The following is a 54273-nucleotide window of genomic DNA, read 5'->3' as shown; positions in this document are numbered from 1 at the left end:
TCTGTCCTGCAAGGCCTACGACCTCGACAGCGCCATCGCCGATCTGGCGCCAGCGGTGGACGAGGGCACTGCGATCCTGCCGGTGCTGAACGGGATGTCGCATCTCGACGCCCTCGACGCCCGGTTCGGGGCCGAGCGCGTGCTCGGCGGAGCCTGCGCGATCGCCGCAACGCTCGCGCCGGACGGCGCCATCCGCCACATGAGCGAGCTGTGCAGCATCACCTATGGCGAGCGCGACGGTTCACGCTCCGCCCGGATCGAGGCGGTCGACGACTTGATGCGCGGCCTCAAGTTCCAGCCGCGGCTGAGCGACGTGATTCTGCAGGAGATGTGGGAGAAGTGGGTGTTCCTCGCGACCCTCGCCGGGGCGACCACGCTGATGCGGGCTGCGGTCGGCGACATCGTGGCGGCGCCCGGCGGGACCGCGCTCGTCGCGGCACTTCATGCCGAATGCACCGCCGTGGCCGCCGCGAGCGGGTTCGAGCCGCGGCCGGTCGTGGCCGAGCGGGCGCGGGCACAATTGACGGCCGCGGGCTCCACCTTCACGGCCTCGATGCTGCGTGACATCGAGAACAAGGGCCGGATCGAGGCCGATCACGTGATCGGCGACCTGATCGCCCGGGGCGAGCGGCTTGCGCCCGAGACGACCTTCCCGGTCCTGACCGCGGTCTATGCCGGGCTGAAGGCCTACGAGGCCCGGCGGGCGCGGGAGACGGCCTGAACCGTCCCCCCGCGCCGACGTCTCAGTAGCGGGCGGGCGGCGGCGGCGGGGGCGGGTTGCCGTATTCGAGCTGCGTCTTGGCATCGACCGGCCGGCGGGGCGGCGGGGAGAAGTCAGGCTGGGCTGCGGGAGCACTGGCGCAGGCGGCGAGCGAGGCCGCGACGAGGGCCGCGAGGGCGACGCGAACGGTTGACGTCATGAACTGAGGTACTCCCGGGATGCGACCGGCGACGGACCGCTCTGGTCCGGAACGGGCGGATGCCATACGACACGCGACGGCCCGCATTGCGGACCATCCGCGTGACGGTCTGCGCCGCGAACGTGCAGGAAGCTCGGCCGTATCGTGGCGGCATCGTGGGCCAAGCGTGGCCGTTTCACGTCGTCGTTGACGCTTTCCGAAAGGATCCGACCGCTGACCCCCGCCGCTCGCTGCTCCGCCGCCATCGAAGTCTTGACCGATATCGCCGTGCATCGCCGGCCCGCCGCCGACGCCCTGAAGGATTGGGGTCTCGCCCATCGCTTCGCCGGGTCCGGTGACCGGGCAGGCATCGCCAGCCTCGTGTACGACGCCCTGCGGCGGCGGGCCTCGGCGGCCTGGATCATGGGCTCGGACACGCCGCGCGCCATCCTGATCGGCGCGTTGCGCCTCCAACAGGGGCTCGCGGCCGGCTCGGTGGCCGCGCTGTTCTCGGGCGAGCGCTTCGCACCGGAACCGCTCAGCGACGACGAGCGCGCGCGCCTCGAAGGCGGCACGCTGGAGGATGCCCCGCCCGAAGTCGCCGGGGACGCGCCCGCCTTCGTGCTTGCTGACCTCGCCGCGACGCTCGGCGACGACCTCGTTCCGGAACTGAAGGCGCTCGCCCGACGGGCGCCCCTCGATATCCGGGTCAACGCCCTGCGCGGCAGCCGCGACGCGGTGATGCCGGCGCTCGCCGCCTTCGACGCCGCCCCGACGCCCCACGCCCCCTTCGGCCTGCGCATCCCGATCGGCGCCGACGGACGCGGGCCGGCGCTCCATGTCGAGTCCGAGTTCCTGGAGGGCTGGTACGAGATCCAGGACGAGGGCTCGCAGCTCGCCGCGCTCCTAGCGGCGCCGCGCGCCGGGGAGACCATCGTCGACCTCTGCGCCGGTGGCGGCGGCAAGACCCTGGCCCTCGCAGCCGAGACCGGAAATCAGGCCCGCCTGATCGCTACCGACGGCGACCCGCGTCGCCTCGCGCCGATCCACGAACGCCTGCGCCGCTCCGGCGCCGAGGCCGAGGTGCGGACTCCGCGCAGCGGCAAGGCACGGGCCGACGTGCTGGAGGATCTCGACGGCAAGGTCGATCGGGTGGTGGTCGACGCGCCGTGCACGGGGTCCGGAACCTGGCGACGCAATCCCGACGCGAAATGGCGGCTGCGGCCCGGGAGTCTCGCGCTCCGCACGGCCGAGCAGGTCCAGGTCCTCGATCGGGCGGCCAAGCTGGTGAAACCCGGGGGCCGGATCGTCTACATCACCTGCTCGCTCCTGTCCGCGGAGAACGACGCGGCCGTGGCCGGATTGCTCTCGCGCTGGCGGGGCCGGTTCGACGTGGTCGCCCCGCAGGACGTGCTCGCGGCGGGACCGGATTCCCTCCGCACGGCGGTGCGCACCACCGTCCATGGGGTGCAGATGAGCCCGCTCCGCACCGGTACCGACGGGTTCTACGTGTCCGTCATCGCGCGACGCGGCTGAGGCTCACCGCCGAGACGGAACCCGCATCGCCACCCGCGGCGTTGGACCGGCGCTCCCGTGGGAGCCGGGACGGGCCGCAGGCGGTTCCGAGATCAGCTCCAGTCCGGGAGATGCCGTTGCGCCTCGACCGCCGCTTCCTGCTTGCCGGTCTCGGCACCGCTATCGGGCTTCGCAGGGCTCAGGCGGAGATCGATGTGCCCACGGCACCGGCTCCGGCCCCGCACGAGGCGGTCCACGCTCTGCCGCGCTCCCTGCCCGGTGCGGAGCTGCAGGTCATCGACCTCTGGCCGGACGAGCCGCCCGGCGGCGGCACCGGGCCGGCCGCGGACGGCTATCGGTACGTCGAGGGCATGTTCGGCGATGTCACCCGGGTTGCGCGGCCCTGTCTCCTGGTCATGCGGCCGGCCAATCCCAACGGTGCAGCGATGATCGTCGCCGCCGGGGCGGGTATGAGTTCATCGCCCTCGGCAACGAGGGCGTCCCCGTCGGCCGTGTGCTGAACGCGGCCGGCGTCACGGTCTTCCTGCTGGTCTACCGTCTGCCCGCCGAGGGCTGGGGCTCCGGGCCGGATGCTCCCCGGCAGGACGCGCAGCGTGCCCTGAGGCTGATTCGGTCGCGCGGTCCGGAATTCGGCATCGATCCCCTTCGCGTCGGCGTCCTCGGCTTCTCGGCCGGCGGCCATCTAATGGGTGAGACCGCGGTCGGCAGCGCCCGCGATCTCTACGCGGCCGTCGATGCCGCCGACGCCCAGCCCATCCGGCCGGGGCTCGCCGGGCTGATCTACCCGGTCATCACCATGTGCAAGCCGTTCGACCGGACCCACACGCGCCGCATCCTGGTGGGCGACGAGGTGACGCCCGACGAGATGAAGACCTATTCGGTCGATCTCCAGGTCGGGCCGGAGACGCCACCCACGTTTCTGGTCCAGGCGATCGACGATCCCGTCGCCGTAGCGGATCATCCGTTGCTGATGTTCTCGGCCCTGCGCAAGGCGCATGTCCCGGCCGAGCTGCATCTGTTCGAGCGCGGCGGTCACGGTTTCGGCCTCGGCGCGCCCGGAACGCCCGCGGCGGCCTGGCCCGGTCTGTTCCTGGCCTGGATCCGCCTGCACGGCTTCCTGCGGTCCTGACCGCTCAGCCTTCGCGGGTCTGCAGGCGGTGCAGTTTGGCCACCTTCGGCCGGCTGGTGCGGAACTGGCCGCGCTCCACCGCCACGAAGACCACGATGGCGATCGCGACGGTCGAGAGCCACCATATCGCGGTGAGCCCGACGCTGAGGCAGGCCACCGTGAAGGTGGCGGCGAAACAGCCCATCGCACCCGGAACCAGCGCCGGTCCGTCCCGCCCGGCCCGGCGGACCGAGGCGTAGAGCGCGAAGGCGGCAGCGAGCGCTCCGACGATGCCGAGTTCGTACCAGAATTCGAACAGCGCAGTGGTCGGCGCATTCACCGGTAGCAGCCCGACGAGGCGGCCTCGCAGGGCCGTCTCGAAACCGTGACCGGTGATGAGCCGCACCGGGTCGGCGGTCACCACCTTCTGCCAGCTCTTCAGCGACAGCACTGCCGGCGCGAGGGGTCCCAGGATGGCGGCGCCTACAGGCCGCGCGAGAAAGGGCAGCAGCGGCGCGACAGCGAGTAGGCCGGCCGACAGGGTGGCGGTGAGCATCACGCCGAGGCGCGTGCGGTAGCTCGTCACCGCGAAGGCGAGGGCGCCGACGGACAGCGCGGCGATCTGGGTTCCGTCGGGCTGGACCGTGAGGGCGAGGGCGACCAGAAGGGCGAGCCCGAGGGCTTCGCGGTCGCGGCGCCGGGACCGGAGCCACGCGAGCGCCGGCCAGAGCAGCAGGATCAGGAGCACCAGGCCGCGATCCAGCGCGCCGTCATCCGCGGTCCCGGAGGACGCCATGTGGGCACCGAACAGCCCGAGCATGATCGCCACGATGGCCCCCGCCACGACACCGAGGGGCAGCAGGTAGAGATTCGCCGAGCGCATTCGATCGGGAAGGGCGAGATAGCCGAGAAGCGCCAGCCCAATCGTGGCGCCCAGGTTGGCCAACCGCTCCAGGGCCGGGCCCAGGAACGGCGTCCAGGTCAGCGACAGGGCCGACCACAGCACCACCAGCATGCTGGCCAGGAAGGCCGGCGATGTGAGCAGCCGCTGGGTTGCCGGGCGAACCGGACGCTGGCGACGATCGATGACGCTGGCGATGATCAGCAGGATGACGGCGATCGGGGCGAGTATCACGGAGGCGCGGCGGGCGACCTGCGCCAGAACCGGCAGCACCACGAACAGGCCGAAGAAGCCGATGCGCCGCAGGAGCGCGGCGGCGTCGAGCGCCGGATCGATGGTGGTTGAGTTCGACGCGCGCGGCATCTTGCGCTTTCTCCCGGACCGGGACGGCCCGATCCCTGCTCGATACGCAAGGCTCGCGCAAGCCGCTGTAGACGTTGCGCCACACTCCCGGCCGCGTTGAACTGGTCTCAGGCCACGGTGGCGGTCTCGCGGGGCCGCCGGCGCACGGCCCGCCGGCCGACATCCGATGCGACCCGCCACCCGCCCCAGGCCACGAAGAACCCGATCAGACCCGCGGCGAGTCCATCGGCGCTGGTGGGAACGGCCGGGCTGAATTCGCGATAGGCGGCCTCCGCGACGGGCAGATCGGGATCGTGTAGCATGGCGACGACTCGCCCCAGGGGGCTCGTCGCCGTCGCCAGAGCCTCCTGCTGGGCATTCAGCCGGGCGAGGCGCGCGATATCGGCTCGGGCGGCCTCGCCGCGGCGGGCCACCAGCTGGTCTGGATTTGTGCGCAGCCGATCGACAGCGCCGTCACGGGTGGTCCCCGACGCCTCGGCGTCCGATTGCAGCACCGCCACTTGGCGGCGCAGTTCGTCCGCGGCGCCGCCGAGCCGCTGGGCATATTGCTGGGCGAATTCGGGGGCCTGGGCGGCGACCACGCCGCCGAGCAGGCCGAGCGCGAGACCGAAGGTGCGGAACACGCGGAACATGTCAGGCCTCCGGTATGGGAATCGACCACCGACAAAGAGCACGCGGCCGGACGGGGTTCCAGCCAGGCTCGACGGGGCTCAGCCCGGCAGGGTCAGCAGGCCGGCCTTGCCGTCGGTGCAGCCGAACAGCAGCCGGCCGCCGCGACCATCCCAGGCGAGCGCCGTCACGCCGCTGCCCTGAACGGCCGGACGAACGAGCAATTCCGCCGCGTCGTTGAAGCGGACGAGCAGGATGCAGCCGTCCTCGTAGCCCATGGCCAGCACCGGCGCCTTCGGGTGGAAAGCCACGCGTGAGACCCGGGCCGGGCGGACGCCGCATTCCCGCGGCGCCTTCCCGGTCGGCCCTTCCTTCGTGTCGAACGGCCACACGATGGCCGCCTCGGCGCCGCTGGTGGCGAGCCAGTGCCCGTCTGAGGACCACGACATCGAGCGGACCTTGCCGGGATACCCCGACATCCGCATGTGGCCGCGATCGGGCTGCAGGCGCCAGCCGTGCAGGGAATTCTCCTGCATGGTCGAGACCACGAAACGCCCGTCCGGTGACCACGTCACGTCGATATGCGAACCCTTCCAGCTGACGACCTCGGCGGGCGTTTCCAGGTTCGGGTACCAAAGGCTGACGCCGTTGTAGTGAGCGACGCCGAGCCGGTAACCCTTGGGTGCGAAGACGAGGCCCCGGGCGGTCGAGGGCGCCTCGAACGCCTTCTCGCGGCCCTTGGCATCCCGCGCCACGACGGTGCGGCCCGCCGACCACGCCACGGCCCCATCCGGGTGGATCGCGAGGGCATCGATCCAGGCGCCGCCCTTCGCGAGGCCCAGCTGCGCCACGCTTCCGTCGGCGCGGATGGCGACGACACGGCCATCGTCACCGCCGGCGAGCAGGTGATCGCCGCCGCCGGCCGCGACGAGGATGCCGCCGTCCGGATGGGCCGTGATCCGGGTCAGGGCCGGCTCATGGGCGAGGACGACGGTCCCGTCGCTGAGGGCCAGCACCGGGACGTCCTTCAGGAAGTGCGCTGCCACGACGTGGGCGCCGGGCTCCAGGGCGGCGACGTGGCTGGTGAGGGACGGATTGCTGACGGGGCTGTTCATGTCGGGGGAACCTTCGCGGCGGGCTGACCCGCGCGCAAGACCAGAAAGGCTGTAAATAGCGCCAGGCCGCCGGAGATCGCGGCGGGTACGATCAGCGCGTACAGGGCGACGCGCTGATAGGCATGCGCGCCCAGAAAGGCACCGACCAGCAGCGACACCCAAACCAGGCCGTCGCCGATCCAGCCCAGGGGGGCCCCGGTGCGGGTCAGCGCCTGCGCGATCTTCTGCCCGAGGCTGAACAGGGCACCGGTCACGAACGTGGTGCCGGCCCTGAACCCCCTCACCTGGGCCAGAACAGCGTTCTGGGAACCCATCGCCACCGCGACGAAGAAGGCCGCAAGGCCGAGTTCGGGCGATTCGAGGCCGAGGCCCATCCCGCCCAGGATCAGCAAGGATTCGTAGCCGAGCACCGCGGGCGTCGTCCATGGACTCGGCACGAGGATCGCCAGGCCGCTGCCGAGAACCGACCCGGTGAGGAAGGCGAAGAGCAGGATCGCCGGAAGGATCATGCGGTGCGGATCGGCCTCGGCGCCGAAGACGGCCAGCTGCGTGGTGTTGCCGCTCATGAACGACGTGTAGAGGCCACCGAGGCGGACGAAGCCGAGGGCATCGACATATCCGGCGAGGCCGGTGAGGAGGAGCCCGACGCCGAGCTGCCAGCGGCGGTTCATGCTTCGGCCCCCGCGCCGGATCGCGGTAACCCTCTGTTAACCATTCGGGCGACTTCGTTCAGGGCAGCCGGGCCGCGGTTAACGCACCGCTCACCAAACCCGAGCAATTCGATGCAATCACGGTGAACGCCGCGTCGGGAGGGGCCGTTGCCCCTACGATCCGGTCCGGGGCCGTCGGGCCCCCGCCGGGTGAGTGGGAGTTGCGTCATGGTTCCGTTCGCCGCCGCTTTCGTCTGCCCGTCCATCCCCGTCCCGGACCAGGCCTTGGCCACGATCCTCGTGGTCGAGGATGAGCCTACCGTGTGCGAGCTGGCTGCCGAGGCGCTGCTCGGCGAAGGCTATCGGGTGCTCACCGCGGCCGATGCCTGGGAGGCCGAGACGATCCTGGTCCGGGAGAGCGTCGATCTGCTCTTCACCGATATCGATCTGGCCCGCAACACGGACGGCCTGTCCCTGGCGCGTCGGGCGCGCCGGCTCTGTCCCGAACTCCCGGTGGTTTACACCTCCGGCGGTCGGGCCTGTCTTCCGGCGTGCGAGGCCGTTCCGGGCTCGGTGTTCGTGCCGAAGCCCTATCGCCCGAGCCAGCTCGTGTCCCTCGCGCAGGATGTCCTGCGCGCCACCCTCCTGCACGCCGTCTGAACCGGAACTCCGAGGACAATTCGCCATGTGGCGCACCCTTCCAGCAATCGCCCTGGCTCTTGCCGTCGCGGCCGCAGCATCGCCCGCCCGGGCCGCCTGTGACGTGAAGGGCGCGCAGATCGAGGAGGCGATCGCCAAGAAGAGCGCGCTGCGCGAGGATGCCAACGCCCAGATGGTGCGCGACCTGCGGACTCTCCGGGATGCCGCGATCGTTCTCGAGACGTACAAGTTCCCCGGCGAGTGCGAAGTCCTTCTCGGGATCGTGCGGTCGCTTCTGGCCAACCCGAGCAAGACCATCGAGCAGGGCGGGGACACCGACGAGGAGAAGGCCGAGGACCTGATCGAGGCGCGCGAGCCCAAGGACGCCGCCGGCAGCCCGAAGGCCAAGTGACCCGCGACGCACGACCCGCGCACGCGGCTGCCGGCCCGGCGCCGAAGCGGTCGGTCGCGCGCCTGCGCGCCGGCGCCGTGCCCGTCAGCGCTCCTCGCCGGCACTCGCCCCGATCTTGGCGCGCGCCAGTGCCCGGCTGAGCTTGGCGGCGATCTGGTCGCGCAGCACATCGGCCATCTCGATATCCACGAGGCGCCAGCTCAGGCCGCGCAGACGCAGCCGGATGCGCGTGCGCTCGGCCCGTGAGCCCTCGGGCGGGATCGGGATCACCACGGCGCGGAACCCGCGCATCTCCAGTGCGCCGTAATAGGGCATGAGCCGTGCGAGGCTGCGGATCGCCAGTCCTTCCGGGCGCGCGCCAGCGGGCCGCTCCACGTCGAGCTTGTCGGGCCAACCGTTGGCGAGGAGATCCATCACCGTGTCGGGCGTCACCATCGTCTCGGCCAGGGCCAGGGCGAGGCCGTAGGCGGCGTCGTTGAGGCGCTGGCGGTCGCGGGGTTCCAGATCCGGATCGGTCTCGGATGCGATGCGCATCGCTGCCGTGATCTGACGGACCAGAGAGAGACGCAGCGTCCGAAAGTTGACGTGGCTCTCGACATAGGCGGCGTCGTGACGGCGCACCGCCTGCGCGAGGTCGTAGAGCGACCAGAGCGGGCTCATCGTGAAGACGAGCCACGCGAGGGCGAGGGCGAGGGGGACCGCGAGCCAGCGCACGGCCTCAGAGCCCCGTCCGCGCGCTCATGGCCGGGTCGCCCACCGATCGAGGTCGGAGAACGCCGCAACCACGCCCTCGTAGACCGGCCGCTTGAACGGGACGATGAGATCGGGGAGTTCCGAGAACCGCGCCCAGCGCCACGCGTCGAATTCCGCCTTGTGGGCGCCGCCGCCGGGGCTGAGCACGTCGATCAGGTCTTCGCTGCCCAGAAAGCCGTAGGCGAACCATTTCTGCGTCTGCCCGCGATACCGGCCCTTCCAGGCCTGCTTCATCACCGCGGGCGGCAGGTCGTAGGCGAGCCAGTCCGGAAGTTCGGCGAGGAGCTTCACCGCCTCGGGGGGCACGTTGGTCTCTTCGTAGAGTTCGCGGCGCGCAGCCGCCTCGGCCTCCTCGCCGGGATCGATGCCACCCTGTGGCATCTGCCACATGTGCGGCCCGGCAACGTGCTCGGGGCCGGCATCCTTGCTGCGACGCCCGACGAACACGCCGCCGGACGGCGCGATCAGGGTGATGCCCACGCAGGGCCGATAGGGCAGGGTGCCGTCCGGATCCGAATCCATCGTCATCGGAACGACCATAGGTCAGCCCTGGTCGATGCGGCAACGGCGCGCAAGTCTTCGGCGGTCAGGCCGCCCTCGGATCGACTCGGACGAACTCCAGGCACGCCTGCTCTCAATCCGCCGTTGAAACCCGCTTGTCGCGGGCGCCGCGGAGCGCCACGCTCGCCGGCACGAGGCGAAGACCGCGCCCGTCGATCTCCTTCGCCCAACGCGCGATCCGGTCGACGCTGAGCATCGTGCCGCTCGCCGAGACGAGGACGAAGCCGCTGGCGCGTGCTTTCGACTCCGCCTGCGCGAGGGCCGCGTCGATGGCATCCGCGCGCGGCGTCGCGTCGAGGACGATCTCGGCGCGGGCGATGGGCGTCCGGCTCTTGTTGGCCGGAGCCGTCGCGGCTTTCGGCGCCGTGCCGTCGTCGAGGAAACCCAGGCCCCGTGCGCCGATCTCGCGCAGGATCGGCTCGAAGGCGGCATCGGCCATCAGCTTGGAGCCCATGAAATTCGCGACGCCGACATAGCCCGGAAAGCGGGTCATCGCCCAGGCGAGGCGATCGGAATTCTCCGGACCCTTGAGGGCCGTCAGCAGGGTTTGCGGCCCCGGATCGCTATCCGGATAGTCGAACGGCTCCATCGGCAGCTGCAGGAAAATCTCGTGGCCGGCATCCCGGGCGCGCGCAGCCGCGCGCTCGGCCTCTCCGCCGTAGGGGAGGAAGGCGAGGCTCACGGCGGCGGGCAGGCGTGCGGTGGCGCCGGCGGTGGCAGACTGGCCAACACCCAGGCCGGTTACGACGATGGCAATGCGTGGGCCGGAGCCGGTCTCCTCGGGTCGGGCGTAGACGTCGAGGGCGCGCACGCGGCCTTCGCCGAGCTTCGGCATGAGACCGTGACGACCCGTTTCGCTGATACGCGGGTCCGGAGCGGGCGCGAGACGGGGTGCGGTGGGCCGCGGCACGCGGATCACGACCGCCTCGCTCGGTCCGCTGCCGGGCGGCCGTACCACCGTCACGCCGGATGCGGTTTCGATCTCCTCGGCGCTGCGTTGAAGCGCTGCCGTGCCCGGTGTTGTGGTGACGATCTGCGCCTGCGGGGCGGGCGGCGCCTGAACGGTCGGCCGCATCGCGGGCTCGCGCACCGCGATCGCGACTTGAACCCGGGGCTCGCCGCCCTGGGGATCGCCGAGGACAAGGACCAAACCGGTGGCCGCCGCAAAGCCGGCGGCGATCGCGGCGGCCGCCACCCGGGGCCGCCGGACAGTCGCGATCAGCCGCCCGAACCGGCCCTTGGGCTGCTCCGGCGCCTCCGCCTCCGGCACCCCGAGGGGGCGCGTGAGGATATCGTCGGTGGACTCGGTCAAGCGGATCTCGATGCGGGATCACGGCTGCCGCGCCTCCTGACGCGGCGCCGTCTCCCGGGACCATTGCTGGCCGGTATGGTTAACGTTCCGCTAACGCCCGGACCGGGAAAGAAAAATCCCGCCCGGTGGGAGGCCGGACGGGATCGGGTCGCATCTGCCGCGCGTCCGCGCGATCAGTTCGGAAGGCTGGGCTTCTGCTGCTGCGCGGCGGGCGACCCGTTGGCGGCGCCCTTCTGGATGCCGTGCAGGAAGTCGACGGCCGAGATCAACTGCTTGTCCTTGGCCGGATCCGGCGGGACGTAGGCGGAGGAACCGCCGCGCTCGTCGGTGTCCTTCTGCTTCAGGTGGCCCTTCAACCCGGCCTCGCCCTTGGTCTCGTCCTTGCCCTTCAGCTCGTCGGGAACGTCCTGCATTACCTCAACGTCCGGCTCGATGCCCTTCGCCTGGATCGAGCGGCCCGACGGGGTGTAGTAGCGCGCCGTGGTGAGCCGAAGCGCACCGGAGCCGCCGAGCGGGATGATCGACTGCACCGAGCCCTTGCCGAAGGAGCGCGTCCCCATGATGGTCGCGCGCTTGTGATCCTGCAGGGCGCCGGCCACGATCTCCGAGGCCGAGGCCGAGCCGCCGTTCACCAGAACCACGACCGGCTTGCCCTTGGTCAGGTCGCCGGCCTTGGCCGAGAAGCGCTGCGTCTCGTCCGGATTGCGGCCGCGGGTGGATACGATCTCGCCGCGGTCGAGGAACGCGTCCGACACCATCACGGCTTGGTCGAGCAGGCCGCCCGGGTTGTTGCGCAGGTCGATGACGTAGCCCTTGATCTTGTCGGCGCCGATGTCGCTCGACAGCTTGTCGATCGCCGCCCGCATGCCGTCGAAGGTCTGCTCGTTGAACTGGGTCAGGCGGATGTAGGCGACATCGCCACCCTCCACCTTCGAGCGCACCGGCTTGATCTTGATCACGTCACGGGTGAGCGTGACGTCGATCGGATCCTTCGACTCCTTGCGGGAGATCTTGAGCTTCACGCTCGAGTTCACTGGGCCGCGCATCTTGTCGACCGCCTGGTTCAGGGTCAGGCCCTGCACTTGGTCGTCGTCGATCTGCGTGATGACGTCGTTGGCGAGCAGGCCGGCCTTGGCGGCCGGCGTGTCGTCAATCGGCGTGACGACCTTGATCAGGCCGTCCTCCATGGTGACCTCGATGCCGAGCCCGCCGAACTCGCCGCGGGTGGTGGTCTGCATGTCGCGGAACGCCTTGGCGTCCATGTAGCTCGAATGCGGATCGAGGGAGGTCAGCATGCCGTTGACGGCCGCCTCGATCATCTTCGATTCGTCCGGCTTCTCCACGTAGTCGGTGCGGACCTTCTCGAAGACGTCGCCGAACAGGCTGAGCTGGCGATAGGTCTCGGCCGACGCGGCGACGGCCCGCGAACCCGACAGGAAGTCGGTCTGGGTGGCCACCATGGAAGTGCCGGCACCCAGGAAGGCGCCGAGCATGATCAGGGAAGTCTTGCGCATCAGCCGCGAACCTTCTCGCCAAGTACCGTATTGTTCGGGCTCTTCGCCCACCACGGCTCCGGATCGATGGAGCCGCCGTCCTTCTTGAACTCGACGTACAGGGTTGGATCGCCCTCGGACCCCGCGGAGCCCGCGCCCTTGTCGCCCATGCCGCCGACCGGTTCGCCCGCAAGCACGAACTGGCCGACCTCGACGCTGATCTGATCCATCCCCGCCAGCAAAAGATAGTAGCCGTCGCCAGCGTTGATGATCAAGAGTTGCCCGTAGGACCGGAACGGCCCCGCGAACTGCACCCACCCGTCCGCCGGCGAGGACACGGACGCCTTCGGACGGGTCGTAAACGACACCCCGCGGGTCGTCCCGCCATTGCCGTCGGGCTGATTGAAGCCGCGCGCCACGCGTCCGCTCACCGGGCGCGGCACTTCGCCCCGCGCCTCGGCAAAATGCACTTTCGGGGCCAGACGGGCCGGATCGCGGAACCCGGCCGCGGCGAAGCGTTCCTGGGTGACCCGTGCTTCCCGCTCGGCCGCCGCCTTGGCCTCCTCGGCGCTGCGCTTGGCGGCGACGACCTCGGCTTCCGTCCGGTCGAGCAGGTCCTTCAGGCTCTTGGCCTGCGCGCCGAGTTCGGCGGCGCGGCGGCGCTCGGCGGTGAGCCCGCTCTCGACCTCGGCCTGCCGCGCCCGGCGGGCCGCGACCAGCGCCTGGAGCCGCTGCTGCTCCCGCGCCCAGCCCGCGAGGTCGTTGGACAGGCCTTCCTTGTCCTGCGCGATCAAACCGCGCAGCCTGATCATTTCCGCGAGATCAGCCGCCAGCGTGTCCACCTCGCCGCGCAGTTCCGGCACCACCGCACCGAGCAGCATCGAGGTCCGGATCGCGGCGAGCACGTCCTCGGGGCTCACCAGCACGGCCGGCGGCGGCCGCCGGCCCATGCGCTGGAGAGCGGCCAGGATCTCCGCGACGATTCCACGCCGGCCTTGGAGCGAGTGGCGGATCGCGGCTTCGCTCTCACTCATCGCCTTCAGGCGCTCTTCCAGGCGGCTGAGCCGGTCCTCCGTGGCCTGCGCCTGCCGGCCGGCATCCAGAAGCGCGGCGTCGAGCTTGGCCCGGTCGGACCCGATGGCGGCGATTTCGGCCTCGAACTGGGTCCGCTGGCCGGCGCTGGCGGCGAGCGCATCCTGCACTCGTTTCAGGTTCTCGGCCCGCCGCACCCGTTCCTCGTCGGCGCGCTGGATGGCTGCGGCATCCGTCGGCGGCGGGGTTTCGGCCCGCGCGACCGAACCGAACGCGACGAGGGTCAGCAGGGCGAGGGCCGGGAGCGCCCGCCGGGGCGCCGGGTCCGCGGCGGAACCGATGTCGAGGATCGCCACGGCGGCTCAGCCCGCTTCGCCGCGATGATACGGGTGCCCGGCCAGGATCGTCAGAGAGCGGTAGAGCTGTTCGAAGGCGAGCACGCGCACGAGTCCGTGGGGCAGGGTGGCGGCCCCGAACGACAGGATCAGCTCCGCCTTCGTCCGAATTGAGGCGTCCAGACCGTCCGGGCCACCGATCATCACCACCAGCGCCGGACGGGCGGCATCGCGCCACGTCGCGATCCGGTCTGCGAGCGCCTCGCTCCCCAGGTCGGCGCGACCGCGCTCGTCGTAGGCGATCAGGACGCCGCCGGGCGCCAGGTGAGCCGTGATCGCGGCCGCCTCCTCGGCGCACCGGTCGACGGCCCGGCGCGCGCGGGATTCCGGGACTTCGACGCTGTCGCAGGCCGGAAAGCCGAGGCCGCGTCCGAGTTGTGCGGCGCGGTCGCGATAACGTGACGCGAGTTCGCGCTCCGGTCCGGCCTTCAGTCGCCCGACCGCCGCGAGGATCAGGCGCACGGGCGGCTCGAACCTAGCTCGCCGCGATCCCCACCGGGCGATCGGCGCCCCACATCTTCTCGAGATTGTAGAAGCCGCGAACCTCGGGGCGGAAGATGTGAACGAGCACGTCGCCGGCATCGATCAGCACCCAGTCGCAGGCCGGAAGGCCCTCGACCCGCGCGTTGCCGAAGCCGCGCGTCTTCATCTCCTGGACGATCTTGTCGGCGATCGAGCCGACGTGTCGCTGCGAGCGGCCCGACGTAATGATCATCGTATCGGCGAGCGACGTCTTGCCGGCCAGATCGATCGCGATCGTCTCCTCGGCCTTCATGTCGTCGAGGCATCCGAGGGCGAGCGCCTTCAGGTCGTCCGAACGCGCCTGACCGGGTTCGGCCGGGGTGTGGACTGGAGTGCGGATCGTCTCCGTGCGGCTGGTCTCGGGCAGAGTCCTGGTTCCTCGTTTGCCGCGCAGCGACGTCAGGCCTCGCGGGAGACCATGAAATTGGCGGTATCGGGCCTCGATTGCAACCGCGCCGCCGCGGGTCGACCCATGCTTCCGCGCATGCCCTCGCGAATCTGGGTCGACGACAGCGGCGAGCGGGGACCGTGCAGGAATACCCAGGCGGGCGGCGGCCGCAGCGCGAGGGTCGGGGCCGCCACCTCAGGAATCCGGGCGCCGACGAGGCGTCGTGCGGCCCGCGCGCTCAGCGGCGTCATGGTGAAGCCGGGCCGGTCGATGACGGCGATCGGCATCAGCCGCGCGATCTCGGAGAAGCCCTTCCAGCGGTGGAAGGTGGCGAGCGAATCGGCTCCCATGATCCAGACGAAGTGAACGCCCGGGTGCCGGCGCGTGAGGAAGCGCAGGGTCTGGACCGTGAAGCGGACGCCCAGGACCGCCTCGAAGCCGGTCACGGCGATCCGCGGATGCCGGGCGAGGCGCCGCGCCTGGGCGCAGCGCTCCGCCACGGAGGGAAGGGCGTTCCGGCTCTTCAGCGGGTTTCCGGGACTGACCAGCCACCAGACCCTATCGAGGCCGAGCCGACGCAGCGCCGAGAGGGTGACGTGCCGGTGTCCGAGATGGGCGGGGTTGAAGGATCCGCCGTAGAGGCCGATCCGCATGCCGGCGGCGGACGGCGGCAGGATCAGCCGCACGCCGGACCTTCAGCGCGGTTCACGGGCGGATCTGACCGTTGCCGTGGACGCGGTACTTGAACGTGGTCAGCTGCTCGACGCCCACCGGCCCGCGCGCGTGCATCCGCCCGGTGGCGATGCCGATCTCGGCGCCGAAACCGAATTCGCCGCCATCGGCGAACTGCGTGGAGGCGTTGTGGGTCACGATCGCCGAATCGACTTCGGCCAGGAAGCGGGTCGCCTCGGCATCGTCCTCGGTGATGATCGCGTCGGTGTGATGCGAGCCGTAGGTCTCGATATGCTCGATCGCCGCAGCGATCCCGTCGACCACGCGCACCGCAATGATCGCGTCGAGATACTCGGTATGCCAATCCTCCTCGGAGGCGGCGGTCACCCGCGGGTCGACGGCGCGCGTCTCGGCATCGCCGCGGACGGCGCAGCCGGCGTCGAGCAGCGCGTGGACCAGCGGCGCAAGATGCGTCGCCGCGCAGGCGCGGTCGACCAGCAGGGTCTCGGCGGCGCCGCAGACGCTGGTGCGCCGCATCTTGCTGTTCAGCAGAACGGTGCGCGCCATGTCGAGGTCGGCCGCCGCGGCGACGTAGACGTGGTTGATGCCGTCCAGATGGGCGAAGACCGGCACGCGCGCTTCCGCCTGGACGCGCTCCACGAGGCCACGGCCGCCCCGGGGCACGATCACGTCGACGCATCCATCGAGGCCGGCGAGCATCAGCCCGACGGCAGCGCGGTCACGGGTCGGAACCAGCTGGATCGCGTCCTCCGGAAGGCCGGCATCTGCGAGGCCGCGGCTCATGGCCCGCGCGATCGCCATGGCGCTGCGATGGCTGTCGGAGCCGGCCCGCAGGATCGCGGCATTGCCGGCCTTGAGGCACAGCGCGCCGGCATCGGCGGTCACGTTTGGGCGCGCCTCGAAGATCACGCCCACGACGCCGAGCGGCACGGCGATGCGCTCGATCAGCAATCCGTTGGGGCGCTCGATCGCGGCGAGCTGGCGCCCGACCGGATCGGCCAGCGAGCCGACCTTCTCCACCGCATCCGCGATCCCGGCGAGGCGCCCGGCATCGAGGGTGAGGCGGTCGATCAGCGCGGCGCTCTGGCCGGCGGCGCGAGCGGCGGCGACGTCCCGGGCGTTCTCGCTCAGGATCTCCTCACGGCTCGCCCGGATTCGTTCGGCGATCAGCTTGAGGGCCACGTCCTTTGTTCGCGCCGAGGCGAGCGCCATCCGGCGGGCCGCAGCGCGGGCGCGGCGGCCGATGGCGGCCATCTGCTCCGGCAGTGCGTCGGCCTCGGCGAAGTCCGATCTCAGGTTCAGGACGGGCACGCTGGCGTCCTCGCTTCGCGGCGGCCTCGACAGAGCCGCCATGGGTTCAGCGCCGTCTTTGCATATCGGGCGCCGTCCCGACAAGGGTGCCGAAGCACCGGTGGGGACAATGCTCGGATCTATGAAGATTGTAGATCCGCATAAACAGGAGGATGATTTCTAGAACAATGCCAAATCATCCCGGTGCACCATCCAGGCGCGGCCGGGATAGTTCAACAGTTCCGGGATGCGCGCGCTCGGATGACCGATGATCAGTGCGGCTTCGGCGCTGTCATACGCGACCAGACCGCGCCCGAGGATCCGCCCCTCAGGATCCCGGATCATCACGGCGTCGCCGCGCGAGAAGTTGCCCTCGATCGCCCGGACACCGACCGGGAGCAGGCTGGCTCCGCTGCGCAGGGCCTGCAGGGCGCCCGTGTCGATCGTGAGGGTGCCCCGCGGCTCCAGCGAGCCCGCGATCCAGGTCTTCCGGGCCGCTGTGGGGGTGGAGCCGGACAGGAACCACGTGCAGCGCGCGCCCTCCCGCACGGCCTTCAGCGGGTTCTTTCCGCGTCCGTCGGCGATCACGAGGTGCGTGCCTCCGGAGGCCGCGATCTTGGCCGCCTCGACCTTGGTGCGCATGCCACCCCGCGACAGCTCGGAGGCCGGGCCGCCGGCCATGGCCTCGATCTCGGGCGTGATGCGCTCGACTACGGCGAGGTGGCGGGCCTCCGGATCGCTCTGAGGCGGCGCTGTGTAAAGTCCGTCGATGTCCGAGAAAAGGACCAGTACGTCGGCGTCGATCATGGTGGCGACCCGCGCGGCGAGCCGGTCGTTGTCGCCGTAGCGGATCTCGGAGGTCGCCACCGTGTCGTTCTCGTTGACCACCGGCACTGCGCGCATCTCGAGGAGCTTCAGGACGGTCGCCCGGGCGTTGAGGTAGCGGCGGCGCTCTTCGGTGTCCTGGGGCGTCACCAGGATCTGCCCGGCGACGATCCCGTGATGGCCTAGCGCTTCGGCCCAGTGTCGCGCCAGGGTGATCTGACCCACCGAGGCCGCGCCCTGGCTCTCCTCCAGGCGCAGGGCGCCGGGCGGCAGCCCGAGCACCGTCCGGCCCAGGGCGATGCTTCCCGATGACACGACGAGAACATCGACGCCGCGCGCGTGCAGCTCGGCGATGTCTTCGGCCAGGGCCGCGAGCCAGGCGTGCCGCAAGCGGCCGGCGGCTCGGTCCACCAAGAGGGCCGAGCCGACCTTGATGACCACGCGGCGGAATTCTTCGAGGGCAGGGATCATGTTTCTAGCAGAGGCGCGCCGACAGGAGCGGTTTGAACGAAGAGCAGACCCTTGAACAGCCGCCCGGACACACGGGTGCAGGCCGCGATCTCGCGCCGGCCGGCCTCGAAGCCGCGGACGTCTCAGCGACCTCGAACGCGCGCCTGACGCCCCGGCAGAGGCATCCTGGTCACGGTTGCCAAGCCGCCACCGGCTGCCGCTCCGCCTCCGCGCTGGCGTCGATTTCGGCCTGGAGCGCCCGAAGCGCCTCTGGCACGCCCTTGCGGCTCGCCGAGGACAGGACCAGCGGCGCGCGACCGGCCGCGCGCTTCAGCTTGGCCACCTGACTCTTGAGCGTCTCGGCATCGAGGGCATCGGCCTTGGAGAGTGCCACGACCTCGGGCTTCTCGGCGAGACCGTTGCCGTAGGCCTCGATCTCGCCGCGGACCAGCTTGTAGGTCTTGCCGGAATGCTCGCTCGTGCCGTCCACGAGATGCAGCAGCACGCGGCAGCGCTCGACATGGGCGAGGAATCGGTCTCCGAGCCCGACGCCCTCATGGGCGCCCTCGATCAGACCGGGGATATCGGCGAGTACGAATTCGCGCCCATCCGAGCGCACGACCCCGAGGCCGGGGTGCAGGGTCGTGAACGGATAGTCGGCGATCTTGGGCTTGGCCGCCGTGACGCTCGCCAGGAAGGTCGATTTGCCGGCGTTCGGCAACCCGACAAGGCCGGCATCGGCGATCAGCTTGAGCCGCAGCCAGATCCACATCTCCTGGCCTTCCAGGCCGGGATTGGCGTGCTTCGGGGCGCGGTTGGTCGAGGTCGTGAAATAGGCGTTGCCGAAGCCGCCGTTGCCGCCCTTCGCGAGGCGGATCCTCTGTCCGACCTCGGTCAGGTCGGCGAGCAGGGTCTCGCCATCTTCGGCGAAGATCTGCGTGCCGGCAGGAACCTTCAAAACCGTGTCGGAGCCGTTGGCGCCGTGGCAGTTCGAGCCCATGCCGTGCTCGCCCTTCTTGGCCTTGAAGTGCTGCTGGTAGCGGTAGTCGATCAGGGTGTTGAGCCCCTCGACGCACTCCACCCAGACATCGCCGCCGCGTCCGCCGTCGCCGCCGTTCGGGCCGCCGAACTCGATGAACTTTTCCCGCCGGAACGAGACGCAGCCGGGACCGCCGTCACCGGAGCGGACATAGACCTTGGCTTCGTCGAGGAACTTCACGGCTCGAATCCCTAATCGGGTGCGGATCCGCGACCCGCACCATCATCCAGTCGGCGGTCGCCGGCAACCGCCGGCCCCGCCTGACCGCCTCAGGCGGCCCGTGTCATGGCTTCTGTCATGGCCGGCGTCTCAGCCGGCTCGGAAACCGACATCAGCCACTGTCGCCGCTCCAGTCGGAACAGATCCACGGGCAATGCCTCGCCTCGCGCCGGAAAATCCCGGGTCCCCGTGCCGGACTGCTGGAAACCGCACGCCTCCAGAACGCGCCGGGATGCCGGATTGACGGTCCGCGCCGACGCGGCGAGCTCCTCTCCGCCGGCGTATGCGAAGAACGCGTGGCAGAGCGCTGAGACCCCCTCGCGCATCAGCCCGTTGCCCCAGAAGGGCTGACCGAGCCAATAGCCGAGTTCGGGCACCGCGCCGATCCCATCGTGGATGCTGACGATTCCGATCAACTTCGCCGGCGCTGCGCGCAGCGCCAGGGCGAGGGTCAGGCCGGTTCCGGCGGCGTTCCCGGCACGGGCCTGGAGCAGGAAGGCATCCACAACCGGGGCTGGGAGCGGGTTCGGAACCCGTGCCAGCATCGCGGCGACGGAGGGATCGCCGGCGAGATTCAGGATCGCGGCCCGGTCCTTGGCAGTGGGCCAACGCAGCCACAGCCGCCGGGTCTCGATGCGGAAGACGTCATCACGGGTCAGATCGGGGAACATCGTGCCCTCGCAGGGCGGCGTTCCCGGCTCCGGGGCACCGCCTCAAGACGACGAAGGGGAGGATGGCGTCCCATCCTCCCCGGTGTTCCGTCCGAACCGGCCCGTCAGGGGCTCGGGAACGACGTCTCCGGTCCGGTGTGGGACACCGGGCGGGACGCCAGCTTCGCCGCTTGGGCGCCCGCCTGTTATTCCGCGGCCTCGGCCAGCGGCGCTACGGCCACGAAGGCGCGCCCGCGGCGCGTCTCGAAGCGGACATGGCCCGGTACCAGCGCGAAGAGCGTGTGGTCCTTACCCATGCCGACATTGGCGCCGGGATGCCATTTGGTGCCGCGCTGACGCACGATAATGTTGCCCGGAATCACAGCTTCCGCGCCGAACTTCTTAACGCCGAGGCGCCGGCCTTCCGAATCGCGACCGTTGCGGGACGAGCCGCCTGCCTTTTTGTGTGCCATGGGATGAACTCCGAATTCTGATGGGTTTGATGCGGTCGCGGATCAGGTCCTCAGGGACCCTGACGCGCCCAGCGTCTGACGTGCGTCAGGCCGAAATGCCGGTGATGCGCACGACCGTGTGGTCCTGCCGGTGGCCGCGCTTCCGGCGCGAGTTCTGCCGGCGGCGCTTCTTGAAGGCGATGACCTTCTTGTCGCGGCCGTGGCGCACGATCTCGCCGGTGACGCTGATGCCCGACAGGGTCGGGGCACCGACCTGGGTCGCGCCTGCGCCGTCGGCGAACAGGAGGACCTCGCCGAAGGTCACGGCCTCGCCGGCCTCGCCCGCCAGAGTGGCGATGGTGATGGTGTCGTTGGCGGCGACGCGGTACTGCTTACCACCCGTCTTAATGACTGCGAACATCGTTCTCTCGTGTTCTCGAACGGCCTCCGGGGCGGCTGCCCCTGGACCGGCTTCTTGTTTGAAGTCATTGCACGGGCTGGAGCCCGGACAACGCGAAACGCGCGGACCCCGAATGAGGCCGCGCGCCATGCGGGGTCACTACGGGGGTGGCTGCATCCTGTCAATCCTTGAGGCCGTGCGGCGCGGGCGAGCAGTGGTGCGCGGCCGGATCATCGGATCGGCGCGCCGGTCGCCAGGATTCCCTTGGCGACGGTACCCTCCGGGCCGAACGACGCCAGCGCCGCGGTGCACCAGGCCTCGCGGCCGTCCGCCGCGAGCTGCTGGCGCACCTGCGTGGCGCGGGTCCGCAGCTTCTCCTGCAACATGGGTTCCTGGCTGGCATTCACGCGCGCGGCGAGACGGAGCGTGGTGAGCTGTCCGGCCCGCACCTGGACGCCGGGACACGCCTGCTCGGCGATGATGGTGGTGGCCGCCGCCGCCGCGTAATTGTCCAGGGGCGAGGTCGCGGCCGCAGGCGCGGTCGGCTGGGCCGGCGCCGGAGCCTGGGCGCAGACCGACCCGGTGACGGCCAGGGCCAGGATCGTCCCGAGGACACTGGGCTTCCGCACGGCTCAAACCTCCACGGTGGTGCCGACCTGCGCGGTGATGCGCCCGTAATGCTCGGGGCGGCGATGCCGGGCGAAGTCGAAGATCGTGCTCTTGCCGAATGCGCAGGCGGCAAAGTCGCAGGACGCCGTGATCAGCTCGTCGTCCTCCGTCTCGGCCCTGGCGATCACGACGCCGTCGGGATCGACGATGATCGAGCCCCCCATCAGCGGATGTCCGTCCTCGAGGCCGGCCTTCGCGACCCCGATCACGTAGGTCGCGTTCTGGTAGGCGCCCGCCTGGAGCGACAGGTCGGAGTGAAACAGGCGTTTCGCCAGCCCCTCGGCGCCGTTCTGGCTGTTCACCGACGGAGTGTTGTAGCCGATCATGACCAGCTCGACGCCCTGCAGACCGAGGCACCGATAGGTCTCGGGCCAGCGCCGATCGTTGCAGATCGCCATGCCCATCACGACGCCCTCGTTGCGCCAGACCGGGAAGCCGAGATCGCCGGGCTCGAAGTAGCGCTTCTCCAGGTGCTGGTGCGTCCGCTCCGGATCGTAGTCGCTGTGCCCCGGCAGGTGGATCTTCCGGTAGGTGCCGATGATCCGGCCCGCCCGGTCGGTCAGGATCGCGGTGTTGAAGCGCCGGCCCTCCGGCGTCAGCTCGGCGTAGCCGAAGGAGATCGCGATCCGCAGGTCCCGTGCCCGGTCGAAGAGGGGAGCCGTGGCGGCATTCGGCATGGCGCGCTCGAAGTACCGGTCGGCCTCGGCGAGATCCGCCATGTACCAGCGCGGGAAGAAGGTGGTCAGCGCCAGCTCGGGATACACCAGCATCTCGACGCCCGCGGCCGCGGCCCGCTCAAGCAGGGCGATCATCCGGGCGACGACGGCGTCGCGGCCGTCGCCCCGCTGGATCGGACCCATCTGGGCGCCGCCGACGACGAGCTTGGTCATGCCTGGCCATCCTTCTGCTGCGGTGCCGCGACGGCGGCTGGCGACACCCGGCTTTGCAGGGCGTCACCGGTTCGGTCAGGGCGCGGCCTTGAACTCGCCCTCGATGCGCAGGCTCACCTCGTCACCGAGCTGCGGCAGATAGGCGTTGATGCCGAATTCGGAGCGCTTGATGACCGCCCGTCCGTCAAAGCCCACCGTATAGCGCTGATCCACCGGATGGATGCCGGCCTGATTGAAGGTCGCGTCGATCGCGAAGGGCCGGACGGCGCCGCGCAGGTTCAGATCGCCCGTGATCCGAGCCGTGGTCGGGCTGGTGGGTTCGACCTTGGTGGCCGTGAACGTAGCGGTCGGAAACTTGACCGTATCGAAGAAGTCGGGCGCCGCAAGGTGCTCGTTCAGCCGCTGGCTGCCGGTGATCACGCCGCCCAGGGGCACGCTCACCTCCAGTCGGCTCTTCTCGGGGGCCTTCGGATCGAGCTCGAGTTTGCCCGCCACGCCGGTGAACTGACCGTAATAGGTCGAGTAGCCGAGATGCGAGACCGACCACGTGATCTTCCCGTGATCCGGATCGAGCACGTAGGTGCCCGGCCGCACCTGGGTCGGGTCTGCACTGGGCGCCACCGAAGCGGCCGGATCGTCCGCCGCCCGGGCTGAACCGACGCTCAGCAGGCCGATCAGGGCGAGAAGTGGCGCGCGCATGGTCATCCCCCAAGGCCCGGCCAAGCTCGGCCGACGCAGCGCCCGTAGTTTCATGAACGTCCCGCGCGCTCAAGCATGTCTGGCGGAGGGCGCCGCGCTTCTGTAGGCATCCCGCGACAGCGGCAGGCGTGGCATGATCGGCAAGCTCAGGGGCGTCGTGGATTCGTTCGGCGAGGACTTCGTGATCCTCGACGTCTCCGGGGTCGGCTACATCGCGCATTGCTCGGCGCGGACGCTGCAGCGCATGCCCAAGGTCGGCGAGCCCGCAGAGCTGTCGATCGAGACGCATGTCCGCGAGGATATGATCCGGCTCTACGGTTTCCGCTCGGATGCCGAGCGGGAGTGGTTCCGCCTGCTCCAGACCGTGCAGGGCGTCGGCGCACGGGTCGCGCTCGGCGTGCTGTCGGTGCTGGAACCCGACGCCTTGGCGGGCGCGATCGCCACCGGCGACAAGGGCGCGATCAGCCGGGCTCCCGGCGTCGGACCGCGGCTGGCGGCTCGGCTGGCGGCCGAGCTGAAGGACAAGGCTCCGGCCTTCGCGCCGCTCGATCCGGCGCTGGTCGCGCTGGCGGGCGCCGTCGCAGAGGGCGCGGCGCCTCAGCCAGTGGCCGACGCCGTCTCGGCCCTGATCAATCTCGGCTACCCGCAGGTCCAGGCGGCCGCCGCCATCACCGCGGCCGTCAAGGCCGCAGGGGAGGGCGCCGAGGCCAAAGTGCTGATCCGGCTCGGCCTGCGCGAACTCGCCCGCTGACACCCAACAAAACAGTTGGGGCACGGTTGAATCGGCTGCCCTTGACCCGCGAAGGCCGCGGTGCCATGTCGACCGCGGCCAATAAAGCATTGAAAAGCCAGCTAGTTTTCAATTCTTCTAAACTGCCGCGAGTACCCAGAGGGGTCATAGACGACCCTTCTGGACGCGGGGATGACGGGATTTGCGGCGCGCATGATCGTCTGTTCTTGTAACGTCTTATCGGACGGCGCTGTCCGCAGCTGCCTTGCGCCCGGTCCCGGATGCCCCAGGACCCCCGCCCAGGTTTATGCTTGCCTGGGCTGCAGCCCGAAATGCGGGCGCTGCGCCCGGACGATCCGTTCGATCATGCAGAATGCCCTGGGCGAAGCGTCGCATGTGGAGGGCAGCCATGCCTGCACGACGACTTGCGCGAGCGCCTGCAGTTTGGTGAAGTTCCAGATTGCGGATGAGGGAGTCGCGGCCTGATGCTTCTGCCCCCCGCCTGAAAACACGGTAAGGAGTACGGGGGCATGAAGGGCGACACCAAGGTCATCGAGTATCTCAACCGCGGCTTGCGCAGCGAGTTGACGGCGGTCAGCCAGTACTGGCTGCATTTCCGCATGCTCAATGACTGGGGCTACGTCGAGCTGGCGAAGTTCTGGCGCAAGGAATCGATCGAGGAGATGAACCACGCCGACCGGTTCATCGACCGGATCCTGTTCCTCGACGGGTTCCCGAACCTGCAGGAGCTCGACCCGCTGCGGATCGGCCAGAACGTGCAGGAGATCCTCGATTCCGATCTCGCCGCCGAGAACGAGGCCCGCAGCCTCTACCTCGAGGCCGCGAAGTACTGCGATTCGATCAACGACCGCGTCTCGAAGCGCCTGTTCGAGGATCTGGCCGAGGACGAGGAAGGTCACATCGATTTCCTCGAGACGCAGCTTGAACTGATCAAGCAGATCGGCCTGCCGCTCTACGCCCAGAAGCACATCGGTGGCCTTGAGCAGATTGCTCCGGAGAAGGAGTAACGTCGATCGGGCTCCCGCCTCCCCGGCGGACCGGGAGCCCGGCAGGCAGCGTGGACGAGCCCGGCCGTCGCGGCCGGGTATTCACTGACAGCGGGATGGGACTGGGAACCGGAATGCGGCTGGTCGTGGTCGGCGCTGACGGGCGCATGGGGCGGATGCTGATCCGCGCGGTGGCGCAATCCGAAGGCTGTACGCTCTCCGCGGCGATCGAGCGCGCGGGCTCGCCGGCCCTCGGACAGGATGCCGGCACGCTCGCCGGTCTGTCGCCCCTCGACGTGCCGGTGACCGACGATGCGCTCACGGCCTTCGCGGCTGCCGACGGCGTCCTCGATTTCACGGCGCCGGCTGCAACGGTGGCGTTTGCGGAACTCGCCGCTCAGGCCCGCATCGTTCACGTCGTCGGCACGACCGGCCTGTCCGAGGAGGATTTCGCGAAGCTGAAAGCCGCCTCCTACCACGCGCGGATCGTGCAGTCGGGCAACATGTCCCTCGGCATCAACCTGATGAGCGAACTGGTCCGACGGGTCGCCAAGTCCCTCGGCGACGAGTTCGACATCGAGATCTGCGAGATGCACCACCGCATGAAGGTGGATGCCCCGTCCGGCACGGCGCTGATGCTGGGCGAGGCGGCCGCGGAGGGCCGCGGTGTCGACCTCAAGACGGTCCGCGTCTCGACCCGTGACGGTCACACCGGCGCCCGCCGGCCCGGTGACATCGGCTTCGCCACGCTCCGGGGCGGCAGCGTCGTCGGCGATCACAGCGTCATCTTCGCCGGTGCCGGTGAGAGCCTGACGATCACCCATCACGCCGCCGACCGCGGCCTGTTCGCCGCGGGCGCCGTCAAGGCGGCGTTGTGGGCCCATCCCAAGCCGCCGGGGCTCTACGCCATGGCGGACGTGCTCGGCCTGTGAGCGCCCCGATGGGGACCCGGGAGCGCCTCTTGGTGCTCGTTCGGCACGGCCAGAGCGAATGGAACCTGAAGAACGTCTTCACGGGCTGGCGCGACCCGGACCTGACCGACCAGGGTGTGGCCGAGGCCCGCGCGGCCGGCCGGGGCCTCAAGGGGAAGGGCTACGGCTTCGACGCGGCGTTCACGTCGGAACTCGTTCGGGCGCAGCGGACCTGCTCGCTGATCCTGGAGGAGATTGGCGGCGAGGCCATTCCGGTCCTTCGCGATCGCGCGCTCAACGAGCGTGACTACGGTGACCTCTCGGGGCTCAACAAGGACGATGCCCGCGCCCGCTGGGGGGATGCGCAGGTCCACGCTTGGCGGCGGTCCTACGACGTGCGGCCGCCCGGCGGCGAGAGCCTGAAGGATACCGCCGCGCGGGTGCTCCCCTTCTTCATCACGGCGATCCTGCCCCGGGTGATGGCCGGCCAGCGGGTCCTGGTGGCCGCGCACGGGAATTCGCTGCGCGCCCTGGTGATGGTTCTCGACCGTCTCGACGAGACGCAGGTGCCGGATCTCCAGATCCGTACCGGAGTGCCGCTGGTCTACCGCCTGAACGACGAGACCACGGTCGCGTCGAAGACCGTACTGGAGCAGGATGCCGACGGGGCACGCTGAGTGGCGACGGAACTCGCCCCGGGGCTGATCCACCATCCCGGCTTCCTCGACGCGGCCGCCCGTACCCGGCTCGCCGGCGAGATCGCTGCGGTCCTCGCCGAGGCGCCGCCCGTCACGCCGAAGATGCCCCGCACCAACAAGCCGTTCTCGGTGCGGATGTCCAATGCCGGATCCCTGGGCTGGGTCTCGGACGTCGCGGGCTACCGCTACCAGCCGGACCATCCCGAGACCGGGCGGCCCTGGCCGGCCCTGCCGCCGACCGCCCGTGCGGCCTGGGCGGCGCTCGCGGCCTATTCGGCGCCGCCGGAAGCCTGCCTCATCAACCTCTACGCGCCGGGCACCCGCATGGGCCTCCACCAGGATCGCGACGAGGCGGATCTGACCGCGCCGGTGCTGTCGCTGTCCCTCGGCGCGGCGGCCCTGTTCCGTTATGGCGGCCTGAGCCGGTCGGACCCGACCCGCTCGGTCCGGCTGCAGCCCGGCGACGCCCTGGTGATGGGTGGCGCCTCGCGACTGATCTTCCACGGCATCGACCGGCTCTACCCGGACGGCGACCTTCTGGCGGCGGCGGACGAACCCGCTTTCCTGCTGCCGGGCGGCCGCTGCAATCTCACGCTGCGGCGCGTCACGGTGCCGGCCTCGCCATGACGCCCGAACGGGACCCGGACCGGGATCCGGCCGCGTTCTTGGACGAGCGCGGCGGCGCAGTGGCGATCCCCGGCTTCGTTGCGGCCGCCGCGCTCATCGTGGGCAGCCGGCTCGTCCACACCCGGGATCTGGACGCCTTCCGGACGACCCTGCCGGGCCAAGACTTCCTCGGCTCCACCGTCTCGTTGTGGAATCTCCGCGCCTACGCCGCCGGGCTCGCGGCTTCCCTTCATCGTGAACGCAGGCGCGCCGCGTTACCGGCTTGACAGAACAGGTCGCCGGGCAGACCCATCGCGTTCGCGCCAACCCCAAGTTGGGGCCACGAGGAGAACCGGTTTTCGATGCTGATGCGCACCCTGACGCCGCGTCTCGGACGGGTTCTCTGCGCAGCCGCGCTGGTGGCCAGCCTCGGTTCCTTCGCCCGTGCCGACGATCCCGTCTTCCCCCCGGGCTCGCGTTTCGGCTTCGATCCGCCCGCCGACATGTCGGTGTCCCGCCGCTTCTCGGGCTTCGAACGGAAGGAGGGCGGTGCGACGCTGTCGGTGGTGGAGCTGCCGCCCAATGCCTTCGCGGAACTGGTCAGCGGATTCACCGACGCCAACCTTCTGAGCCAGGGCTTCGCGGTCGAGAAGCGTGAGGAGATCAAGATCGGCGACAACGAGGGCATGCTCTTCACCGGCGAGCAGCCCGCCGATCCCAACACTTCCGCCCCGGCCGTTCGGAAGTGGATCCTGGTGGTCGGCGCGCCGAGCGTGACCGGGCTGATCATTGCCCAGGCTCTGCCCGACGCGGAGACCGAGGCGACGATGCGCAAGATGGTGACCGGCGTCACCCTCCGCCCCGCCCTGAGCCTGACCGAGCAGGTGGACGCCCTGCCGTTCCGCATCGCCGACATGGCCGGCTTCCGGCCGGTGCGCGTCCTGGCCGGCAACTCGGTCCTGCTCACCAAAGGCCCTAAGGACCAGATGCAGAATCTGGAGCAGCCGATCCTCGTGCTCGCGCAGGCGGTGCAGCAGCCGCCCTCGGCCGATCAACGCGACGGTTTCGCCCGCGCCGCCCTCGCGTCGAACCAGACGTTGAAGGACTTCGTCATCGAGCGGGCACAGAGCTATCGGTCGAACGGCGTCGACTGGCACGAGATCGTGGCCCGCGCCGTCGATCAGCCGACCAACGTGCCGGTGGTGGTCTCGCAGACCATCCGCTTCGCGCCGGACGGCTATCTGCGCGCCCTGGGTGTCGTCCGCCAGGATCAGCGGGAGGGCGTCCTGTCCAAGTTCCGCTCGATCGTGGACAGCATCCAGGTAAAGTAGCGTCTCACCACACGACCGCCTGTCCGTCGCGGCGCGGATCGCTGGCCGCGACGTAGCCCTCGATGGCGGGGTCGCCCATCCGCCAGATGAACTGGCCGGCGCCGAAATCCTGGTAGCTGTCCTCGATCACGTCCAGCTGGTGGCCGAGCGCCTTCAGCCGATCGACGGTGGCGGCAGGCATCGACGCCTCGACGTTGATGTCGAGGCCCTCGTTGACCCGCCACCGCGGCGCATCGCAGGCCGCCTGCGGATTCTGCCCGTGATCGAGCATCCGGACGAGCGTCTGGACATGCCCCTGCGGCTGCATGTTGCCGCCCATCACCCCGAAGCTCATCACGGGCGCGCCGTCCTTCGTGAGGAAGCCCGGAATGATGGTGTGGAACGGGCGCTTGCCCGGCGCGACGACGTTGGGGCTCTCCGGATCGAGCACGAAGCCGTAGCCGCGGTTCTGCAGGGAGATCCCCCAACCCGGCACGACGACGCCCGAGCCGAAGCCCATGAAGTTCGATTGGATGAAGCTCACCATCATGCCGGATTCGTCGGCCGCGGTGAGGTAGATCGTGCCGCCGGCGGGCGGCTTGCCGGGGCCGAAGACCTGGGCACGGTTCGGGTCGATCAGCCTGGCGCGATCCGCGAGGTAGGCGGGATCGAGCATCGACTCCGGCGTTACCGCCATGCCGCGGGGGTCAGCCACGTAACGGTAGGTGTCACTGAAGGCCAGCTTCATCGCCTCGATCTGGAGGTGCTGCGCCTCCGGCCCGTCCACCGGCAGGTTGCCGAGGTCGAACTGCTCCAGGATGCCCAGGGCGATCTGCGCCGCGATGCCCTGCCCGTTCGGCGGGATCTCGTGCAGCGTATAGCCGTGATAGTCCTTGGCGGTCGGCGTCACCCATTCGGGGCGGTATGCGGCGAGGTCGGCCGCCGTCATGGCGCCGCCATGGGCCTGCGCGTGGGCGGCGATCGCCTCGGCGATCTCGCCCCGGTAGAAGGCCTCGCCTTTGGTCTCGCCGATCAGCCGCAGGGTCTTCTCGGCACCCCGGAAGGTCACCAGTTCGCCGACGTCGGGTGCTCGGCCTCGGGGCAGGAAGAAGTCCGCGAAGCCCGGCTGGCGCGTGATCGCTTCGATGCGGGCGGCAGCCGCCCATTTCTGCTGCACGACCACCGGCGCGAGATACCCCCGCTCGGCGATGCGGATGGCCGGCTGCATCAGGTCGGCGAAGGGAAGGCGGCCGAAGCGTTCGCTCAGCGCGGCCCACGCGGCGACGGCGCCGGGCACGGTGACGGAATCCCAGCCGCGCATCGGCGGCCGCTCGGCCGGGCCGTATTTCCGGAGGAAGTAGTCCGGCGTCCAGGCGACGGGTGCTCCGCCCGAGGCGTTGAGGCCGTGCAGTGCCTTACCGTCCCACAGGATGCAGAACGCGTCCGAGCCCAGGCCGTTGCTGCACGGTTCGGTCACCGTCTTGGCGGCCGCCGTGGCGATCGCCGCATCCACCGCGTTTCCGCCCGCCTGGAGCATCTGGATGCCAGCCTGGGCCGCCAGCGCGTGCGAGGTCGCCACGCAGTTGCGTCCGAACATCGGCATGCGCAGCGACGGATAACCGGTGACCCAGTCGAACGACGTCATGGAACAGAGCCCGGCCTCGGCAGCCCGCGCGCCACCGCGTCGCTTGGCATACAGGATTACGCACGCGGGTGAAGGTCGGGGCAGGACGCCGGGCAAACGAAAAGCGCGGACCCGAAGGCCCGCGTTCTACGACGGTCTCGCATTCGAAAGTGGCGCTTAGTAGGGGCGCCCGTACAGCGGCGACGTCGGATCCAGTCGGTCGACGAAGGAGAGATCGACGTTGCGGATCGCCGACGAGCGGGCGCCAATGAATGGTCCGTTCGTGATCGGGTCCGGGAGGATCCCGCGGCCGTAGCGATCGGACGGGCCGTAGGGCGGGGTCAGCTGGTTGGAGGCGGCGATCATGTAGGGGTTCAGGGCCGGATTGCGCGAGCCGCCGGCGCCCGGAACATTCGAGGTCAGCGGCACGTTGCCGGCGTCCAGCCAGCTGCGCGGGCGAACGCGGATCGGCAGGGGACGGCTGACCCGGTAGATCGGGCCGGGGACGTAGCCATCCTGCGCCACGGCAGGCGCGGAAGCCAGAGCGCCGAGACCGGTTGCGGCGACGATGCCGAGAAGGGCGATCTTAAGCGAGCGCATGACCAACCTTGTCTGTGAGTGCCATCAGTATGGCGACCGAAACTTAACAGTTCGCCGCCTTTGACGAGAAGACGCTTGGGCGAGGCTGTTGTTCCGCCCTTATGGCTGAGCTTGTGCGATTTGCCACACTGTGGCCTCATTTTTTATTTCGCGATCGTGGGATTACCGATCCTGTCCGGCCGGAGGTCTCGACCCTGCCGGTCGACGACGGGCATGCGTTCGCCTGGCTCGGGGGATCCGCGAACGCCGCCGTCGTATCCGGGTCGGCCAGGTCGACGAGTCTCAGTCCGTCGAGCATGCACCCCAGAGTCTGGGCTTCCGGCGGGTGCCCCAGGGGGGCGCAGAGCCAGCCATCGAGCCGGTACGGTGCGTCCCGGGTGACGAAACCCAGACAGGTCCGCGGCGTCTGGCCGCCGAACGTCACTTCCAGGGTCTCGACCGCGCCGAGCTTGGTGCGGATCTGGCCGCGTGATCCGGTCCGCACGATCGAGAGAGCCGGTCGGTCGAGTGCCGGGCCGTTCGCGGCGCGCCGGGCCATCAGGACGAAGAGCGTTGGCTCCACGCCCGAGATGGTCCCGCGCGTAAGGGTCACGCGCAGCGCGGGTGCCTCGATCGCCGCGACGTCGCCGCGGCTCAGCGTATCTTCCCGCAGACCTGTGCGGGCATCGACATGAGCGGCGGCGTGGACCGGCTCGGGTCCGCCCGTCGAAAGATCGAACAGGGCAATGTGAGCCGCTGGCGCCGCCGGCGAGGCCGGCATCGAAGGCACGAAGGCGGCTTCGGCGGCGACGCCGGTTCCGGGGATCTTGGCCGGCAGACGGGCGCAGACACACAGCAGCGCGATCACGGCCGAGGCGAGCGCAAGGCGCAGGCCGAGGGCGCCGGGCGACCGGGCCAGCCGGCCGATCGGCATGTCGGCTCCGATCCGATCAACGGCGTGTGCGGTTCCGGTCAGCATCGTGCTCCATCTGGACGGCGAACCTCGAAGGGGCTCTGCCATCGTCGCGGAGGAGGATTGAATTCCCTTATCCCGTCGGCGGTTCGCCCGCGGATTCCACCGCGCAGGGTGAATCGATCGTTGCGCCGCCGCCGGCCTTGACAGCACGCGCCCAGGCGCGCCTTGCTCGACGCGGCCGCCATGCCCACCTCCGGTGAGGACGGGTTCTGAGGCCGCGCCCGTCCGTCGGGCGCAGTCCGGTACGAAGGATCCTTCGGCCGATTTTGCTGGCAGGAGCGCGGCACCCGGATCGGTCGGGGTTTTCCGCGCGGAGACGAGAGATGGGTTACAAGGTCGCCGTCGTCGGCGCCACGGGCAACGTGGGCCGCGAAATGCTCGATATCCTGGCCGAGCGGGCATTCCCCGCCGACGAGGTCGTGGCGCTGGCTTCGCGCCGCAGCCAGGGTCAGGAAGTGTCCTACGGCGACAAGACGCTCAAGGTCAAAACGCTCGACACCTACGACTTCTCCGACACCGACATCTGCCTGATGTCGGCCGGCGGCGAGGCGTCGAAGGAGTGGTCGCCGCGCATCGCCCAGCAGGGCTGCGTCGTGATCGATAACTCGTCGGCGTTCCGCTACGACGCCGACGTGCCGCTGATCGTGCCTGAAGTGAATGCCGACGCGGTCGTGGGCTTCACCAAGCGCAACATCATCGCCAACCCGAACTGCTCGACCGCGCAGCTGGTCGTCGCGCTGAAGCCGCTCCACGAGGCGGCGACCATCAAGCGCGTCGTGGTCTCGACCTACCAGTCGGTCTCCGGCGCCGGCAAGGAGGCAATGGACGAGCTGTTCCAGCAGACCCGCGCGGTCTTCACCGCCGGTGAGATCAAGCAGGGCGGCAAGTTCACCAAGCGCATCGCCTTCAATGTCATCCCCCACATCGACGTGTTCATGGAGGATGGCTACACGAAGGAAGAATGGAAGATGGTCGCCGAGACCAAGAAGATGCTCGATCCAAAGATCAAGCTGACCGCCACTGCCGTGCGCGTTCCGGTGTTCATCGGGCATGCGGAGGCGGTCAACGTCGAGTTCGAGCGTCCGCTCTCAGCGGAGAAGGCCACCGAGATCCTGCGCTCCGCACCGGGCGTGCTGGTGATCGATAAGCGGGAGAACGGCGGCTACATGACGCCCCACGAGGCCGCCGGCGAGGACGCGACCTACATCTCGCGCATCCGTGAGGACGCGACCATCGAGAACGGCCTGAACTTCTGGTGCGTGTCGGACAATCTGCGCAAGGGCGCCGCGCTGAATGCCGTGCAGATCGCCGAGGTTCTCGTGAACCGGAAGCTCCTGAACCGGTCCAAGCGCGCCGCCTGAAATCCTGCGCCGCTCCGCATCGGAGAGGCGCAGGTTGCCACGGGGCGACTACGTTCGTCGCCATCACACGATTGTAACGTTCCAGGTTCACGCCGCGTCTTGGATCACTTGGAGATTCGGGATGCGGCGTCTCATTGTTTCCTGTCTGGTCGGGTTCGTCCTCGCCAGCTCGGCCAAGGCCGAGCCGCGACCGCGCAACGTCGTCCTGTTCGTGGCCGACGGCCTGCGCGACGGGATGGTGAACGCGGCGAACGCGCCCGCCATGGATCGGCTCATGAAGGCCGGCGTGCGCTTCACCAACACGCATTCCCTGTTCCCGACCTTCACGATGCCCAACGCCACCGCGATGGCCACCGGGCATCTGCTCGGCGACACCGGCCAGTTCGGCAACACGATCTACACCGCGTTCCCCGTGCCGGGCGCGGGCGAGAGCCTGACCCCGTTTCTCGAGAGCGACCCGGTCCTCGGCGACGTCGATGCGCACTTCGCCGGCAACTACCTCAACGAGGAGACGATTCTGCGCGCGGCCCACGCCAAGGGGTTGTCTACGGCAAGCATCGGCAAGCTGGGGCCGTCGCTGGTCTTCGACCACACGGCACGATCGGGCCTGGACACCATCCTGATCGACGACAGCACGGGACGGGCGGGCGGCGTGCCGCTCGACGACGGCCTTCGTGCCCGCCTATCCGAAGCGGGGCTTCCGGCTCAGGCGCCGAGCCGCGGCGCCAATGGACAGGCCGGGACCGCGGCCACGGCGGGCACGGTCGTGGCCAACGTCGAGCAACAGACCTACTTCACGGCCGTGGCGACCCGGGCCGTGCTGCCGCTGTTCAAAGCCCGCGGGAAGCCGTTCGTGCTGGTGTTCTGGTCGCGAGACCCGGATGGGACGCAGCATAACCAGGGCGACAGCCTCGGCCAGCTGGTTCCCGGCATCAACGGGCCGACGAGCCTTGCGGCCATCCGCAATGCCGATGCGAACCTCGCGGCCCTGCTCGCCGCCCTTCAGGAGCAGGGACTGGCGGACACGACCGACGTGATCCTCACGTCGGATCATGGCTTCTCCACCATCTCGAAGGAGAGCGCGACGAGCTTCTCGGCGAAGCAGGCCTACAAGGGCGTCCCGAGCCGCCAGCTGCCGCCGGGCTTCCTCGCCATCGACCTCGCCCACGACCTCGGCCTGAGCCTGTTCGATCCGGACGCGAAGGGCGCCAAGCTCGGTCCCGACGACGTCCCGAGCCGGGCCAACGGCCTGATCGGTTCGGATCCGGCGAGGCCCGACGTGGTGGTGGCAGCCAATGGCGGCTCCGACCTCGTCTATCTGCCGAGTGGCGACCCGGCCCTGGCGCGGAAGGTGGTGGGAGCCCTCGCCCGCCAGGATTATGTCAGCGGCCTGTTCGTCAGCGCGGCCCTGGGATCGATCCCCGGCACCCTGCCGCTCTCCAGCATTGCCCTCGACGGATCGGCCCTGACGCCGATGCCGGCGATCGTGGTGAATTTCCGGAGCTTCTCCACCGGGTGCGTGGATCCGACCACCTGCGGGGTCGAGGTCGCCGACACAGGGCTGCAGCAGGGGCAGGGCATGCACGGCAGCTTCTCCCGCGCCGACACCCGCAACGTCATGGGTGCCGCCGGTCCCAGCTTCCGCGCCGGACTTGAGAGCCCGGTGCCCGCGAGCAATGCCGATCTCGGTCAAACGATCGCGCGAGTTCTCGACCTGACCATTCCGGCCAAGGGCAAGCTCGTCGGCCGCGTCCTGACCGAGGCGCTGGCGAATGGCAGCACGCCGGCCTTCGAGGTCCGGATGGAGCGGTCGGAACCGGATTCGGCCGGACAGGTCACGGTCTTGAGATATCAGACCGTCGAAGGCGCCCGCTATTTCGACGCCGCCGGCTATCCCGGACGCACCCTCGGCCTGACCGACCCGAACCGATCGGCCTCGGCCGAGCCGCACTGAAGGCGCGGCGGGCCGGGGCGCGTGACCCCGGCCAAGCTGCGACGGTCGACGCTGCAGGCGGGCGGGGCGTCGTGAAAAGAAACGATCCCACGCGCCCCCGCTATGTGCGCCCTTGTCCGCACGGGGAGGGGCGCGCCAAGGCGCGGCACGGTCGGAGGCTGTCCCGGGGGCCGCGACCGGAGCGGAGGTCCTCAACCGCGCGACGTCGCGCGGCTTGGGGCCTACGCCATGCCGAGGGCCTGCATGTAGAGCTCGAGGATCGCCTCCTGCTCCTGCCGCTCGCTGTGATCCTGCTTGCGGATCCGCAGGATCGTCCGAACCGCCTTGGCGTCGAAGCCCCGGCCCTTCAGTTCGGCGAACACCTCCTTGATGTCGCCCATGATGCCGGCCTTCTCCTCCTCCAGGCGCTCCAGGCGCTCGATGAACTGTTTCAGTTCGTCGGCGGCCACGCCTTCGGCCGACGAAACGTCGCCGCCGGGCCGCTGGGCTGCGGCGGTGGGCATCGAGTGGGCGTTCATGGGGCTCTCCGGATTGCACGGCGCGGTCGCGCCCTGGCCCGTGGTTAAGGGGCCGGCCTTACTGGAAGCTTAGCCGATTCTCCCGGCGTCGGCGGACGCTCAGTGATCCTTGGCCTGCGCGGCCGCGAAGTCCGCCACCTGAGCCGGGCTGGCTTCGGTCTGGTAGCGGTCCTTCCAGGTCGCGTACGGCATCCCGTAGACGCTCTCGCGGCTCTCGTCCTTGGTCAGCGGCACGCCCTTTTCGTCGGCCGCGTCCTTCAGCCAGTTCGACAGGCAGTTCCGGCAAAACCCCGCGAGGTTCATCAGGTCGATGTTCTGAACATCGGTCCGGTTGCGCAGATGCGCCACCAGCCGTCGGAAGACCGCGGCTTCGAGTTCGGTCTGGGTTCGCGGATCGATCTCGCTCATCGGTGGCAACTCACTTCGGGTCGGGCGGCGCGATACCGATTTCGGGTCTGGGCGGACGGAGATCAAGCCGCGAGCAGCGGGCGCAGGATGCGGGCGAAGCGCGCGGCCCACTCGGCCTGGCCATCCTCGCCGGCGATCAGGTCCTGGCGGATCTCCACCAGGGCGTTGGCGAGGCCCCGCGCCGTGGCGTGTCGGTCGATCGTGTCGCCCGGCAGACCGCCGCCGTAGGGCTCGTTGTCGCCGACAATCAGCCCGGCGGGATCGTCCGCCAGGGCGCGGATGAGGGGACGGGCGAAGCGCTCGTCTCGGTCGTACAGGATCCCGACCTGCCAGGGCCGCGCGATGCCGCGCCAGTAGGGCGTGAAGCTGTGCAGGGTCAGGAGAACGGGGGGCCGGCCTGCCGTCCGGGCGGCGTCGATCGCGGAGTCGATGGCCGCGTCGAACGGTGCGTAGAAGCGGGCGATCCGGGCCTGCTTGCCGGCCTCGTCGATCCGGGCGTTGCCCGGCACCACGGCGCCGTCCGACAGGCGCATCACCAGGGTCGGGTCGGCGCGGCCGCGGTTGGGGTCGATGATGAGCCGGGAGAAATTCGTGAGGATCGCGGGCGCGTCGAGCTGCGCCGCGAGGCGGCGCGTCACGGCGGCCGCGCCGATATCGTAGGCGATGTGCCGCGCGAATTCGGAGGCCGGGACGCCGAGGTCCATGTCCGGCGGGACGTAGTTCGAGGCGTGGTCGCAAGCGATGACGAGGCCGCAGGCGGGATCACCGGGCAGGATCTCGCAGGGATGAGCGGGCTGGGCGGCCGTTTCTGTCTCCGGACGGGTCACGGGACTCCGAGGTCTTCAGATCTGTGCGGGGGCACCGATGGCGCTTGCCGTCGCGCGGCCGCTCGGGCAGATCACCTATCAAGGATCGTGCGCTCACGGCAAGAAACGGGCCCGCCGCCCACGGAAGAAACGGGCGGGGACCGCACGACGCGATCGAGAGAGGAGCCCGTTCGACGCCATGACTGAAACCGTCCCGCCCGTCGCCGAGTCGGCCATCCGCGAGCAGCGGGCGCTGCTCGATACGATCCTCACGGCCGCGATCCGGGCCGCCCACCCTGACCTCGCCCTGCCGCCGCACCTGCCGCCGCACCTGCCGCCGCCGAGTTCGGGCCGGCTGATCATCCTGGCCGCCGGCAAGGCCGCAGGCAGCATGAGCGCGGTGGCGAGCCGGTTCTACCGCCAGCAGCACGGGCTGGGCGACGACCGGATCGTCGGCCTCGCGGTCGCCCGGCACGGGTACGGTCAGGAGGCGCCGGGAATCCACATGGTGGAAGCGGGACATCCCGTTCCCGACGAAGCCGGCATCGCGGCCACCAAGGAGGCCCTGCGCCTCGCCACCGAGGCCGGACCGGAGGACGAGGTTCTGGTTCTGCTCTCGGGTGGCGGATCGGCCAACTGGATCGCCCCGGCCGGCGACCTGACGCTCGTCGAGAAACAGGCGATCACCCGGGCGATGCTGCGTTCCGGCGCGCCGATCGGTGAAATCAACACGGTCCGCAAGCACATCTCGCGGATCAAAGGGGGCCGACTCGCGCTCGCCGCCCGCAACGCCCGGCGCATCCTGACGCTGGCGATCTCGGACGTGCCCTTCGACGATCCGGCCGTGATCGCCTCGGGCCCGACGGTCCCCGATCCGTCGACGCTGGCCGAGGCCCGCGCGATCTGCGAGCGCCGCGGCATCCCGCTGCCCGAGGAGGCGGTGCGTCTGCTCAACGATCCCAACAACGAGACGCCGAAGGCCGGCGATCCCGCCTTCGCCCGGGCCGAGTACCGGATCATCGCCCGGCCGATCGATGCCCTGAATGCTGCGGCCGAGGCGGCCCGCGCCGCCGGCTACGAGCCGGTCATGCTGGGCGCCGATCTGGAGGGCGAGGCCCGAGAGGTGGCGGCCGAGCACGCAGTGGAGGCGAAGCGCCACAAGGCGGCGGGGCGGCGCGTCGCCCTCATCTCGGGGGGCGAACTCACCGTCACCATCCGGGGCGAGGGCAATGGCGGCCCGAATCAGGAATACGCGATGGCGCTTGCCGTGGCGCTCGCGGGAGAGCCCGGCATCTCGGGCATCAGCGCCGACACCGACGGCACCGACGGCGGCCGGGGCCTCGCCACCGATCCGGCCGGCGGCCTGATCGACCCCACGACCCTGGAGCGGGCGCGGGCTGCCGGCCTCGACCCGGCCGCGATGCTGGAGCAGAACGACTCCACCGCGTTCTTCGCGGCCCTCGGCGACCTCGTGAACCCCGGTCCGACCTGTACCAATGTCAACGATTGCCGCATCATCCTCGTCAATTAGGTTTCGCGTCTCGGCGGCTCAGCGCATCGCGGCTCTCACGGTACTCGGCCTCGCGCTGTTCGGTGCGAGCCCCGCGAAGGCGGATCTGCGGCTCTGCAATCAGACTGGCAGCAAGGTCGGAATCTCCCTGGGCTACCGCGACCCGCAGGGCTGGGTCACGGAAGGCTGGTGGGATCTGGCGCCGAAAGCCTGCGAGACCCTGCTGAAGGGAGCGCTGGCGGCACGGTTCTATTATGTCTTCGCGGTCGACTACACCCGCGGCGGCGAATGGAGCGGGCGCTCGCTGATGTGCACGCGCGATTCGGAGTTCACCATCCGGGGGATCGAGGACTGCCTCGCCCGCGGCTACGACCGCAACGGCTTCTTCGAGGTCGATACCGGCGAGCAGAAGAGCTGGACCATCCAGCTCACCGATTCCAACCGGGCGGATGCACCGGCGAAACCGTAACGTGAAGGGCATGCCCTTGACGCTGTTGGGCGCCGGATGCTCACACCCGTTGCCAAGCCCCTGAACCGACGTCGCCTGAAGCGATGCGGCCCAAAAGACCCGGAGGATCCCGCTTGAAACGCTCGCGCCGCACGAAGATCGTCGCCACCCTGGGCCCGGCCTCCGACTCGCCGGAGATGATCGAGCGGCTGTTCCGGGCGGGCGTGGACGTGTTCCGGCTCAACATGAGCCATCTCCCGCGCGAGAAGCTGCCGGAGAAGGTCGAGGCGATCCGGACGATCGAGCGCGAGGCCAAGCGGCCGATCGGCATCCTCGTCGACCTCCAGGGGCCGAAGCTCCGGCTCGGGACCTTTGCCGAGGGTGCCGTGATGATCGCGACCGGCGCGACCTTCGTGCTCGACGGCGATCCGACGCCCGGCGATGCCAGCCGCTGCCACCTGCCGCATCCGGAGATCCTGGAAGCCCTTGAGGCCGGCCACGCGATCCTGCTGGACGACGGCAAGCTGCGGCTCTCCGTGCTCGAAACCTCGGCGGACCGGGCTGTGACTCGGGTCGAGGTCGGCGGAAAGATCTCGAATCGCAAGGGCGTGTCGCTGCCCCATACGGTGATCCCGGTGCCGGCGATGACCGAGAAGGACCGCGCCGACCTCGATGCGGGCCTCAACGCCGGCGCCGACTGGATCGCCGTGTCGTTCGTCCAGCGGCCGGAGGACGTGGCCGAGGTCAAGAAGGTCTGCGCCGGCCGTGCCCTGGTGATGGCCAAGATCGAGAAGCCGCAGGCCCTGACCCGCCTCGACGAGATCATCGAGATCTCGGACGGCCTGATGGTCGCCCGCGGCGATCTCGGTGTGGAGATGCCGCTGGAGCAGGTTCCCGGCGTGCAGAAGCGGATCACCCGCAGCGCGCGCCGGTTCGGCAAGCCCGTGGTGGTGGCGACCCAGATGCTCGAATCGATGATCACCGCGCCGGTCCCGACCCGCGCCGAGGTCTCCGACGTCGCCACCGCGGTCTACGAGGGCGCGGATGCCGTGATGCTCTCGGCCGAGAGCGCGTCGGGCGCCTTTCCGGTCGGCGCCGTGGAGACCATGAACCGTATCGCCGAGCAGGTGGAGCGCGATGCGCTCTACTGGTCGATCATCCGGGCGCAGCACGCGACCCCGGACGAGACCGCCGCCGATGCCATCGCGGCGGCGGCCCACCAGATGGTCGATGCCCTGAACCTCGATGCGATCATGGCCTGGACCAATTCCGGCTCGACCGCCCTGCGCCTCTCGCGCGAGCGCCCGAACGCCACGGTGATCGCTCTGACACCTCGGCGCGAGACCGCGCGGCGCCTCGCCATGGCCTGGGGCACGCACCCGATCGTCACCAAGGACGCCAGCGACGTGGACGACATGTCGTTCCGCGCCGCCAAGTTCGCGGTGCGCGAGAAGTTCGCCGCCGTGGGCGACCGGGTGATCGTCGTGGCCGGCCTGCCCTTCGGGACGCCCGGCGCCACCAACCTCGTCCGCCTGGCCTTCATCACCCGCGAGCACGCCGAGAAGGCGTGACGGACCGCGGCAAGGAACCCCGATAGGCGCCGGTCGGATCGGCGCCGTCGTCCCGGTGTTCAGCGCGTGACGGCCGGCAACGGCATCGCCCGCGCCCGCGCTTCAGTCGAGAGCCGGGCGATCTCCGCCGTCACCCGTTCAACGGCCACGTACTGGAGCATGTGCCCCATGCCGGGCAGGAGCACGAGGCGGRCTCCGGGGATCGCACGCGCGAGCGGCACGGCCTGCAGATCGCTGCGCACGATCGGATCCGCCTCGCCCGAGATCACGAGAGTCGGGACGCGGATATCACCGTAGCGCGGCCCCTGCTCGGCGAGGGCGCGCGAGAGACCGAGGAGGTCCTGCACGTTGGCGAGCAGGGTCCCGGGCCGCAGGACCAGATCGGACCGCGCCAGGGCCGGGTAGTCTGGTCGCGCTGGCTGCGGCTGGAACACCCGGCGCGCCGCCTCGGGCAGGAAATGCTGCGCCAACGGCGGTCCGATGGTCCAGCTGAGCAGCCATGTGACGGGCGGGGTCGCCGCGATGCGCCAATACCACGGCAGGTCCGGGATCCGGTCCGGCATCGGCATCGCCACGGGCGCGGCCAGGGCGAGGGCGGAAACTCGGTCCGGATGATCCAGGGCCAGGGCGAGGGCGAGGGCGCCAGCCCAGGAATGGCCGAACACGAGTGCCGGACCGACGCCCATGCGTTGAAGCGCCTGGGCGATCAGCCGGGCCTGGACCGCGGGCGCCGCGGCCTCGGCGCCGGCAATCCGGTCGCTCCAGCCGAAGCCGGGCCGGTCGAAGGCGATGACCCGGAAGCCCTGCGCAGCCAGCCGTCGACCGATGCCCTCCATCGGGTCCGACGCGTTGGCCGAGGCCCCGTGCAGGAGCACGATGGGGGGGCCGTCGGCCGGTCCGTCCTGCAGGGTCGCAAGGCGTCCGCCGGGAATATCGACGAAGGGGCCGGCGGGCGGGTCGGCGGCGGCGACACGGAGGGAGATCACGAGGCTCGACGCCGCGCCGACTGCCAGGACGAGCCCGGCGATGGCGAGGGGCAGCGCCAGGATCGTCAGCAGAACGGCGATCACCCGGATCACAGGTCGCGGCCGTCGACCTCCGGAGCCAGGCGGTCGATCGCCTCTCCGATCTTCTCCATCTGCGGATAGAGCGTCCGCGCCCGCCGGAAGGCCGCCAGGGCATGTGGCTTGTCGTCGAGCGATTCGTAGATCCGGCCCATGGCGGCCCAGGCCTCGAAGTGGCGCGGCTCCAGGACCAGCGCCCGCTGCAGGTCCGCCAGCGCGTCGTCCTTGTCGGAAAGGAGCCAGAACACGGTCGCCCGCCGGTTCCAGCCCTCAGGCCAGTTCGGTTCCAGCACGGTGACGCGGTCCATCAATTCGGCCGCGAGGGGAAAGTCGTGGCTGGTAACGGCCTGCCGGGCGCGGTCGGTGAGCAGATCGGCGGTCGGGCTGCCCGACCCGGCGAAGCGTCGCTCGATCAGACGGGCAATGCCCTTGGCCTCGGCCGGGTCTTCGCTGGCACGCAGGCGCGCGAACAGGTCGTCGAGGCTCGGCGGCTTCGGCGCCGCCTTCGCGTCAGGCGCAGCACGGCCGGCACGGTTGGCATCCGGACGCGCCAGCGCCGCCGGCGATCCGACGGCGACGGCCGACAGGCAGACCAGGGCGGCGAGGAGACGGGTCGGCATCATGCCGGCAGACTGTGCGTCACCCCCGCATCCGTCAACGTGCCGCGGTGCCGCGCATGCGGAAACGGCCGCATCCGGGTGGATACGGCCGTTTCCCGATCAACTAAGCGCGTTCGTGACCGGTTTGGACCGGGCAGAACAGCCTCAGCCCTGACGGGCTTTGAAGCGCTTCTGGGTCTTGTTGATGACGTAGACCCGGCCCTTGCGGCGAACCAGCTGGTTGTCGCGGTGGCGGCCGCGCAGGGACTTGAGCGAATTGCGGATTTTCATCGGTCTCTCGAGCCCGGAGGGCCGTCCATCGGTAAGGTATCGGGAATGTGACCACGATGCAGGACGCGCCGTCGCGTCCGGCGATCACGGTTCACGCATCGCAAGATGGCGCGGCCATATCAGGATTCGCCCTCACTAGGCAAGGCGCTCCCGAGAGGGTGCCGATCAGTGGACGCTGTCGAGATCCGGCACCGGCGGTGCAACCGCGAGCTGCCGCCCGATCTCCCGCAACAGCAGGTCGAGCTGGGGCTTCAAGCGCTCGAAACCCGGCCGCGGGAGGCCTGCTTCGGCCGCCGCGTACAGGGCCAGGGCCATCTCAGCGACCCTGTCGATACTGGCGGCAGCCACATCCGTGGCGCAGAAGGTGGATTCGTCCAGGGATCCGTCCCGGCTGCTCTCGGTCACGTCGACGACGATCCCGTGGGCCTCGCTCACGAGACCCGACGTGTCCCGGTTGAACCGCCCACGCGCCAGAACCCAGCGGATTTCGCCGGTTTCCAAAACCGTCCGATACTGCGCGACGTAGAGCCCGCCCCGCCGGCGGAGGTCGTCGATGATCGCGCCGATCCGGCGTCGATCCTCAGGATGGATGCATTCCAGGAACACCGCGAAGGTCGTCGCACGATCCCGTGGCGCCCACGGGAGCCCCAGCATGGACGCCGCGACGCCGTCGCATCGGAGAACATCGTCCGCGACCTGCCAAGCCCAGGTCCCGACCTCCGAGGCTGCAAGCGCCCGTGCCGCATCCGCGTCCCCCCGCCGCTTCGTCCGCGCATCGACGCCCACAGGCCCGGTCTCCAGTCCGATCCGGCCGTTCCAGCGCACAGCCCCTCTGGTCGACACAATACGGAGCCGAGGGAGGGGGCACAACGCGCGGTGTCGACGTTTCGGGGCCGATGTCCGGCTCCGCGGCCTCGCATCAGGACCGATGATAGGTTCCGGTCAGCACGCCCTTCGCGAGAACTTGCCCGCGCATGGCGTCGAGAAGAGCGCCGCGGCCCGGCGACTCCGACAAGGCCAGGGCCTTCCGGAGCGCATAGATCTGGAAGACGTATTCGTGCGAACCGTGTCCGGTCGGCGGGTCCGGCGGCAGCCAAGCCGCGCGGAGGAAGCTGTTCCGGCCGAGTGCCGTGTCGTTCCCGGGATGTCCGGGGCTCGGCAGCGCGCCTTCCCCGATCTCCGAAATATCCGCCGGCACGGACCAGAGGATCAGGTGGACGAGGGGTTGCGGGGTCGGGCTTCCGGCATCCTCCACGAGGACGACGAGGGCAGTGGTGCCGGCGGGGAGGTTGCTCCACGCCAGGGGCGGGGAGAGCCCTTCGCCATCGGCCGTGAAGCGCGCAGGCAGCTCCGCCCCTTCGGCGAAAGCTGGACTGGTCAGGACCAGGCTCGCCGGAACGTCGGCAAATGTCGCGTGGCAGGCCGTCTTCTCGCGTCCGGCCTTCAACCCGGAGAGGGCCTCGCCGACCGCACCGGGGATCTTCTCGAGCATCGCCGCACCCTCCGCCGCGACCTCAACGACCCCGGTCGCATCCGGTTCAGGCCGGGCGCTCGGCCGCGACCATATAGTTCACCGCCGTGTCGCGGCCGGTGCGCCAGCCGTCGGTCAACGGATTGTAGACGACGCCCACGGTGTCGGTGACATCGAGCCCCCCGGCGCGGATCGCGCGGGCCAGCTCGTCGGGCGTGACGAACTTCTCCCAGTCATGCGTGCCCCTCGGCAGCCAGCCCAGCACGTATTCGGCTCCGACGATGGCCAGCGCGAAGGAGCGCAGCGTCCGGTTGAGGGTGGCGGCGAACAGCGAACCGCCCGGCTTCACGGCCGCGCCGGCGGTGCGCACGAAGGCCGGCATGTCCGACACGTGCTCCACCACCTCCATGATCAGCACGGCATCGAAGCGCTCGCCGGCAGCGACCACCGCCTCGATGGTCGCACCGCGATAATCGACCGGTACGCCGGCCGACTCGGCATGGGCGCGCGCCACGGCGATGTTCTGGGCGGCCGGATCGAGCCCCGTCACCCGGGCGCCGAGCCGGGCGATCGGCTCGGAGAGCACGCCGCCGCCGCAGCCGACGTCGCAGATCGTCAGCCCGTCGAGCGGGAAGGGCGCGCGCGGGTCGCGCCCGAACCGCCGGCAGAGCGCGTCACGGATATAGGCGACCCGCACGGGGTTGAATCGGTGCAGGACCCGCATCGGGCCGCTCTCGTCCCACCAAGTGGCGGCGAGCGCGTCGAAGCGCGCAACCTCGCCCTGGTCGACAAAACCCTCCGTGACCCGGTCCGTGGCTGCCCTGTCCATGCGCGTTCCGTCCTCGCGGTTTCAGCGCGCGCCTTAGCATGGCGATCCCGCGTAAGTCGCCGCGGCGCGCGGGCGCCATGCTTGGCCGGTTGTTGACACTCTACCGAGCCGCTTGTACCCGCCGGGCACCGTCCGGACCGGGCTGCAGCGGTCCGTCCAATCGCCACCGGGAACCCGCGACCGAGAGACCATGCCCCGTCTGGTGATGAAATTCGGCGGCACCTCCGTCGCCAACGTCGACCGCATCCGCAACGTCGCGCGCCACGTCGCCCGCGAGGCCGCAGCCGGTTACGACGTGGCGGTCGTCGTCTCGGCCATGTCGGGGAAGACCAACGAGCTGGTCGACTGGGTCAAGGACGCCAATCCGCTCTACGATCCGCGGGAATACGATGCCGTGGTCGCCTCGGGCGAGTTGATCACCGCCGGCCTTCTGGCGATCGCTCTGCAGAAGGACGGGGTCAAGGCCAGGTCCTGGCAGGGCTGGCAGATTCCGGTCGTGACCTCGGACGCGCACGGCTCGGCCCGCATCGCCGAGATCGATCCGAAGAATCTCGAGGCGAGCTTCGCCAAGGGCGAGGTCGCGGTCATCGCCGGCTTCCAAGGCATCCACGCCGAGACCGGCCGGGTGACCACGCTGGGTCGCGGAGGGTCCGACACCTCGGCGGTGGCCGTGGCTGCGGCCATCGGCGCCGAGCGGTGCGACATCTACACGGACGTGGACGGCGTCTACACCACCGACCCGCGCATCGTCCCGAAGGCCCGCCGCATGGAGCGGGTGACCTTCGAGGAGATGCTGGAGATGGCCTCGCTGGGCGCCAAGGTGCTGCAGGTCCGGTCGGTGGAACTCGCCATGGTCCACCGGGTCCCGACCACGGTCCGGTCCTCCTTCGATCCGCCGGACGCCGCGCGTCCGGGCACCCTCATCTGCGACGAGGACGACATCGTGGAACAGCAGATCATTACCGGGATCGCCTTCTCGCGGGACGAGGCGCAGATCACCCTGCGCAAGGTCAAGGACAGCCCCGGCGTGGCCGCCGCCATCTTCGGGCCGCTGGCCGATGCCAACATCAACGTCGACATGATCATCCAGACCGTGTCGGGCGACCAGTCGACCACCGACATGACCTTCACGGTTCCGGCCGCGGAGTATCAGCGCTCCCGCGCGATCCTCGACGAGGCCCGCACCCAGATCGGCTATGCCCAGATCGAGGGCGCCACCGACGTCGTGAAGGTGTCGGCGATCGGCGTCGGGATGCGCAGCCATGCCGGCGTGGCGGCCAAGGCGTTTCGGGCGCTGGCCGAGAAGGGAATCAACATCCGGGCGATCACCACCTCGGAGATCAAGTTCTCCGTCCTGATCGACGCTGCCTATACGGAGCTTGCCGTGCGCACGCTTCACTCGCTATACGGCCTGGATCAGGCCTGAGCCTGGGACGACGCGGGTTCGAGCGGGTCGCGTGGTGTGAACTGAACGGTCACGGGCCGATCCGCCGATCCCAGAGCGATTCTGGGACGAGTGGCGCGGCCCATCCGACGCCTGCCACCCCCGGTTTGGCGTCAAGGTTGCAGGGTGGTCGACGCCACGGCCACTCACCGACGCTGGAACGACGAACCGATGCCCGCTGCGCCCGGAGGCCCGCGCCTGCTGCTGCGCCGCCTCCGCGAAGCGATGGCGGAGCCGGTCAGCCCTCAGGCGCGACTCGACCGCATCGTCGTTCTGATCGCCGCCAACGTGGTGGCCGAGGTCTGCTCGGTCTACGTGCTTCGGGATGACAACACCCTCGAACTGTTTGCGACCGAAGGCCTGAACCGCGAGGCGGTGCACCAGACCCGCATGCGGACCGATGAGGGCCTCGTCGGCCTCATCGCCCGTACCGCCGAGCCGCTCTCCCTTTCGGACGCCCAGAACCACCCGGCCTTCTCGTACCGGCCGGAGACCGGCGAAGAGGCCTACCACGCCTTCCTGGGCGTGCCGTTGCTCCGGGCCGGCAACACCCTCGGCGTCCTGACCGTCCAGAACAAGACCTACCGCGTCTACTCCGAAGAGGAGATCGAGGCGCTCCAGACCACCGCCATGGTGCTCTCGGAGATGATCGCGTCGGGCGAGCTGGAAGGCTTGGCGCCGGATGCCGGCACAGCGGCCCGCCGCCCCGTCCTGGTCCGGGGCATCGCCCTCGCGGACGGGATCGGCCTCGGCTACGTCGTGCTTCACGAGCCCCGCGTCGTGGTGAAGACGCTGATCGCCGAGAACGTCGAGCGCGAGGTCGCGCGCCTCGACGCGGCGATCGAGGAGGTCCGCTCGGCGATCGACGCCCTCGTGGAGCGCGGCGACCGGATCGGTACCGCGGAATCGCGCGAGGTCCTCGAGACCGTCCGGATGTTCGCCCACGACAAGGGCTGGCTCCGGCGGATGCGCGAGGCCGTGGGCTCGGGCCTCACTGCCGAGGCGGCCGTGGAGAGGGTCCAGTCGGACAATCGCGCCCGGATGATGCGGCAGGCCGATCCCTACCTCCGCGAGCGGCTGCACGATCTCGACGACCTCACCAACCGCGTTCTGCGCACGTTGATCGGCCCCGAGGCGGCAGGCGCCCTGGTGCTGCCCGAGAACGCGATCCTCGTGGCGCGCACGATGGGGCCGGCGGCGCTCCTCGATTACGAGGCCTCGACCCTGCGCGGCATCGTCTTGGAGGAGGGGGGGCCGACGAGCCACGTGGCGATCGTGGCCCGAGCCCTCGGCATCCCGGCCGTGGGCGAGGTCGAGAATGCCACTGCCCTGTGCGATGCGGGCGATGCCATCATCGTCGATGGCGTGGCCGGCGAGATCCACGTCCGGCCCGGCCCCGAGGTCGAGGCCGCCTATGCCGAGATGGTGCGGCTGCGCGCCCGGCGGCAGGAGCAGTACCGGGCGCTGCGCGACGTCCCGGCCCAGACCAGCGACGGCGTGCGCGTCGGCCTGCACCTCAATGCCGGCCTGCTGGTGGATTTCAGCCATCTGCAGGAAACCGGAGCCGAGGGTGTCGGGCTGTTCCGCACCGAGCTGCAGTTCATGGTGGCGCAGCGCATGCCTTCCGCGGCGGAGCAGGAGGAGCTGTACCGGAAGGTGTTCGCCGCCTCTGCGGGGAAGTCCGTCACGGTCCGCACCCTCGACATCGGCGGCGACAAGATCCTGCCCTACATGGCCAAGCTCGAGGAGGAGAACCCGGCCCTCGGCTGGCGGGCGATCCGCATCGGCCTCGACCGGCCGGCGCTGCTGCGCATGCAGCTGCGCGCGCTGCTCAAGGCCGCCGACGGCGATCCGCTGAAGATCATGTTCCCGATGGTCGCCACAGTGGACGAGTTCGTCCGCGCCCGGGGCATCGTCGAGCGGGAGAAGGCCTATCTGAAGCGGCACGGCTACCGGCTGCCCGGCGAATGCCGCCTCGGCGCGATGATCGAGGTGCCGTCGCTGCTGTTCCAGATCGACGAGATCGCCCAGGAAGCCGACTTCCTGTCCGTGGGCTCGAACGACCTGATGCAGTTCCTGTTCGCGGTGGATCGCGAGAACCGCCGCGTCGCCGACCGGTTCGATCCGCTCAGCGTCGCGGCGCTCAGAGCCTTCCGCCTGATCGCCGAGCGGGCCAACGCGGCCTCCTGCCCGGTGACGGTCTGCGGCGAGATCGGCGGCCGCCCCCTCGACGCCATGGCGCTGATCGGGCTCGGCTACCGCGACCTGTCGATGTCGCCGGCCGCCATCGGCCCGGTGAAGGCCATGGTGCTGAGCCTTGATGCCCGCGCGGTGACCGAACTGATGCACGCCGAGATGGCGCGGATGCACGACGGCGATTCCCTGCGCCCGGCGCTCACGGCCTTCGCGCACGCCAACGGCGTCCCTATCTAAGCGCATGCGCAGCCCTTGCCGAACATTCGGCCGGGGTTGTACGGCAACGCCGCGACGATTTCGGTCGACGCGCCGCGGCTTCCGTTCTCGAACGGGACGGGTCTGGATCTGGGGGGAGCCTGACGGGTCCGACACCCTCCGAGCCACGCGTCTCCCCCGAGACGAAACCCCAGCCCGGCCTGGAACGGCACGCGCAGACCTGCAGAAACACGGGCGATGATCCCCTTTCCCACCGAGCGCCTCGACGCCATTCTGGCGCGGCACGATTTCGTCACCGCCCAGCTCGCCACCGGGGAGGGCGAGCCGGACACCGTGGTGCAGCTGTCGCGCGAGCTGTCCGATCTGGATCCCGTCGTGTCGGCCATCCGGACCTATCGGGCGGCCCTGGACAACCTCGCGGGCGTCGAGGCCCTGATCGACGAGCCCGGCACGGACCCCGAGATGCGGGCGCTCGCCGCCGAGGAGAAGCCGGCGGCCCTGGAGACGCTGGAATCCACCCACCGTGCGCTCCAGCTCCTGCTCCTGCCGAAGGACGCCGCGGACGAGAAGAGCGCGATCCTGGAAGTCCGCGCCGGGACCGGCGGCGACGAGGCGGCCCTCTTCGCCGGCGACCTGTTCCGCATGTACGCGAAATACGCGGAGTCGAAGGGCTGGCGGGTCGAGGTGATCTCCGAGAGCGAGGGCACGGTCGGCGGGTTCCGCGAGGTCGTGGCCGAGGTGAAGGGGCGCGGCGTGTTCGCGCGCCTCAAGTACGAGAGCGGCGCCCACCGGGTGCAGCGCGTGCCCGACACCGAGACCCAGGGCCGGATCCACACCTCGGCGGCCACCGTGGCGGTGCTGCCCGAGGCCGAGGAAGTCGACATCCACGTCAACGACGCGGACCTGAAGATCGACACGATGCGCGCCCAGGGCGCGGGCGGCCAGCATGTGAACAAGACGGAATCGGCGATCCGCATCACCCACCTGCCCACCGGGATCGTGGTGTTCGTGCAGGAGGAGCGGTCCCAGCACAAGAATCGCGCCCGCGCCATGACCCTCCTGCGCTCGCGCCTCTACGAGGCCGAGCGCAGCGCCAAGGATTCCGCCCGGGCCGCCGACCGCAAGGCCCAGGTGGGCTCCGGCGACCGCAGCGAGCGGATCCGGACCTACAATTTCCCGCAGGGACGGGTGACCGATCACCGGATCAACCTCACCCTCTACAAGCTGGAAGAGGTGATGGCCGGCACCGCCCTCGACGAGGTGGTCGATGCCCTGATCACCGAGCACCAGGCGGAACTCCTGGCCGCCGAGGGGATGGCCTGAGCGGCGCCGTGGCAGAGGGTTCGAGCCAGGGCCGTACCCTTCGGGAGGCCCTACGGCACGGCACGGCGCGCCTGCAGGCGGCGGGTCTCGGCGCGGCGGCGGTCGATGCGCGCTTCCTCCTCCTCGGGATCCTCGGGCTGGCGACCCGCGACCTCGTCCTCCGGGGCGACCGGCCCCTCGCAACGGACGAGGCTGCGGCCCTCGATGCAGCGCTGGCGCGGCGACTGGCCGGCGAGCCGGTCGCCCGCATCCTCGGCGCCTGGGAGTTCTGGGGTCTGCCGTTCCGGCTCGGACCCGACACCCTGGTGCCACGTCCGGATACGGAGATCCTGGTTGAGGTCGCCCTGGCGGCGATACCCGACCGGACGACGCCGATCCGGTGCCTGGACCTCGGCACCGGATCGGGCTGCATCCTGACGGCGCTCCTCTCCGAGCTGTCCAACGCCACCGGTGTGGGGCTGGACCGTTCGGAGGCCGCCCTGCGCGTGGCCCGTGACAACGCCCTGGCGAACGGGATCGGCGACCGGGCAGCCTTCGTCGCCGGAAACTGGTGTGCGGCCCTGCGGGGCGCGTTCGATCTCGTGGTCTCGAACCCCCCCTACATCGCCCGTGCCGTGATCGAGACCCTGGACCTCGAGGTTCGCGCATACGATCCGCCGGCCGCCCTCGACGGCGGTCCGGACGGACTCGACGCCTACCGGCGGATCCTCGACGCCGTGCGTGACCATGCGCTGCTGTCCGCGGGCGGGACGTTGGTCCTGGAGATCGGCTACGATCAGGCGATCCCGGTCCGGGAGCTCGCGCAGGCGGCGGGCTACCGTGATCGAGGACTGACCCGGGATCTGGCGGGTCACGACAGGGTCTTGCAGTTCGGTCGGCCGGAGGGGCTTTTCTCCGGCCACAGGGATGCCTAAGTCAGGGTCGACGATCCCGGCACCGAAAAATTGCTTGTTGCATCAGCCGGGGAACGCTAAAGTCGCCTTGAAGATCGCGAACCGTCCGTTAAGACGGACGGCTGTAAGGTCGGTGGTGACCCTAGGTCGCCGATCGGTTCGCAGATCCCCCTAGAACGTCGAACCAGAGCGCGCAGGTGTTGGCGCGGAGGGTCGACACACTTGAACCTGACAATCGACTGAGGACCGGCGGCTGGATCCGGACGCATGGTTCGAGGGATGGTCAGAGAGACGCGCGGGCCGGCTAGCGGTCACGCACGCGGCGCCGCCGGATGCGCTTGGCCGGACTGCGCCACGAGATCCTGCTGGGCGCCCCCGTAGACAGTCGTTTGCGTGAACGAGGGTCATTACAGACCGATGAGACCAAACCAGAATCGACGGATGCGCGGCCGGAACCGGCCGAAGGGTCCGAATCCGCTGACGCGCTCGTACGAATCCAACGGTCCCGACGTCAAAATCCGCGGCACCCCGCAGCACATCGCCGACAAGTACGCGCAGCTTGCGCGCGATGCTCTGGCGGCCGGTGATCCGGTTGCTGCTGAGAATTACTTTCAGCACGGCGAGCACTACTTCCGGATCGTGTCCGGCGCCCAGGATCAGACCCGGCCGGCCAACACCGGTGGCTATGCCAGTCGTCCCTACGATGACGACATGGAAGAGGGCGACGACGACGGCCAGGGCAACGGCGGGGGCCAGAACGGCCACGCCTATAACGGCTACGACGACGGCGATCCCGGCCAGCAGCCGCAGCCCTACGAGAACCGTCAGGACGTGAACCAGGACGGCCGCCAGGGTCGGGACCGGTTCCAGAACCGCGATCAACGCCGGTTCGACAACAATGGCCGCCCGGATTACCGGCGGCAGGACCAGCCACGTCAGGACTATCAGCGCCAGGATTACCAGCGGCCGGATTATCGCCAAGAAAACCGGCAGGACAATCGGCAAGAGAACCGGCAGGAGAACCGGCAGGATCGTCAGGACTACGGTCGGCCGGACTACCGGCAGGACCGTCAGGACGGCCGCCAGGATCGTCCGGACAATCGCCAGGATGCACGTCCGGAATCTCGCCAGGATCCCCGCCAAGACAACCGTCAAGATAGCCGCAGCGATCAGGGCCGTTACGAGAGCGGACGTGGTGAGAACCCGCGCTCCGAGACACGGCAGGAGGCCCGTCCCGAGGGCCGGCCGGAGCGGGCGCCCCGCAGCGAGGCCGCGCCCCGTCGCGAGCGACGTCGCGAGGCCGCGCCCGCAGTGGAGGCCGAGGATCCGACCGGCCTGCCGGCGTTCCTGATGGCGCCCGTCCGTCCGGCGCAGACAGCCGAACCGGCGGCAGCGCCCGAGCCCGAGGCCACGAGCGAGGACGCGCCGGCGGCCAAGCCGCGTCGCCGTCGGCGCCCGCGTTTCGAGGGCACCACGGACGAGGGTGGCGCGCCGACGCCAGCGGCCGACGTGCCGACCGAATAAGCAACCGCCGCTTGAATGCCGCACCAAGGTCAGGCCGTCCCGGGAAACCGGGGCGGCCTTTGTCATGGACCCCTCAGCCCCGAGCGGCTTGCCAGTCCGGGTAGGCGTGGACCCGGTGGATCAGCCGGCGCCCCCGACCGATCTCGCCGAACGGAGCGATCTCCCAATCCCAGCGGCCCTCGGCCGGCGGCAGCACGACGCCGAAGAGCAGATCGAGGCTGTCGGTGATCCGCCCGTCCCGGTCCTCCTCACGCTGCACGGTGTCGGTGATCAGGCAGACGCGCTCCACGTGGCGTGCGAGCGTGTCGAGGGCGGCGAGATGGGTTTCCACGAGCTGCGCACCCAGCCGGGGCGGCGCCTCCCGGCCCCGGGCCTCGTGGGCATCCATCGGGACGATGGGGAGCTGCGAAAGCAGGTTCGCCGAGACGATCAGGTCGGCGTCTCCGCACAGGTCCGCCCACGCACCATCGAGGCCGGCGCTGATCTCCGCGGTCTCCAACGTGACGTTCGGGTAGCGTCGGGCCGCGAGCCGCGCCGGCCACGGGTGCACCGCGTCCACGAGGGTCACCCGGTCGAACAGGCCGGCGAGGTGGTGGAGCGGCACGTCGTCGAGGAGGCCGGAGCCGAGGACGATGGCGTGGCGCCGCTGCCGCGTCGCCTCGGCGGCCGCGCCAATGACGCGCCGCGCCTGCGCCAGGTGCGGCGCCCAGGCCGCCCGGCAGCGGCGCGACCGGGCATGGAGCAACCCACTCTGTCGCACATAGCCGAGCCGGCGCAGGCGCAGGGGCGCGGGATTGACGAGCGACAGCGCCCAGGCGAGCAGCATCGCCGACCGTCTCAGTCCTCGCTAGCCGGCACGACTCCGACCGGCGTACCGCGATAGCCGGTCGCCAGAACGTAGAGTTCGCTGGAATCGGCACGGCTCGCCGCCGGCTTCACGTGGCGGACCGTGGCGAAGTCACGCTTCAGGTCGGTCAGCAGCGCGCCCTCGGTGCCGCCCTGAAGGACCTTGGCGAGGTAGGCGCCGCCCGGTCCGAGAATCTCACGGGCGAACTCCGCCGCGGTCTCGGCCAGGCCGATGATGCGCAGATGATCGGTCTTCTTGTGGCCGGTGGCGTTGGCGGCCATGTCCGACATGACGAGGTCGGCCGGGCCGCCGAGCATGCCGGTGAGCCGGGCGGGCGCATCCGGATCGAGGAAGTCCAGGGTGATGAACTCGACCCCCGCCATCGGCTCGATCTCCAGGAGATCGATGCCCACGATCCGGCCCGACGGGCCGACCACGCGGGCGGCGACCTGCGACCAGCCCCCCGGCGCAGCACCCAGGTCGACGATCTTCTGGCCGGGCTTGAGCAGCTTGTAGCGCTCGTCGATCTCCAGGAGCTTGTAGGCCGCCCGCGACCGGTACCCTTCGCGCTTGGCCCGCGCCACGTAGGGATCGTTGAGCTGGCGCTCCAGCCAGCGCTTCTGCGACAGGGTCCGTCCCCGGCCGGTCTTGACCCGCTGCTTCAGCTCCCCGCGGACGCCGCCGCCGGAACTCGCGCCGCCCCGCCGGTCGCTCATCGTGCCGCCCTCATCGGACCGCCTTCCGATTCCAGACCCCGTCCTCGCGCATCATGTTCATCAGCAATCCTTCGCGCAGGCCGCGATCGGCGATGCGCAGGCGCTCGGACGGGAAGGCGCGGCGGATCGCTTCCAGGATCGCGCAGCCCGCCAGAACGAGATCGGCGCGGTCGCGACCGATACAGGGATTCTCCGCGCGCTGCTCGAGCCGCGTGTCGAGCAGATCGTCGATGGCCGTCGAGACGGACTCGTCGCTCATCCAGAGACCGTCGACGCGGCGACGCTCGTAGCGGGCGAGCCGCAGATGCATCGCGGCGATGGTCGTAACGGTGCCGGACGTCCCGAGGAGGTGGAAGTGCGGCGCCGTCGCCGCGGCGGCCGCGCGCAGGGCGAAGGCCGAGAGCTTCTCGGCGACTTCCTCGACCATGCCCTCGAACATCCGCCGGGTGACTTCGGCCCCGCCGTGTCGCTCGGCCAGGGTCACCACGCCCACTGGCAGGGAATCCCAGGCGCGGATCCGCAGGGTCGGATCCGTGGACGGGTTGGCGGCCGCACCGTCGAGCCACGCGATCTCGGTCGAGCCACCGCCGATATCGAAGATGATCACCGATTCCGCGAGCGGATCCGCAAGGGCCGCGCAGCCCGTGACCGCGAGATAGGCCTCGGTCTGCCGGTCGACGATCTCGAGGTCGAGGCCGACGCCGCGGCGGACGCGCTCCACGAAGGCGGCCCCGTTCACTGCGAGCCGGCACGCCTCCGTGGCGATTACCTTGGCGCGCTGCACGCCGCGGGCCTGCATCTTGGACCGGCAGATGCGCAAGGCCTCGACGGTCCGCTCGATCGCGGGCTCGCTCAGGCGGTCTGATGTCCCGAGTCCTT

The 54273-nt window shown here is 70.1% G+C and carries 59 protein-coding genes and 1 pseudogene (2 of these 60 running past the window's edge); 23 read left to right on the top strand and 37 right to left on the bottom strand.

Features of this window, described 5'->3' with window-relative positions; all coding sequences use genetic code 11:
• Positions 1-721 carry the 3' portion of a 2-dehydropantoate 2-reductase gene (panE, locus tag ACXJKQ_RS07210; RefSeq protein ID WP_457105076.1) on the top strand. 224 nt of this gene lie to the left of the window's left edge, so 721 of the gene's 945 nt are visible here — the last part of the coding sequence; its start codon lies off the left edge, out of view; it ends in the stop codon at positions 719-721.
• Between the two features lie 22 nt (positions 722-743).
• Here the strand turns inward: panE and ACXJKQ_RS07205 are convergent, their stop codons facing one another.
• On the bottom strand, positions 744-920 hold the full coding sequence (locus tag ACXJKQ_RS07205) for a hypothetical protein (RefSeq protein ID WP_457105075.1): 177 nt from the start codon (positions 918-920) through the stop codon (positions 744-746).
• A 213-nt stretch (positions 921-1133) separates the two neighbouring features.
• Between ACXJKQ_RS07205 and ACXJKQ_RS07200 the strand changes: the two genes are divergently transcribed.
• Together ACXJKQ_RS07200 and ACXJKQ_RS07195 are read left to right on the top strand one after the other, a co-directional pair.
• Positions 1134-2435 (top strand): RsmB/NOP family class I SAM-dependent RNA methyltransferase, encoded by a 1302-nt coding sequence (locus ACXJKQ_RS07200; protein ID WP_457105092.1) that lies wholly within the window; start codon positions 1134-1136, stop codon positions 2433-2435.
• A 116-nt stretch (positions 2436-2551) separates the two neighbouring features.
• Positions 2552-3564: pseudogene (locus ACXJKQ_RS07195) on the top strand (alpha/beta hydrolase).
• Between the two features lie 4 nt (positions 3565-3568).
• Here ACXJKQ_RS07195 and ACXJKQ_RS07190 read toward each other — a convergent pair.
• The 4 genes from ACXJKQ_RS07190 to ACXJKQ_RS07175 all read right to left on the bottom strand — a co-directional run bounded on the left by ACXJKQ_RS07190 (position 3569) and on the right by ACXJKQ_RS07175 (position 7202).
• Positions 3569-4807 (bottom strand): peptide ABC transporter permease, encoded by a 1239-nt coding sequence (locus tag ACXJKQ_RS07190; protein WP_457105074.1) that lies wholly within the window; start codon positions 4805-4807, stop codon positions 3569-3571.
• A 107-nt stretch (positions 4808-4914) separates the two neighbouring features.
• The gene (locus ACXJKQ_RS07185; protein ID WP_457105073.1) at positions 4915-5439 is read right to left on the bottom strand and encodes a DUF2937 family protein; all 525 of its coding nucleotides are present in this window, start codon (positions 5437-5439) and stop codon (positions 4915-4917) included.
• Positions 5440-5517: 78 nt separating this feature from the next.
• Positions 5518-6531 carry a WD40 repeat domain-containing protein gene (locus ACXJKQ_RS07180; RefSeq protein ID WP_457105072.1) on the bottom strand — a complete coding sequence of 338 codons (1014 nt, stop codon included), beginning with the start codon at positions 6529-6531 and terminating at the stop codon, positions 5518-5520.
• Positions 6528-7202, bottom strand: coding sequence for a YoaK family protein (locus ACXJKQ_RS07175; RefSeq protein WP_457105071.1), 675 nt, complete (start codon positions 7200-7202; stop codon positions 6528-6530). The genes ACXJKQ_RS07180 and ACXJKQ_RS07175 overlap by 4 nt, the downstream gene beginning before the upstream one ends.
• A 207-nt stretch (positions 7203-7409) precedes the next feature.
• Between ACXJKQ_RS07175 and ACXJKQ_RS07170 the strand changes: the two genes are divergently transcribed.
• On the top strand, positions 7410-7841 hold the full coding sequence (locus tag ACXJKQ_RS07170; RefSeq protein WP_457105070.1) for a response regulator: 432 nt from the start codon (positions 7410-7412) through the stop codon (positions 7839-7841).
• Positions 7842-7866: 25 nt separating this feature from the next.
• Positions 7867-8232 (top strand): photosystem reaction center subunit H, encoded by a 366-nt coding sequence (locus ACXJKQ_RS07165; RefSeq protein ID WP_457105069.1) that lies wholly within the window; start codon positions 7867-7869, stop codon positions 8230-8232.
• An 84-nt stretch (positions 8233-8316) separates the two neighbouring features.
• On the opposite strand, the gene ACXJKQ_RS07160 is transcribed toward ACXJKQ_RS07165, so the two are convergent.
• The 17 genes from ACXJKQ_RS07160 to ACXJKQ_RS07080 all read right to left on the bottom strand — a co-directional run bounded on the left by ACXJKQ_RS07160 (position 8317) and on the right by ACXJKQ_RS07080 (position 22964).
• A complete protein-coding gene (locus ACXJKQ_RS07160; RefSeq protein WP_457105068.1) occupies positions 8317-8946 on the bottom strand; it encodes a DUF2939 domain-containing protein in 630 nt (209 codons plus the stop codon).
• A gap of 24 nt (positions 8947-8970) precedes the next feature.
• Positions 8971-9525: an RNA pyrophosphohydrolase gene (locus ACXJKQ_RS07155; RefSeq protein WP_457105067.1), complete on the bottom strand. Its 555-nt coding sequence runs from the start codon at positions 9523-9525 to the stop codon at positions 8971-8973.
• A 94-nt stretch (positions 9526-9619) separates the two neighbouring features.
• Complete coding sequence (locus tag ACXJKQ_RS07150; protein ID WP_457105066.1) at positions 9620-10858, bottom strand: divergent polysaccharide deacetylase family protein; 1239 nt, start codon at positions 10856-10858, stop codon at positions 9620-9622.
• 173 nt (positions 10859-11031) lie between these two features.
• Positions 11032-12372, bottom strand: coding sequence for a S41 family peptidase (locus ACXJKQ_RS07145; protein ID WP_457105065.1), 1341 nt, complete (start codon positions 12370-12372; stop codon positions 11032-11034).
• Positions 12372-13739, bottom strand: coding sequence for a murein hydrolase activator EnvC family protein (locus ACXJKQ_RS07140; RefSeq protein ID WP_457105064.1), 1368 nt, complete (start codon positions 13737-13739; stop codon positions 12372-12374). Before ACXJKQ_RS07140 ends, ACXJKQ_RS07145 begins: the two co-directional genes overlap by 1 nt.
• A 6-nt stretch (positions 13740-13745) precedes the next feature.
• Positions 13746-14240: a 23S rRNA (pseudouridine(1915)-N(3))-methyltransferase RlmH gene (rlmH, locus tag ACXJKQ_RS07135; protein ID WP_457105063.1), complete on the bottom strand. Its 495-nt coding sequence runs from the start codon at positions 14238-14240 to the stop codon at positions 13746-13748.
• Positions 14241-14253: 13 nt separating this feature from the next.
• Positions 14254-14640, bottom strand: coding sequence for a ribosome silencing factor (rsfS, locus tag ACXJKQ_RS07130; protein WP_457105091.1), 387 nt, complete (start codon positions 14638-14640; stop codon positions 14254-14256).
• Between the two features lie 59 nt (positions 14641-14699).
• The gene (locus ACXJKQ_RS07125) at positions 14700-15374 is read right to left on the bottom strand and encodes a nicotinate-nucleotide adenylyltransferase (protein ID WP_457105062.1); all 675 of its coding nucleotides are present in this window, start codon (positions 15372-15374) and stop codon (positions 14700-14702) included.
• 19 nt (positions 15375-15393) lie between these two features.
• Positions 15394-16692 (bottom strand): glutamate-5-semialdehyde dehydrogenase, encoded by a 1299-nt coding sequence (locus ACXJKQ_RS07120; RefSeq protein WP_457105061.1) that lies wholly within the window; start codon positions 16690-16692, stop codon positions 15394-15396.
• Between the two features lie 159 nt (positions 16693-16851).
• Entirely contained in the window at positions 16852-17967 is a 1116-nt protein-coding gene (proB, locus tag ACXJKQ_RS07115) for a glutamate 5-kinase (protein WP_457105060.1), read from the bottom strand.
• A gap of 169 nt (positions 17968-18136) precedes the next feature.
• Positions 18137-19165, bottom strand: coding sequence for a GTPase ObgE (gene obgE, locus ACXJKQ_RS07110; protein WP_457105059.1), 1029 nt, complete (start codon positions 19163-19165; stop codon positions 18137-18139).
• An 89-nt stretch (positions 19166-19254) separates the two neighbouring features.
• Positions 19255-19875: a GNAT family N-acetyltransferase gene (locus ACXJKQ_RS07105; RefSeq protein ID WP_457105058.1), complete on the bottom strand. Its 621-nt coding sequence runs from the start codon at positions 19873-19875 to the stop codon at positions 19255-19257.
• 185 nt (positions 19876-20060) lie between these two features.
• The gene (rpmA, locus tag ACXJKQ_RS07100) at positions 20061-20327 is read right to left on the bottom strand and encodes a 50S ribosomal protein L27 (protein WP_457105057.1); all 267 of its coding nucleotides are present in this window, start codon (positions 20325-20327) and stop codon (positions 20061-20063) included.
• Between the two features lie 85 nt (positions 20328-20412).
• Positions 20413-20727, bottom strand: coding sequence for a 50S ribosomal protein L21 (gene rplU / locus ACXJKQ_RS07095; RefSeq protein ID WP_238286425.1), 315 nt, complete (start codon positions 20725-20727; stop codon positions 20413-20415).
• 209 nt (positions 20728-20936) lie between these two features.
• A complete protein-coding gene (locus ACXJKQ_RS07090) occupies positions 20937-21335 on the bottom strand; it encodes a hypothetical protein (RefSeq protein ID WP_457105056.1) in 399 nt (132 codons plus the stop codon).
• 3 nt (positions 21336-21338) lie between these two features.
• Positions 21339-22265, bottom strand: coding sequence for an N-carbamoyl-D-amino-acid hydrolase (locus tag ACXJKQ_RS07085; RefSeq protein WP_457105055.1), 927 nt, complete (start codon positions 22263-22265; stop codon positions 21339-21341).
• 75 nt (positions 22266-22340) lie between these two features.
• Positions 22341-22964 carry a YceI family protein gene (locus ACXJKQ_RS07080; RefSeq protein ID WP_457105054.1) on the bottom strand — a complete coding sequence of 208 codons (624 nt, stop codon included), beginning with the start codon at positions 22962-22964 and terminating at the stop codon, positions 22341-22343.
• A 133-nt stretch (positions 22965-23097) separates the two neighbouring features.
• Here ACXJKQ_RS07080 and ruvA point away from each other — a divergent pair, with 133 nt between their 5' ends.
• The 8 genes from ruvA (at position 23098) to ACXJKQ_RS07040 (ending at position 28247) form a co-directional block, all read left to right on the top strand.
• Entirely contained in the window at positions 23098-23715 is a 618-nt protein-coding gene (ruvA, locus tag ACXJKQ_RS07075; RefSeq protein WP_457105053.1) for a Holliday junction branch migration protein RuvA, read from the top strand.
• A 192-nt stretch (positions 23716-23907) separates the two neighbouring features.
• Positions 23908-24180: a (2Fe-2S)-binding protein gene (locus ACXJKQ_RS07070; RefSeq protein WP_457105090.1), complete on the top strand. Its 273-nt coding sequence runs from the start codon at positions 23908-23910 to the stop codon at positions 24178-24180.
• Between the two features lie 44 nt (positions 24181-24224).
• The gene (gene bfr / locus ACXJKQ_RS07065) at positions 24225-24722 is read left to right on the top strand and encodes a bacterioferritin (protein ID WP_043380322.1); all 498 of its coding nucleotides are present in this window, start codon (positions 24225-24227) and stop codon (positions 24720-24722) included.
• Positions 24723-24835: 113 nt separating this feature from the next.
• Positions 24836-25633 (top strand): 4-hydroxy-tetrahydrodipicolinate reductase, encoded by a 798-nt coding sequence (gene dapB / locus ACXJKQ_RS07060; RefSeq protein ID WP_457105089.1) that lies wholly within the window; start codon positions 24836-24838, stop codon positions 25631-25633.
• 8 nt (positions 25634-25641) lie between these two features.
• Positions 25642-26289 (top strand): 2,3-bisphosphoglycerate-dependent phosphoglycerate mutase, encoded by a 648-nt coding sequence (locus tag ACXJKQ_RS07055; RefSeq protein ID WP_457105088.1) that lies wholly within the window; start codon positions 25642-25644, stop codon positions 26287-26289.
• Positions 26290-26937 carry an alpha-ketoglutarate-dependent dioxygenase AlkB gene (locus ACXJKQ_RS07050; RefSeq protein WP_457105052.1) on the top strand — a complete coding sequence of 216 codons (648 nt, stop codon included), beginning with the start codon at positions 26290-26292 and terminating at the stop codon, positions 26935-26937.
• On the top strand, positions 26934-27203 hold the full coding sequence (locus ACXJKQ_RS07045; protein ID WP_457105051.1) for a hypothetical protein: 270 nt from the start codon (positions 26934-26936) through the stop codon (positions 27201-27203). The genes ACXJKQ_RS07050 and ACXJKQ_RS07045 overlap by 4 nt, the downstream gene beginning before the upstream one ends.
• Before the next feature lie 75 nt (positions 27204-27278).
• Positions 27279-28247, top strand: a complete 969-nt coding sequence (locus tag ACXJKQ_RS07040) for a hypothetical protein (RefSeq protein ID WP_457105050.1) — start codon at positions 27279-27281, stop codon at positions 28245-28247.
• Positions 28248-28251: 4 nt separating this feature from the next.
• On the opposite strand, the gene ACXJKQ_RS07035 is transcribed toward ACXJKQ_RS07040, so the two are convergent.
• From ACXJKQ_RS07035 to ACXJKQ_RS07025, 3 genes are all read right to left on the bottom strand, one after another.
• The gene (locus ACXJKQ_RS07035) at positions 28252-29871 is read right to left on the bottom strand and encodes a gamma-glutamyltransferase family protein (protein WP_457105049.1); all 1620 of its coding nucleotides are present in this window, start codon (positions 29869-29871) and stop codon (positions 28252-28254) included.
• 156 nt (positions 29872-30027) lie between these two features.
• On the bottom strand, positions 30028-30450 hold the full coding sequence (locus ACXJKQ_RS07030; protein WP_457105048.1) for a hypothetical protein: 423 nt from the start codon (positions 30448-30450) through the stop codon (positions 30028-30030).
• A 136-nt stretch (positions 30451-30586) separates the two neighbouring features.
• The gene (locus ACXJKQ_RS07025; protein ID WP_457105047.1) at positions 30587-31297 is read right to left on the bottom strand and encodes a hypothetical protein; all 711 of its coding nucleotides are present in this window, start codon (positions 31295-31297) and stop codon (positions 30587-30589) included.
• A 431-nt stretch (positions 31298-31728) separates the two neighbouring features.
• Here ACXJKQ_RS07025 and ACXJKQ_RS07020 point away from each other — a divergent pair, with 431 nt between their 5' ends.
• Both ACXJKQ_RS07020 and ACXJKQ_RS07015 read left to right on the top strand, forming a co-directional pair.
• Positions 31729-32766: an aspartate-semialdehyde dehydrogenase gene (locus tag ACXJKQ_RS07020; RefSeq protein WP_457105046.1), complete on the top strand. Its 1038-nt coding sequence runs from the start codon at positions 31729-31731 to the stop codon at positions 32764-32766.
• Between the two features lie 121 nt (positions 32767-32887).
• The gene (locus tag ACXJKQ_RS07015) at positions 32888-34720 is read left to right on the top strand and encodes an alkaline phosphatase family protein (RefSeq protein WP_457105045.1); all 1833 of its coding nucleotides are present in this window, start codon (positions 32888-32890) and stop codon (positions 34718-34720) included.
• A gap of 221 nt (positions 34721-34941) precedes the next feature.
• Here the strand turns inward: ACXJKQ_RS07015 and ACXJKQ_RS07010 are convergent, their stop codons facing one another.
• The 3 genes from ACXJKQ_RS07010 to ACXJKQ_RS07000 all read right to left on the bottom strand — a co-directional run bounded on the left by ACXJKQ_RS07010 (position 34942) and on the right by ACXJKQ_RS07000 (position 36473).
• Complete coding sequence (locus tag ACXJKQ_RS07010; RefSeq protein WP_091714535.1) at positions 34942-35223, bottom strand: DUF2312 domain-containing protein; 282 nt, start codon at positions 35221-35223, stop codon at positions 34942-34944.
• Between the two features lie 114 nt (positions 35224-35337).
• Positions 35338-35646 (bottom strand): DUF1244 domain-containing protein, encoded by a 309-nt coding sequence (locus ACXJKQ_RS07005; RefSeq protein ID WP_457105044.1) that lies wholly within the window; start codon positions 35644-35646, stop codon positions 35338-35340.
• A gap of 62 nt (positions 35647-35708) precedes the next feature.
• Entirely contained in the window at positions 35709-36473 is a 765-nt protein-coding gene (locus ACXJKQ_RS07000; protein ID WP_457105043.1) for an N-formylglutamate amidohydrolase, read from the bottom strand.
• Positions 36474-36651: 178 nt separating this feature from the next.
• On the opposite strand from ACXJKQ_RS07000, the gene ACXJKQ_RS06995 reads away from it, so the two are divergent.
• The 3 genes from ACXJKQ_RS06995 to pyk all read left to right on the top strand — a co-directional run bounded on the left by ACXJKQ_RS06995 (position 36652) and on the right by pyk (position 39981).
• Positions 36652-37983, top strand: a complete 1332-nt coding sequence (locus ACXJKQ_RS06995) for a glycerate kinase type-2 family protein (RefSeq protein WP_457105042.1) — start codon at positions 36652-36654, stop codon at positions 37981-37983.
• A complete protein-coding gene (locus ACXJKQ_RS06990) occupies positions 37949-38431 on the top strand; it encodes a DUF1036 domain-containing protein (protein ID WP_457105041.1) in 483 nt (160 codons plus the stop codon). The genes ACXJKQ_RS06995 and ACXJKQ_RS06990 overlap by 35 nt, the downstream gene beginning before the upstream one ends.
• A 113-nt stretch (positions 38432-38544) precedes the next feature.
• Positions 38545-39981 carry a pyruvate kinase gene (gene pyk / locus ACXJKQ_RS06985; protein ID WP_457105040.1) on the top strand — a complete coding sequence of 479 codons (1437 nt, stop codon included), beginning with the start codon at positions 38545-38547 and terminating at the stop codon, positions 39979-39981.
• 59 nt (positions 39982-40040) lie between these two features.
• Here the strand turns inward: pyk and ACXJKQ_RS06980 are convergent, their stop codons facing one another.
• From ACXJKQ_RS06980 to ubiG, 6 genes are all read right to left on the bottom strand, one after another.
• Positions 40041-41060, bottom strand: coding sequence for an alpha/beta fold hydrolase (locus ACXJKQ_RS06980; protein WP_457105039.1), 1020 nt, complete (start codon positions 41058-41060; stop codon positions 40041-40043).
• On the bottom strand, positions 41057-41668 hold the full coding sequence (locus tag ACXJKQ_RS06975; RefSeq protein WP_457105038.1) for a tetratricopeptide repeat protein: 612 nt from the start codon (positions 41666-41668) through the stop codon (positions 41057-41059). Before ACXJKQ_RS06975 ends, ACXJKQ_RS06980 begins: the two co-directional genes overlap by 4 nt.
• Before the next feature lie 141 nt (positions 41669-41809).
• Complete coding sequence (gene ykgO / locus ACXJKQ_RS06970) at positions 41810-41935, bottom strand: type B 50S ribosomal protein L36 (RefSeq protein WP_003601867.1); 126 nt, start codon at positions 41933-41935, stop codon at positions 41810-41812.
• A gap of 165 nt (positions 41936-42100) precedes the next feature.
• The gene (locus ACXJKQ_RS06965) at positions 42101-42721 is read right to left on the bottom strand and encodes a PAS domain-containing protein (RefSeq protein WP_457105037.1); all 621 of its coding nucleotides are present in this window, start codon (positions 42719-42721) and stop codon (positions 42101-42103) included.
• 133 nt (positions 42722-42854) lie between these two features.
• Positions 42855-43427, bottom strand: a complete 573-nt coding sequence (locus ACXJKQ_RS06960; RefSeq protein WP_457105036.1) for a YbhB/YbcL family Raf kinase inhibitor-like protein — start codon at positions 43425-43427, stop codon at positions 42855-42857.
• 46 nt (positions 43428-43473) lie between these two features.
• Positions 43474-44235 (bottom strand): bifunctional 2-polyprenyl-6-hydroxyphenol methylase/3-demethylubiquinol 3-O-methyltransferase UbiG, encoded by a 762-nt coding sequence (gene ubiG / locus ACXJKQ_RS06955; RefSeq protein ID WP_457105035.1) that lies wholly within the window; start codon positions 44233-44235, stop codon positions 43474-43476.
• 190 nt (positions 44236-44425) lie between these two features.
• Between ubiG and ACXJKQ_RS06950 the strand changes: the two genes are divergently transcribed.
• The 5 genes from ACXJKQ_RS06950 (at position 44426) to ACXJKQ_RS06930 (ending at position 51831) form a co-directional block, all read left to right on the top strand.
• A complete protein-coding gene (locus tag ACXJKQ_RS06950) occupies positions 44426-45661 on the top strand; it encodes an aspartate kinase (RefSeq protein ID WP_457105034.1) in 1236 nt (411 codons plus the stop codon).
• A gap of 189 nt (positions 45662-45850) precedes the next feature.
• Positions 45851-48112, top strand: coding sequence for a phosphoenolpyruvate--protein phosphotransferase (ptsP, locus tag ACXJKQ_RS06945; RefSeq protein WP_457105033.1), 2262 nt, complete (start codon positions 45851-45853; stop codon positions 48110-48112).
• 216 nt (positions 48113-48328) lie between these two features.
• Positions 48329-49414: a peptide chain release factor 1 gene (prfA, locus tag ACXJKQ_RS06940; RefSeq protein WP_457105032.1), complete on the top strand. Its 1086-nt coding sequence runs from the start codon at positions 48329-48331 to the stop codon at positions 49412-49414.
• An 8-nt stretch (positions 49415-49422) separates the two neighbouring features.
• Positions 49423-50328, top strand: a complete 906-nt coding sequence (gene prmC, locus ACXJKQ_RS06935; protein ID WP_457105031.1) for a peptide chain release factor N(5)-glutamine methyltransferase — start codon at positions 49423-49425, stop codon at positions 50326-50328.
• Between the two features lie 420 nt (positions 50329-50748).
• The gene (locus ACXJKQ_RS06930) at positions 50749-51831 is read left to right on the top strand and encodes a DUF4167 domain-containing protein (protein ID WP_457105030.1); all 1083 of its coding nucleotides are present in this window, start codon (positions 50749-50751) and stop codon (positions 51829-51831) included.
• A gap of 73 nt (positions 51832-51904) precedes the next feature.
• Here ACXJKQ_RS06930 and ACXJKQ_RS06925 read toward each other — a convergent pair whose 3' ends face one another.
• The 3 genes in view from ACXJKQ_RS06925 to ACXJKQ_RS06915 are tightly spaced (at most 11 nt apart) and all read right to left on the bottom strand, a layout consistent with a single transcriptional unit that may run on beyond the window.
• The gene (locus ACXJKQ_RS06925; protein ID WP_457105029.1) at positions 51905-52657 is read right to left on the bottom strand and encodes a hypothetical protein; all 753 of its coding nucleotides are present in this window, start codon (positions 52655-52657) and stop codon (positions 51905-51907) included.
• Between the two features lie 11 nt (positions 52658-52668).
• On the bottom strand, positions 52669-53394 hold the full coding sequence (locus tag ACXJKQ_RS06920; protein ID WP_457105028.1) for an RlmE family RNA methyltransferase: 726 nt from the start codon (positions 53392-53394) through the stop codon (positions 52669-52671).
• A 10-nt stretch (positions 53395-53404) separates the two neighbouring features.
• A protein-coding gene (locus tag ACXJKQ_RS06915) for a Ppx/GppA phosphatase family protein (protein WP_457105027.1) crosses the window boundary here: on the bottom strand, positions 53405-54273 show its 3' portion. Its footprint extends 214 nt past the window's final position; only the last 869 of its 1083 coding nucleotides appear in the window; its start codon lies beyond the right edge, outside the window; it ends in the stop codon at positions 53405-53407.

Source organism: Methylobacterium sp. P5_C11 (assembly GCF_054049775.1).
This window is presented reverse-complemented; position numbering and strand designations above follow the sequence as displayed.

What these genes read in the sequence shown, in the direction of transcription:
- ACXJKQ_RS07205 (WP_457105075.1), bottom strand. Translation starts at nt 920, where the DNA reads ATGACGTCAACCGTTCGCGTCGCCCTCGCGGCCCTCGTCGCGGCCTCG.
- ACXJKQ_RS07190 (WP_457105074.1), bottom strand. Translation starts at nt 4,807, where the DNA reads ATGCCGCGCGCGTCGAACTCAACCACCATCGATCCGGCGCTCGACGCC.
- ACXJKQ_RS07185 (WP_457105073.1), bottom strand. Translation starts at nt 5,439, where the DNA reads ATGTTCCGCGTGTTCCGCACCTTCGGTCTCGCGCTCGGCCTGCTCGGC.
- ACXJKQ_RS07180 (WP_457105072.1), bottom strand. Translation starts at nt 6,531, where the DNA reads ATGAACAGCCCCGTCAGCAATCCGTCCCTCACCAGCCACGTCGCCGCC.
- ACXJKQ_RS07175 (WP_457105071.1), bottom strand. Translation starts at nt 7,202, where the DNA reads ATGAACCGCCGCTGGCAGCTCGGCGTCGGGCTCCTCCTCACCGGCCTC.
- ACXJKQ_RS07170 (WP_457105070.1), top strand. Translation starts at nt 7,410, where the DNA reads ATGGTTCCGTTCGCCGCCGCTTTCGTCTGCCCGTCCATCCCCGTCCCG.
- ACXJKQ_RS07165 (WP_457105069.1), top strand. Translation starts at nt 7,867, where the DNA reads ATGTGGCGCACCCTTCCAGCAATCGCCCTGGCTCTTGCCGTCGCGGCC.
- ACXJKQ_RS07155 (WP_457105067.1), bottom strand. Translation starts at nt 9,525, where the DNA reads ATGGTCGTTCCGATGACGATGGATTCGGATCCGGACGGCACCCTGCCC.
- ACXJKQ_RS07145 (WP_457105065.1), bottom strand. Translation starts at nt 12,372, where the DNA reads ATGCGCAAGACTTCCCTGATCATGCTCGGCGCCTTCCTGGGTGCCGGC.
- proB (WP_457105060.1), bottom strand. Translation starts at nt 17,967, where the DNA reads ATGATCCCTGCCCTCGAAGAATTCCGCCGCGTGGTCATCAAGGTCGGC.
- ACXJKQ_RS07105 (WP_457105058.1), bottom strand. Translation starts at nt 19,875, where the DNA reads ATGTTCCCCGATCTGACCCGTGATGACGTCTTCCGCATCGAGACCCGG.
- rpmA (WP_457105057.1), bottom strand. Translation starts at nt 20,327, where the DNA reads ATGGCACACAAAAAGGCAGGCGGCTCGTCCCGCAACGGTCGCGATTCG.
- rplU (WP_238286425.1), bottom strand. Translation starts at nt 20,727, where the DNA reads ATGTTCGCAGTCATTAAGACGGGTGGTAAGCAGTACCGCGTCGCCGCC.
- ACXJKQ_RS07085 (WP_457105055.1), bottom strand. Translation starts at nt 22,265, where the DNA reads ATGACCAAGCTCGTCGTCGGCGGCGCCCAGATGGGTCCGATCCAGCGG.
- ACXJKQ_RS07080 (WP_457105054.1), bottom strand. Translation starts at nt 22,964, where the DNA reads ATGCGCGCGCCACTTCTCGCCCTGATCGGCCTGCTGAGCGTCGGTTCA.
- ruvA (WP_457105053.1), top strand. Translation starts at nt 23,098, where the DNA reads ATGATCGGCAAGCTCAGGGGCGTCGTGGATTCGTTCGGCGAGGACTTC.
- ACXJKQ_RS07070 (WP_457105090.1), top strand. Translation starts at nt 23,908, where the DNA reads ATGATCGTCTGTTCTTGTAACGTCTTATCGGACGGCGCTGTCCGCAGC.
- bfr (WP_043380322.1), top strand. Translation starts at nt 24,225, where the DNA reads ATGAAGGGCGACACCAAGGTCATCGAGTATCTCAACCGCGGCTTGCGC.
- dapB (WP_457105089.1), top strand. Translation starts at nt 24,836, where the DNA reads ATGCGGCTGGTCGTGGTCGGCGCTGACGGGCGCATGGGGCGGATGCTG.
- ACXJKQ_RS07055 (WP_457105088.1), top strand. Translation starts at nt 25,642, where the DNA reads ATGGGGACCCGGGAGCGCCTCTTGGTGCTCGTTCGGCACGGCCAGAGC.
- ACXJKQ_RS07045 (WP_457105051.1), top strand. Translation starts at nt 26,934, where the DNA reads ATGACGCCCGAACGGGACCCGGACCGGGATCCGGCCGCGTTCTTGGAC.
- ACXJKQ_RS07040 (WP_457105050.1), top strand. Translation starts at nt 27,279, where the DNA reads ATGCTGATGCGCACCCTGACGCCGCGTCTCGGACGGGTTCTCTGCGCA.
- ACXJKQ_RS07035 (WP_457105049.1), bottom strand. Translation starts at nt 29,871, where the DNA reads ATGACGTCGTTCGACTGGGTCACCGGTTATCCGTCGCTGCGCATGCCG.
- ACXJKQ_RS07030 (WP_457105048.1), bottom strand. Translation starts at nt 30,450, where the DNA reads ATGCGCTCGCTTAAGATCGCCCTTCTCGGCATCGTCGCCGCAACCGGT.
- ACXJKQ_RS07020 (WP_457105046.1), top strand. Translation starts at nt 31,729, where the DNA reads ATGGGTTACAAGGTCGCCGTCGTCGGCGCCACGGGCAACGTGGGCCGC.
- ACXJKQ_RS07015 (WP_457105045.1), top strand. Translation starts at nt 32,888, where the DNA reads ATGCGGCGTCTCATTGTTTCCTGTCTGGTCGGGTTCGTCCTCGCCAGC.
- ACXJKQ_RS07010 (WP_091714535.1), bottom strand. Translation starts at nt 35,223, where the DNA reads ATGCCCACCGCCGCAGCCCAGCGGCCCGGCGGCGACGTTTCGTCGGCC.
- ACXJKQ_RS07005 (WP_457105044.1), bottom strand. Translation starts at nt 35,646, where the DNA reads ATGAGCGAGATCGATCCGCGAACCCAGACCGAACTCGAAGCCGCGGTC.
- ACXJKQ_RS06995 (WP_457105042.1), top strand. Translation starts at nt 36,652, where the DNA reads ATGACTGAAACCGTCCCGCCCGTCGCCGAGTCGGCCATCCGCGAGCAG.
- ACXJKQ_RS06990 (WP_457105041.1), top strand. Translation starts at nt 37,949, where the DNA reads ATGTCAACGATTGCCGCATCATCCTCGTCAATTAGGTTTCGCGTCTCG.
- ACXJKQ_RS06975 (WP_457105038.1), bottom strand. Translation starts at nt 41,668, where the DNA reads ATGATGCCGACCCGTCTCCTCGCCGCCCTGGTCTGCCTGTCGGCCGTC.
- ykgO (WP_003601867.1), bottom strand. Translation starts at nt 41,935, where the DNA reads ATGAAAATCCGCAATTCGCTCAAGTCCCTGCGCGGCCGCCACCGCGAC.
- ACXJKQ_RS06960 (WP_457105036.1), bottom strand. Translation starts at nt 43,427, where the DNA reads ATGCTCGAGAAGATCCCCGGTGCGGTCGGCGAGGCCCTCTCCGGGTTG.
- ubiG (WP_457105035.1), bottom strand. Translation starts at nt 44,235, where the DNA reads ATGGACAGGGCAGCCACGGACCGGGTCACGGAGGGTTTTGTCGACCAG.
- ACXJKQ_RS06950 (WP_457105034.1), top strand. Translation starts at nt 44,426, where the DNA reads ATGCCCCGTCTGGTGATGAAATTCGGCGGCACCTCCGTCGCCAACGTC.
- ptsP (WP_457105033.1), top strand. Translation starts at nt 45,851, where the DNA reads ATGCCCGCTGCGCCCGGAGGCCCGCGCCTGCTGCTGCGCCGCCTCCGC.
- prfA (WP_457105032.1), top strand. Translation starts at nt 48,329, where the DNA reads ATGATCCCCTTTCCCACCGAGCGCCTCGACGCCATTCTGGCGCGGCAC.
- ACXJKQ_RS06930 (WP_457105030.1), top strand. Translation starts at nt 50,749, where the DNA reads ATGCGCGGCCGGAACCGGCCGAAGGGTCCGAATCCGCTGACGCGCTCG.
- ACXJKQ_RS06925 (WP_457105029.1), bottom strand. Translation starts at nt 52,657, where the DNA reads ATGCTGCTCGCCTGGGCGCTGTCGCTCGTCAATCCCGCGCCCCTGCGC.
- ACXJKQ_RS06920 (WP_457105028.1), bottom strand. Translation starts at nt 53,394, where the DNA reads ATGAGCGACCGGCGGGGCGGCGCGAGTTCCGGCGGCGGCGTCCGCGGG.